We start from the raw sequence: 56345 nt of genomic DNA, 5'->3' as shown, positions 1-56345 counted from the left end.
TCGGTGTCTACGGCTACGAGCGCCGTTTGCTACTGGCGGATGTAGCATGATGTAGATTGAGAACGCAACCACAGGGAGCGCCGACAATGCCGTTTACAAGCGAAGCCGATTCAGCGCTTTTGACACGATTCGCCTAGATGCATCAGTTCAGCATTTCACTCCGGCAAACTGAGCCTGTGCCGCAAATGACCTCGAACGGGGTGGGCCTTGATTGAGAACTCGGACGTGCATTGCTGCAAGCGGCGTATCGGGGTCGCCGAACCATACCCAAGGGCAGGGTTCCACCAACCGTTACCGCTACCGCTACCGCTACCGCTACCGATTCGCAAGCGCATGTTCTTCTTGCAAAAGTCGCGACTTCGGCCCGGACTGGCACCTGCAACACTAAACGAAGTGGACGTCCGTCGCGCGGTCCAGCGTCAATTGATTACGCGTGGATATTTGAGTGGGTAAGCGGATGGAAGCATTGGACCGCACACGGTGGCGGCAATAGCACGCTACGAGAGGCATAAACATCTGAGTCCGACAACATCGATGCAGGACCTTATAATGTACATGGAGCAGGATTAGGGGGTAAGCGCGAAGGACGTATAGTGAATTCGTTTTGTCGTAGCCCATGACGCCTCATATCAAGCGGGACTTGTTCGTATGGCACCCGGCGGGCTAAGCGAGGTCGGCATACCGATGCGCGGCCCAACAAAATATAGAGCAGGCCCGCTGTCTACGCGGCAGTTGCGGCATGGAAATCATGCCTAGCGTGTGGGGTGCTCGAGGACCGCGGCCTGGCGACGCGGTTATGGCCAAACTTGCCGAGCTATTTTCCAATCGACGCGTTGGTACTTTTCCTCGTTGAAGTGTTATTGCAAAAACCAAAAATTACAAAGGATCAGCCACATGCATAAATCACCGGAACTCTTTGCGGAACTTCTTGCCGATGCTAGGCCTCGGGCAGAGGTCAACATCCCCCTCACCAATCTCACCTTTTTCACCGGCGCAGGCTTTTCGAAGTCCTGGGACATCAATTTCCCCGTGGGTGACGCGCTGTTCTCATTCAAGCACAACGAGTGGGCAAAGCACGGCGAGGCGCTTCACGAATTTCTATCGCTGAATAATTATCAGCCATTCGATTTGGATATCACGGCATCCCTGTTTAAGGATATCGTTTATCAGATTGGCATGATGAGGAAATATCCTGTCATCCGCCCGCGATACATTGATGACCAGAATCTCGATGCGATAGAGCGGCATTTGCGGTATCTCGTGCGAAAAAAATTTGAGCAAACGGCACCGTTGTTTTTTGAAAATTCTGACCAGAAACTCGAATTTTCGACTCCCATAAGCAAGTCGCAGGGAGATATATTGAGCATGTTTCGCATAATTCAGCGCTCGGGTGATGGTTCGCAGGGAATTCCTCAGGGGTTGCGTGCTAATTATGTATCAACGAACTATGACTACGTTCTCGATGCGATTTTGGATAATATCCTGGCGCCGGATGATAGTCATACGCTTTACACGTATCGAGGAGTAACGCCCACGCGCTATAGCGGTCGCGCGCCTGCTGTAACAATTCACGACAACTGGCTTGTAAGCAATTTACTCAAGATTAATGGGGGATTTGAAGTATTCAAAAATGGTGACGGGTTCGATTTCGAATACAGGAATTCTAAGTCAGACGATGAATTGAGGGAAAATCCGCCGCAATTAATGCTTGCGTCTCGGGAGCAGGATTATACACAAAAATACTTTCATGCATTATTCCCGAAAATTGTCCGTCTGCTGCAGGAAACGCGCATTCTCGTCGTCGTCGGCTATAGCATGCCAGAAGAAGATGCTCTAGTTCGGCTAATTCTCAAACAATTCGCTGAGGATAGGATCGATGGTTCCAAGAAAATTCTCTTCTACGTTGACAAGAGTGAGGAGTCAACTCAGCGGGAGAAGGTAAGCAGCGTGTTCCCGCATACCGACGAACTTCACGGTCTTACTGTTATACCCTATAGTGGGTCATTCGCGGACTGGTGCGCCGAGGTTGTTAAGAAATATAAAAGGCTAACCCGCTGAAGCAATACGATGGCCGGCCAGGACTGACGAAGGCATGCTTCGCCGCTCGACTGCTCGGCCACTGTACTCAATGTGACAGCCGGGGGTGGGCGTACGTCACGAAACGCCGTTATGATAGTAAAAAGTTTCCCATTCATGAATTGACGGGGCACGCTAAATGTCGATTAAAGAGCCGATCGTAGAACTTCAAGAAACAATGCTCTTCAAATTTCTTCAGTCTATTGACCTGGACTATGCGGAGCGGGTAAAAACTTTTGTTCGTGAAATCGCTCCTTTGATGGCAACAATCAAGGATTACTTCCCGTACTATACGCGACACGATGCTCATCACGGGTATCAGGTGGTTTGCAGGATGGCGGACTGCATACTGCCAGTATCCTTGGACCGCGATGCACCGGAAGCACTTAGCGCTCAAGAGGTATTTCTCTTGATTGCTGCAGCATATGCTCACGACCTCGGTATGGCAGTTTTCCCCGGGGAGGAGGAGGCGTTAGCCGCGCGACTGAATTTCGCTCTCGAACCGGGGTGGAAAACTAGTGAATCTCTTCAAAATCATTTGCGTGCGAATCATTCAAGCAGGGGTGGAGCGTATATCGAGAGATATGCCGATAAGCTCGGAGTGCCGCGCAACCTGATTGCTGCACTCGACCGTCTGATGAAGGCTCATAACTATGCCATCCCAAAGTTGGAAGAGGAGCTTCAAGTTCCTTTTGCCGCGGGGAACAAGGAGAGCCAACTAGCACAGTTGGCGGCAATTGTATGTGTCGCCGACGCTATCGAATTCAGCGATACGCGAGTTGTCGACGGCGTCCTTGAATCACTAGCATTAGATGACAGTGATGCTGCGCGCATATCCTATGCGGAGAATATGAAGCATGTCTGCACAGGGGATAGCCTTGCTGTTACCGAAGATGGTCGTATAGTTGTGAACGGTACCTTTGCTGAACCCGCAGTTTTGGCACTCGCACATCGCACCTTTGACGAAATGGAAGGGTGGCTTCAGGGATATCATGACATCGACAGGCGTTGCAAGGTGCGGAGACTCAAGATAAGAGGTGAACCTTTCCAACGCGATTTGGTTCTCAGCTCAGGAAATTTTCATCGCTTGGGAGTTCGGCTTAACAAGCGTAGCGTCATCGACCTGATTGCATCGAATGCTGTGTGGCGGAACCACAAGGGAATTGCCCTCCGCGAACTCGTTCAGAACGCAGTTGAAGCGTGTCGATTTCGGGCTCACCATTCCGCGCCGTCCGACAGGTATCAGCCGCAGGTGGAGATTGTGTTCAACAGGGAACGTCGAGAGGTCACTGTAGAGGACAACGGATGTGGGATGTCGGAACGCGTAGTGCTCAATAACTTTCTTACTGTAGGTAGCAGCAGGTCGCGAGAGAAATCATATGCAGACGAAGGATATGCGCCGATAGCGCGGTTTGGAATTGGATTTTGGTCAATCTTTTCCATCTCAGATGTGGCAACCGTGTCTACGGCGCCCTTTGAGGACTACAGAGGCAAACCGACTCAGGCGGAGCGGGCGTTAGGGTTTGGCTTTGACGTTCAATTAAGTGACTTGAAGGATTTTACTGTTTTCACTCCGGTCGAACGCCCGTGTGGAACGACTATCACGCTTAAACTAAAGACTGACATCATTATTGATGACATATATAGGGCGCTGAGAGGCGAGCTGATTTGCTCGATGGTTCCGCTGACGATATCATTCGACGGTGTTAAGGAGCACATTGGCGCGGCACTTCCGGCCGTGAACGAGGGGGCAGTGTTCGGGGTGCGCCAACCCGCAGCTGGAGAGATTGGTATCAAAGTCTATCAGTACATGGGAGCGACTGAGGCTACCGAGCTATCTCTCGGATTGGCATATCGGATGGAAGGCGACCGTGCGACATTTTTGGCGGCGCCCGGCCAGTCGATTCTCGGCATGATGGCGAATATTCACATGCCCCAAACTGGCGTTTGCGGATTTGCTGTGCCGGTTCGCGTCGTACCGCTGTGCATCGACGCAATGAGAGTTGGCCTCTACCGAGCCAATGCGCTTACGCCGCGCGGATTTGAATTCTCTATCGATAGGCGAGAACTTATCTTCAATGAAGCGGCCCAGCGGTTTATAGCGGATGCGCAACGCCTGTTTCACGATGGTTACCGTGAATTTCTCAAGAAGAGCGGCTCGTATCGGCCAGATGCTATATACGCGTTGGCCGAAGAGGCGGCATTGCACGGTGGGAACGTATACGACGTGTTTACAGAAAATGAGTTGGCTACGGCGAAAAAGAACTTCCAAGACCTTATTTGCGTAAAACTCATTCCAGTCAAAAAAGGTGTGCCGCTCGCTACTGCAGAGTCTAATGCTAGGCATTTGAACTTGGAGGAGCTTTCCAAGACGAAAGGGAGGGTGGTGTGTTTGCAGGCAACTCGAAGTCAAGTACGCGTGGGTCAAGGCCCATATATCAACGTCGAGAGTCCGAATGTGCTTCAGCTCACGTATGATTTTGTGCAAAAGAGAGCTGAGGAGTGTCCGGATGTGCCGGTCTACCTAGCTCCTCCGAATCGCATGTTTTCGATGCTATTCGACAATGACTCAACGTCGACAGTAGATGTTGTTGCGGCCGCGAAGGGGCTGGACGTCTGCATCTTGAATGTCGATTTGGAGAAGGTGAATTTCGAGGACCCATCGACCGAAATCATCTCCGAAATTCGAGGGGTATGGACTGGCGCTGTCTACTGGAGGGATTTTACGACACCGGATGGAAAGCCTTACGTATTCCTTGGCCGACATCGCGTTTTGGTTCGAAGAGGCTCCGAGCTTCACGCTCATCTTCAAGCACTTGCAGACGACGGAAGGTTATCCGCTCTTGCCGACACCGTCAATCTTTTGAAGGAAGACGAAGCTGGGCACACACCTCACGCGTTGAAGTGTTTTCTTTAATTTTGAATATACATCCGTGGTGCGATGGTCAGCGCGTTGACTTACGGAGTATTGCTGGAATGGCCGCCAAGCGAATTCGCGCTTACGTTGTATACGGGCGGGTTGCGCCTTGGCGGGCGCCATCCAAAGCAACTTCGGAGGAGTGTGGCAGTCAATACATTTAGGTTGAGCTCGCTGTGCATCCTTCTTGGGCTGGAGTGATCCGCTTTAGGAATCTTGGACCGATCCGAGCGCGAGTTTTGCGGCAAACTTCACCCTGAATCAGGAGGTGGTTTGTCATGAAACGGAAACGCTTTTCGATCGAACAGATTGTGGCGGTGCTGAAGCAAGCCGAACTTGGGATGCCGGTGGCCGATGTGATCCGGCAGGTCGGTATTTCGGAACAGACGTTCTATCGGTGGAAGAAACAATACGCCGGGATGCAGTCTGATCAAGTACGCGAACTCAAGCAGTTGCAGGAAGAGAACGCACGGCTGAAGAAGCTGGTCGCCGAACTGAGCTTGGACAAGGCCGTCCTGCAGGATGTAGCTGCAAAAAAGTGGCCCGGCCCGCGCTGAGACGAGACGTGGTGGATTACGTGGTAAGCCACTACGGATTGACGATGAGGCGGGCCTGTCGGCTCGTGAAGCAACCGCGCAGCGTCCAGTATTACCGGAGCGTCAAAGATCCCCGTCGGGAGCTCCGTGCACGCATGCGCGAGATTGCCCACACGCGTGTGCGCTACGGCTATCGGCGTGTTCACGTGCTGTTGCGCCGCGAGGGCTGGCAGTTGGGCAAGAACCAGGCGTACCGGCTGTATTGCGAAGAGCAATTGCAGTTACGTTCGAAGTTGCCGAAGCGACGAAAGATGGTTGTGACGCGAGTGGCGAAGATCGTGCCGGCCAAACCGAACGACGCGTGGAGTATGGATTTTGTGGCCGACCAGCTTGCTGATGGTTCGAAGTTCCGCACCTTGACGATCGTGGACGTCTTCACGAAAGAAGCATTAGCCATCGCAGTCGGACAGCGTTTGAGAGGCGAACACGTGGTGTCAGCACTGAATCGTATCGCCGTCAGACGCGGAGCTCCGCGACACCTGTTCGTGGACAATGGCAGCGAATTTTCCGGGCGCCTGCTCGACATGTGGGCGTACCACTACCGAGCAAAAATCGACTTCAGCAGGCCCGGTAAGCCGACGGACAATTGCCACATTGAGACGTTTAATGGATCATTCCGCGATGAGTGCTTGAACCTACATTGGTTCGAAACGCTGGGCGAAGCCAAGGCGATTGTCGAGGCGTGGCGCCGGGACTACAACGAGAGTCGTCCTCACTCTGCTCTCAAAGAGTTGGCACCAGCCGAATTCGCCCGTCAGCTGGTGCTTTCATCGGGGTCAACCGAACCCGAAACGCCGGAAAACTCGCTCTAGATCTGGTCCAGAAAACCCAAGCGGATCATCGAGGCCGTTCTCCAAGATTGAAGTGGCCCGAAGAAACCAGGCAGGTCATAACGACTTGGGTTGCGGCGGACGGAGCAGTTGGGAGCACAGGCGCTGCAGATATCAGCGGAGTTCGCGACAAAATCCGGGATTTCGTCAGCAACTGCAGTTTCTATCCGCAAGTGGGCCAATAGTCATTCGTTCCGAAGCGACGCTCCCCACGCCCAGCCGCGCGTAAGCCTCGCCAGCTAGCTTGGCGTCCTGTCGCTATGGCGCTCTCCATGAACCGCTGCTCCGACAAGCGTGCCTAGACTTCGAGGGTCAGCTGCACCTGAGCCGGTGCCGCAGCCCGACGCCATAACCAAGCGTCGAACTCGCGTCGCGATAATGAGAGAAGGTCGGCTGCGCAGCAGAAGGATTTGCGCAGGAAGTGATAGTCGTCGTTCTGGACCCCAACCGTCTTCGCAAACTTCCTTACGTGACGGTCAACTGCGATGGAGTCGATGCCAACGAGACACGCCATGTAGTCGACGGTTTTCGGGCCGATGCCGTTGACAGTCTGAATCGCATCGCAAAACTCCTCAGAGGCCAGACCGGCACGCAAATCCTTAACGTCCTCGATTCCCCATTCCTTCAGGAAAATGACCAGCGCTTCGAAGCGAGTCACTTTCTCATGGTGGCGCCAATTCAGGAGCGCACCTGTCTGACCGTCTTGAATCAGCGCGACCAACGAGGTAATCGTGAGGCGATTCGGATGTGCCCGCAGGATGGACAGTACCCGGGGACGTACAACCGTCGTGTAGTTGAGTCCCGCCTGAAGCACGGAATCCGCGAGAACGGCTCCGAGGTGCTCACAAGTAGGCCGCGGATGCTCTTCCTCGAAAAGCGCGCCCTCGTCCTTCGCGCGGTCGGCGATGCGACGCGCTGCGACCAACACCTCGATGGCGGTCCCTTTGGCTCCAGTCCTGCTCATACTAGCTTCGCCTCTTTCAATGCGTTCAGCCGCTCGACGCAGTTCGGACAGGCGCCGCACGGAAAATGTGCAGACGCTTGGCACGAGTAGGTCCGCCCGATAGGCACACCAAGCTCCGCCGCCGTATACGCCACGTCAGCCTTCGATGAATACCGGAATGGCGAATAGAAACGAACGGGACCAATGCTCGATGTGAGTCCGTCGAGGCTGTTCATGAATGCGGCAGTACAGTCAATTTCTTTTGCGTGGTTGCTGTTGATGAAGCCAGTATAGACATCCAGGATACCCACCGTTTGTGCGCGCGCCGCGGCAGCGGCGAAGAACAACATCGTTCGGTATGGGATGTACAAGTCGTCGTCCTTGACCTCTTCAGTCCAGAGGTCAGCCTCGCGAATCAGCCGCGAATGCGAACCTCTGAAAATATCCGATATGTTGAAGCGCTCAGGTCGCCTCATATCGACCGGCAGGACCTCGTTGACTCGGCTCCACTCAACGTCTACGCAATGTTGTCCGTAGTCAAAAAAGATTGGGACGACGTCAACGCCCGTTGCCGCGAGCTGGTACCCAACAGTCGTTGAGTCGAGGCCACCAGAGGCTAGAAGAAGCGCTCTTTTCATTGCGATTCGGCCCTCAATTTGGCAAGAGCGTCGAAAGTGCCGTTGAGGCACACGTCGAGGTCGGCGGAGTATACCGAACTTCCGATGACGACCATCGTGTTCTCATTTTCCTGCCGTGGGTCGTAGGTGATGATGGGCTTCCCCATCGCAATTGCCATACCAACTTCGACCAGGGTTCCGGGGTCGCGACCAAGAGGCACGGCGAACACTGCGTCGCATTCATTCAGCAGCTCGTAATCCATGTGATACGTGCGATACAAGTCGGCCTCGCTCGCAGGCCGCTTGAGTTCCCCATTCTTCTGGATAGGACGACGTACGCGGAAGTTGTGATACGCGAGGCTCTCCGCTGCGCGGTCAAGTTCTGGCTTCACAACGTAGGAGAAGTCTGGGCCAGCGAGGTAGATGGGATAGCGCGGTCGGTCGTGCCATGGAAGCACGGTTCCGCCGAGCGACTGCAGCGCATCGAGAGGCAGCAGGAAATCTCGTTGCACGTCGCGCTTGATGTCGTCGGGGAACGTGGACTGCGAGTACGCCGTCGCAGCCTGACAGCCGCGCCACGCGGCTTCAGTCCATCCCTTGTGAGAGAGACCGACCATCACAGCGGTGTAAACGTCGCCAACTCCGACGGAGTTGACCGTTTTGCCAAGGGTCGCGGGAATTTCTTCCACGCTGCCATCGCGCAAATCGAAGAGCCGGCTGCCGCCACGATTCTCCTTCAGCAAGAACACGTCCGGCGACAGCGTCTTGGCTGCGGCTATCAACCCGCCAACATCGTTCTTGCCGAGCCGCTCGAACAACGAAGACGACGTCGATATGATGACCGCCTCCGCGCGCCCGCTGTATGCCTCGAGCGCTGACAGGTCGTCCAGGTCATACGCGATGTCGAACGAGAACCGTGCGGCCGGGGAGAAAGCGCTAGTGAGTTCGTTGATATCGAACCGGCCGGGGAAGATAACAACCTTCTGATACGCATCGAGGCGCGGAAGCGGGTCGTGGAATTTCACTACCTTGGTGACGCGCATCAAGTCTTCATAGCCTTGATGCGAAACCTCCGTCGCGTCACCAATGAGGATGACATTCGGAGCGCCGACGACATCGCCAAGCCAGATGAACTCATTGCACCCGCACTCCGCCAGATAGCGCTTCGCTTCGTCAACGAGGTATTGCGGACAAAACGCCGCCACGGAGTAGTTGAGCCCTGCGGCCCATACCCCTCTCGCTGCATGACCTACACCACCCAAACGAAGCTTGCACTTTGCACCGTGCTGAGCGAGCGTGAAATCAACAACAAGCTCGCCAACAAGCAGAACTGCATCCGTTTGGGACATGGCTATTGCGGACCGAAGTCAGCCTCCACCGTGGGAACAGGCTTCTCTGCCGACGACTTCACTACGCCGACATATGAAATGCCGCTTGCCAGGCATGCCGCGAGATAATTCAACGCTGTGGGGAGCGCTCCAACCTTCACACCGTTCACATCGACTGCGAAGATGCGCTTCTTGTCGAAGACGATATCCAAATGGTCGCCTGCCGCAGGAACTTTCTTAAGTTGCGAGTAGAAATCGCACTGACCGACATCCTCCAACAGAACCGCGAACGCCTGTTTGCATTTGTCAACGCCGCTCGCGCCTCCTGCCATTCCAGTTCCGTCGCCCGCGACTTCCTTGGCCTTCGTGCCGGGATAGTCCGAAAAATTGCCCGAGCCTGAGCTTCCCATGGTGCCCCCTCGCGTGGTTGATGAAGTCTTTTCCAGCAGTGTATGTGCTTTATTCTCTACCGAAGTGTACAAGAATCTGAAATTCAGTTGGCGTGACTTCGACACGTGCATCGCAATCTAAGCCCGGTGCATGGCGAGTATGAAGAAACCACTCGTGCGGAAAGCGATAGACCGATTGAGCTAAATAGACTCGGCGCGTCCCGCTTCACCCTGATGGCCTCTCTGCGTCGCATCGTGCAATGCGATTTCACGGCGCGAGAGTGTTGCTCACGTGAAGTATTTCACATCTATCCAGAAGGTCGCAGTGAATTTGCGAGGAGTAAAATTTGGCGGGAGTACACTGTGAATACGGGGTATTTTCCTTAAGCGGACCACGTGAACTACACGAGGCCATGCGGACCACGCCGACAACGAGCCGCCGCCTGAGGAGCGTGGTTAGACTGGAGCACTGATGGCCAAGAACCTTTTGCACAAGTACGTAACTATCCCTACGCTGAAGAGGATACTCGGAGGGTCCATTCGCCTGACCCAGCCCGGAGCGTTCAATGACCCATTTGAGCTGCTGCCGGAGATAATCGTTCGGACTGACCAGGCGGAAGAGCAAATCAGCCTTTCGTTCGACATTTTCTCCCCTCGACGCGAAGCCCCGCTCGACACTGTCGTCCAGGTGACGGACGGGCATGTGGCCAGCGATTTCACGTCCCGAAATATCCTGGACCAGCTCAATCAGCAGGTCGGCATTCTCTGTCTGTCGAAATCCCCCAACTCAATCTTGATGTGGTCGCACTACGCCGACCAGTATCAAGGCGCCGTCATCGCCTTCGATGCCGACCACGAGTTCTTTACTGGTCAAATACCGGTCGAGTACGTGGAGGAACGGCCGAAAAAACATATCGATTCATATAAAGCTGCGCATGTACCATTGTCCGAGCTTTGCGCGAAATCCGTCGAGTGGCAGTACGAGCAGGAGGTCCGCATTATTCGCGCTCTACATGACTGCAACAAAACAGAAGTCCTCGACGCAAGAGGCTTCCCCGTGTTCACCGCAGAGGTGCCTCAGCAAGCCATCCATTTTGTTTCGATGGGTGAGCGGACACCCGTGCTGCAGCAGAAGGAGATTTTTCAGATGCTACACAAGACGAAAATCGGTTTGACTTTGTCGGCCGTCGACAACGTGGGCTACGGATTCCGCCAGGAGATTATTCTCTACCCAGGCGACTTCCGGAATCCAACCATCTCAGCGCGAACCGCGCACATATTCGCCGGAACGAGCTCCCCATTTGCTGAGATGGCGCGATGGATGATTGAGAACCATCCGACCAGCAAGCTCGTGAACAAGACCGTGTAGTCGAGCAATCAGGTTAAAGCGGCGCCACGCTAGAGGCGCCGTCCTCGACCACGCTTGCATGACGGATATTCCAGCTGCAGACATCGCACCCCTTCAGGGGAGGGCTTGCTCCCGTGGTTGCCGTACGTCAGGTGATTGAGTAACGTAGTCTGCGACACATAATTCACCGTACAGTAAGACCGACGGCAAATCTGAGACCATCACGTGCGTGTCCGCCGTCGTCTCGCCTGCAGCGCCCTATCTTTGACCATGGGCGAAAGCTCGAGCTCGTTGCGACACCACGCGCAAGCGCATCGTACCGGCTCGAGCATACGAAGCGAGACCGGATGCATGCGGTCGGCCCGGCTATGGCCCACTGGCGGCCGGTTTATCTTGGCATGGCGAGCGCCGGGTGCGCGTCGAACGATGTAGGTATGACCTGCCGCGGTTTATCACTCCGCTCGACGACGAGTTGCGACGCATCTGATGCCGGCATCCGCGGGTGGGGTAGTTCGGCTCGCGCTTGAGGTGCAGGCGGGGCGGTATGCTATCTCCGAACTGGAGGCGATTGCTGTAGAGGGCTACCTGATACCAAGCTTCGACTTTGTCATGAACTCGGCCGACCGCTTGCAGATGGACATCAGCAGTTTTGGAATGGCCTGGTAATTCTCGACTCGTTCGCACCAAACTGCACGGTTTTCCCATGTGGATACGTTAGCGTCATTGTTCGCACAGAGGCGCACGCCCCAGAAAGGGTGCCCAAAATTCCGCGAGACGTGCGTCTCCTTGACTTCCGCAAGCACGCTGCGTAGGTTCGGGTACTCGCCCGATAGTCCGATGAAGAGGGGTGTCGAACTCTGCAGCAGTCCAAGCAATTTGGCGCGCCAGGAATTGGACTGTTGGCCGGTTAGCGGCCGATTCCCGAGCTGCACCGCAAATCACGTCCAGCAGCATGCGGCTGCGGTGTGGCTATACCGGAGAGGAAGAAGCGCTCCGCGGCGGCTCAACCTCTGCGATTGCGCCAAAAGCAGGGGGGGGCGCAAGCCGGTATTTTTCACGAAATACACATGGCACAGTAAAAGCGTTCCGCGCCCTGCCCAGCAAGCGTTTGAGGGAATATTGACCCCCTTCCTAGAACGCTTTTACGAGAGGCCTCGGGACGCTTTCATTTTTGGCGAACACGAAAACAGGCAGCCAATACCCCCTCACTCCACCGTCACCGATTTCGCCAAATTCCGCGGCTTATCAATATCCGTCCCCCGCGCCAGCGCAGCGTGATACGCCAGCAACTGCATCGGCACCGTATGCAGAATCGGCGAAAGCGGCCCGTAGTACTCATTCAGCCGAATGACTTCGATCCCATCCCCCGGCACCAACCCGCAATCCACATCCGCGAACACAAAAAGCCGGCCATTCCGCGCACTGACCTCATGCATGTTCGACCGGAGCTTTTCGAGCAGCATGTCGTTCGGAGCGACCGCAATCACCGGCATCTCGTTACTCACGAGCGCCAGCGGCCCATGCTTCAGTTCACCGGCCGGATAAGCCTCCGCATGAATATAAGAAATCTCCTTCATCTTCAGCGCACCCTCGAGCGCGATCGGGTAATGCATCCCCCGCCCGAGAAACAGCATGTTGTCGCGCCTCGCGAGCAGTTCCGACCAAGCCATGATCTGCGGTTCCAGCGCGAGCACTTTCGACATCGCATCGGGCAGATGCCGCAGCGCTCGCAGATGTTCCTTCTCCGCATCGTCGCTCAACCGCCCACGCACTTGCGCAAGCGATAGCGTGAGTAGGAACAGCGCAACGAGCTGCGTCGTAAAAGCCTTCGTCGAAGCCACCCCGATCTCGATCCCCGCACGCGTGACGAACTGCAGCGCACATTCACGCATCAACGCACTCGTCGCGACGTTGCAGATCGCGAGCGTATGCATCATCCCGCTTTGCTTCGCGACATGCACCGCACCGAGCACGTCGGCCGTTTCACCGCTTTGCGACACCGCGACAACCAGCGTGCGCGGATTCGGCACACCGTCGCGATATCGAAACTCGCTCGCAATTTCCACGCTGGCCGGCAGCTTCGCGATGCTCTCGATCCAGTATTTCGCCGTGAGCGCCGCGTGATAACTGCCGCCACACGCGAGCAACAACACCGAATCGACGTCGTTGAAAACCCGCCACGCACCATCGCCGAACAGCTCGGGCATGATCGAAGACACATCGAGCAACGTATCGGCCACCGCCTGCGGCTGCTCGAAGATCTCCTTCTGCATGTAGTAGCGATACGACCCGAGATCGGCCGCACCGCTATGCGCGGCGACCCGCTGCACCGCGCGCTCGACGCGCTGGCCGGCCGCATCGACGATCCAGTAGCGATGCAGCTGGATATCGGCGACGTCGCCGTTCTCGAGGTACGCGATCCGGTCGGTGATCCCCGACAGCGCGATCGCATCGGACGCCAGAAAATTCTCGCCATCACCGACACCGACGACGAGCGGCATCCCGTCGCGCGCGCCGACGATCCGGTGCGGCTCGTCGCGGCACATCACCGCGATCGCATAGCTGCCGCGCAGTCGCGCGACCGCGCGCCGCACCGCATCGAACAAATCGCCGTCATACAGGTGGTCGACCAGGTGCGCGATCGCCTCGCTGTCGGTCTGGCTCGCGAACACGTAGCCGTGCGCCTGCAGTTCGGTGCGCAGTTGATCGCAGTTCTCGATGATCCCGTTATGCGACAGCGCGATGCGCGCGTTCGCGTCGCTCGGCGAAAAGTGCGGATGCGCGTTGAGCGTGACCGGTGCGCCATGGGTGGCCCAGCGCGTATGCGCGATGCCGGTGTAGCCCGACAGCGCATGCTCGGCGATCTCGCGCTGCAGGTTCGCGACGCGGTCGACGCTGCGGGCGCGCGCCAGCGCCCGGTCGCGGTAGACCACGACGCCGCATGAATCGTAACCGCGGTATTCGAGCCGCTTCAGGCCGTCGACCAGGTTCGGCAGGATGTCCCGCTGGGCAACCGCCCCGACAATTCCACACATATCGCGCTCCGTAAATGTCCTGTCTGGATCAGTGAGAGCGATGGTAGTGGGCGTCGAATGGAATTAAATTTCAAAATACAAGAACAAATGAAATGAATGGCAGATCGTCTATCATGTTGAAATTAAATTTCACACCCTGACCGGAAGGAGCCGCCGATGGCCGGCATCACCCTCGACGATCTCGACCTGCGCATTCTCGCGATCCTGCAGGACGACGCGTCGGTGTCGAACCTGCAACTGGCCGAGCGCGCGCTGTCGTCGCCGCCCACCTGCATGCGCCGCGTGCGGCGGCTGACGGAGGCCGGCGTGATCCGCCGGCAGGTGGCGGTGCTCGACCCGGTGGCGATCGGCACGGCCGTCACCGCGCTGATCGAGATCAGCCTCGACCGGCAGACAGCGGAAGACTACGACGCGTTCGAAGCGTACGTGTGCGCGGAGCCGGCCGTCACGCAGTGCTACCGCGTGTCGCCGGGGCCCGATTTCGTGGTGGTGGCAGATCTGGCCGACGTCGCCGAATACGACGAATTCGCGCGACGGCTGTTCACCGGCGCATCGAACGTCCGCAACGTGCGGACGTTCTTCTCGACGCATCGCGCGAAATTCGAGGCGAACGCGCGGGTCACGCATGCGATGCGCAAGCGCGCGTGAAGCGATCGCATCGGTAGCCATGCGTTCGCGACGCGATTACGCGGCAGCGTCAGCCGTGCCCACCAGCTGCAGCGGCTTGCCATACCCGAAGCAATGCGCAGGCTCCGGAAACACACGCTGCCGCACGTCGTGCGCGTACTGGCGGATCGCGTCGCGCATCACGGCATTCGCATCGGCATAACGCTTCACGAAGCGCGGCGTGTACGCATCGAACGCGCCGATCATGTCCTCGGTCACGAGCACCTGCCCGTCGCACGCGGGCGATGCGCCGATGCCGATCGTCGGGATCGTCAGCGTTTCGGTGAGGTGGCGCGCGAGCGCTTCGGCGGTGCCTTCGATGACGACGCTGAACGCACCGGCCCGTTCGGCCGAGTGCGCGGCGTCGAACACCTGCGCGGCCGAGCGCGGGTCCATCCCCTGCGCGCGGAAGCCGCCCGTCGCGTTGGCCTGCTGCGGCATGAGGCCGACGTGCGCCATCACCGGGATGCCGCGCGCGGTCAGGAAGCGGATCGTGTCGGCCATCTCGCTGCCGCCTTCGAGCTTCACGGCCTGCGCGCCGGTTTCGGCGAGCAGGCGCGCGGCGGAGCGATAGGCCTGCGCAGGCGATTCCTGGTAGGTCGAGAACGGCAGGTCGACGACGACACACGCCTGCGCGGCGCCGCGTACGACGGCCGCGCCATGTGCAATCATCATGTCGAGCGTGACGCGCAGCGTATCGGGCATCCCGTACAGCACCATGCCGACGGAGTCGCCGACGATGATCACGTCGGCCACCTCGTCGACGAGTTTCGCCATCGGCGCGGAATACGCGGTCAGCGAGACGAGGCTGCCGACGCCCTTGGTCGAACGGATCGCGGTGACGGTCTTGCGGGTGGTGCGGGTATGAGCGCTCATGGGCTGAAGCCGTGTGAAAGAAGAGCCGCCACGGTAGCATCGCGCTCGTTCGTGCAATGACCTTCGGAGGACGTCTTATGTTGCTGGCGGGACAATCGGGTGACCCTTACGCGGTGCCGCCGATGGCGCGCCTGCCGAGGCCGCTGTACGTGCGTGCGTTCGAGATTCCCGGCAACGCGAGCGTCGATGCGCACAGTCATCCGTGGGCGCAGCTGATGTATGCGACGAGCGGCGTGCTCGAGGTGTCGACGCCGTCGGGCCGGCACCTGCTGCCGCCGCACTATGCGATGTGGATTCCGCCGCACGTGCCGCATGCGGTGTCGACACGCGATTGCGTCGCGTTCCACAGCCTGTATCTCGACGCCGCGATCGCGCGCGACGACGTGCACGACGATTGCGCGATCCTCTGCATGACGCCGCTGCTGCGCGAGCTGGTGATCGCCACGGCCGAATTGCCCGTGAACTACGACGAAGCGGGGCCGGACGGTGCGCTCGTCTGCCTGATTGCCGACCGGATCGCGCGGATGCGGGCGGCGCCGCTGACGGTGCCGCTGCCGCGCGACCCGCGCCTGCTGAAAATCGCGCGTGCGTTGCATGCGTATCCGGGCGATACGCGCAATCTCGACGAATGGGGGCATCAGGTCGGCGCGACGCGACGCACGCTGTCGCGGCTGTTCCGGCAAGACACGGGGCTGTCGTTCACCGAATGGCGGCAAGCGGTGCGGCTACTGGCGTCGCTGCCGCTGCTCGATGCGGGCGAGCCGATCGGCACGGTGGCCGCGCAACTGGGCTACGACTCGACGTCGTCGTTCATCGCGCTGTTCCAGGCGAAATTCCGCGTGACGCCCGGCGCGTACGCGAAGCGTGAAGCGCGCCGGCCCGTGCTGAGCGCGTGACGCGGCCGCTCGCCGCCACTCAGAACGCGAGCGCCTGCTGCACCGGATGGTGGGCGCCGCGCTCGAACCCCGCGCCTTCGAGCGACAGCAGCGCACGCTTGCGGTCGATACCGCCCGCATAACCGGTCAGGCTGCCCGATGCGCCGACTACGCGATGGCACGGCACCATGATCGACACCGGGTTCCGGCCGACCGCGCCGCCCACGGCGCGCGCACCGCTCATCGGCAACCCGACGCGTTCGGTGATGTCGCCGTACGTCACGAGTTCGCCGAACGGAATCGCGAGCAGTTCCTTCCATACCCGTCGCTGAAACGCGGTGCCGCGCAAGTGAATCGGCACCGAGAAGGTTTCGCGCGCGCCGGTGAAGTACTCGGCGACTTCTTCCGCGACCTTGCGCGCAAGCGGCGACATGGCGAGTGGGTCCGCGTCCTGCGCGATCGCCAGCGACGGGAAATATTTCTGGCCGACGAAGTAGAGGCCCGTCAGCGCATCGTCCTCGATACGCACGGCGATATCGCCCAGCGGGCTCGGAATCAGGTGAGCGGGCGTCATCGCAACACATCTCCATGAAGGCGCCACACGTGCTGTGCGGCATACGCGCGCCACGGCGCACGGCGCGCCGCATGCGGCGCGGATGATGGCACACGGTCGCGGTGCGGGCGGGAAGCCACGCCCGTCGTCGCGACGCCGACGAAGAGCCCGCCGTCGAAGCGGCGGTTCCGCGAAAGCAGGGCGTCGTGGCAGGTGTCGGGATCGAGGCGCATGAGGCGACTGTAAACCATCCCGGCCCCAGATTCTGGCTGGAATCGGACATGTGCATCGGCGGCAGTGCGCCCGCGCCCGCGTTGGGAAAATCCGGGAAAAACGGTTAATGCCACGTTGCGAAACAGTCATCTCTTTTGCCGCGACCAATTTGAGATGACTCATCGAAATCCCCGACTGACAGGGCGCCGGCAGACGCCCTATCCTTTGAAAAACGTTTTCCAGATTGATCGGCGGAATCGGCCGTGCGCGACAGCGCGCCGCCGCCCGCCCCGGCGCCGGTCGCCGGTCAACGAATACCGTGCGGCGCGACGGGCGCGGCCGCGCATCGGAGACATTTCATGCAATCTGCCGTCGTCGGCGCCGTGCGCGCGGCCGCCAGCCGCTACCGCTGGACCGTGTGTGCGCTGCTGTTTTTCGCGACCGTCATCAACTACATGGACCGGCAGATCCTCGGCCTGCTCGCGCCGATGCTCCAGCACGACATCGGCTGGAGCCAGGTGCAGTACGGCCGCATCGTGATGGCGTTTTCCGCGTTCTATGCGCTGGGCCTGCTCGGCTTCGGGCGGATCGTCGACTGGCTCGGCACGCGCGTCTCGTACGCGGTCGCGATGCTGGTGTGGAGCATCGCCGCGATGCTGCACGCGGCGGTCGGCTCGGTGATGGGCTTCGCGTTCGTGCGTGCGCTGCTCGGGATCGGCGAGGGCGGCAACTTCCCGGCCGCGATCAAGACGACGGCCGAATGGTTCCCGCGCCGCGAACGTGCGCTCGCCACCGGCATTTTCAACTCGGGCGCGAACATCGGCGCGGTATTCGCGCCGGCGATCATCCCGGCCATCGCGGTGGCCTACGGCTGGCGGTCGGCGTTCGTGATCATCGGCGCGATCGGCATCGTGTGGCTCGCGGTGTGGCTCGTGCTCTATCGCCAGGCCGATACGCGCGCGCTCGCCGCGGAATACGACGAGCCGCGCGACGAAGCCGAGGCGCTCGATGCCGCGAACGCGAACGCCGGCGCGCCGCGCTGGGGCGAACTGATCCGCAAGCGCGAGACGTGGGCGTTCCTGATCGGCAAGTTCCTGACCGATCCGGTGTGGTGGTTCTACCTGTTCTGGCTGCCGAAGTGGCTCAACGAATCGCGCGGGATGGACATGCAGCACATCGGCATGCCGCTCGTCTGCATCTATGCACTGACGACGGTCGGCAGCATCGGCGGCGGGTGGCTGTCGTCGATGCTGCTGCGCGCGGGCTGGAGCGTGAACCGTGCGCGCAAGACGGCCATGTTGATCTGCGCGTGCTGCGTGTTGCCGATCGCGTTCGTGTCGCAGGTGCAGAGCCTGTGGATCGCGGTGCTGATCGTCGGCCTCGCGGCGGCCGCGCACCAGGGCTGGTCGGCGAACCTGTTCACGACGGCGTCCGACCTGTTCCCGCGCCGCGCGGTTGCATCGGTGGTCGGGATCGGCGGGATGGCCGGCTCGATCGGCGGCGTGCTGTTCTCGGAAGTGATCGGCCAGGTGCTGCAGCGCACGGGCCACTACTGGGTGCTGTTCGCGATCGGCGCGTCGGCCTACCTGATCGCGCTGGGCGTGATGCACATGCTCACGCCGAAGATGAAGCCGGCGCAACTCGACGCGTGAAGGCGTGATCGCGTCATCGCGCAGTCACGTCATCGCGTGCCCGAAAACGAACGCGCCGCCCTTGGGCGGCGCGTTTTCATGTAGAGGCTCGGGGCAGGGGACTCAGCCGACCGCGGCTGTCGACGCGCGCATGATCAGCCGCGGCTCGAACGTCGAATAGCTCGCATCGGTGCGCCCCGCGAGCGCATCGATCAGCTTCTGCATCGCGAGCTCACCCATGTTCTCGCTCTGGATGTCGACGGTCGTCAGCGCGGGCGCCGCGTATGCGCCGTACGGCACGTTGTCGATGCCCGCGACCGACACGTCTTGCGGCAACCGGAAGCCGAGCGACGCGGCTTCCTTCATGAAGCCAAGCGCGATCAGGTCGTTGTAGCAGATCACTGCCTGCGGACGCTGCGGCCCGAGCATCACGCGCGAGCACGCACGCTCGCCGGCTTCGGCGGTCGGTGCATGCGCGTCGTGCACGTCGAGCGTGAGCCCGGCTTCGGCGAGGCAGTCGCGCGCGCCCTGGATCCGCTCGTCGTTTACACGCGCCGTGCCGAAGCCGAGATACGCGATGCGCGTGTGGCCGAGATTGAGCAGATGGCGCGCGAGCATGTAGGTCGACAGCCGGTTGTCGATGCCGACACTCGGAATCGGCAGGCCCGGGCTGCGGCGCAGCAGCACGAGCGGCTTGTTGAGGTCGAGCATCCAGCCGGCTTCGTCGTCGGGCATCCGCGTGCTGACGATCAACCCGTCGACGCGCTGCGCGAGCGCCTCGATCAGCGAGCGTTCGCGCGCCTGGCTCTCCTCGGTATCGACGAGCAGCAGCGTGTAGTCGTGCTGTAGCGCGACGCGGTTCGCCCCCTTCACCACGTTCGTGAAGTGCGGGTTGCTGATGTCGAGGATCACGAGGCCGATGGTGCGCGTGCGGCCGGTGATCATCGAACGCGCGAGCGGGTTCGAACGGTAGCCGAGCCGCTCGATCGCCTCCTTGAGCCGGGCTTCGACGGTCGGCGAGAAGCGCTGCGTGCCGTTCACGTACTTCGATACCGTCGCGACCGACACGCCGGCTTCCGCCGCCACGTCGCGGATCGTCGGGGAAACTTTTTTCATCGGGAGGGTAACGTTTTCGTTCGATAACGCCGGATTGTGGCAGAAAACGGGGCCGTGCGGCCACGCGCCGATATCGGGAAAGTGCGGATGGCTGCGAGCGGGTTCGACCATTGACGTTCGGCCGCGCTCCCGCGTATAGTTGGAAAACGTTTTCCGATTCAGTCAGATTTCAGGTCAGATTCAAGGAGATTCGATGAACGCCTCATCCACCGGCGCGCGCAAACCGTTCGGGCGCCTGCTGCTGACGGGCGCGGCCGGCAACCTCGGCCGCCAGTTGCGCGGCGCGCTCGCCGACTGGGCCGACGTCGTGCGCGTCAGCGACATCGCGACGCTCGGCGACTCAGCTGCGCATGAAGAAACCCGCGTCGTCGACCTGGCCGATCGCGCGGCCGTGATGCAGCTCGTCGACGGCGTGGACGCGATCGTCCACCTCGGCGGCATTTCGGTCGACGCGCCGTTCGACGATCTGGTCGGCGCGAACATCACGGGCACGTACAACCTGTACGAAGCCGCGCGCAAGCACGGCGTGAAGCGCGTCGTGTTCGCGAGCTCGAACCATGCGATCGGCTTCCACCCGGTCACGGAGGTGCTCGACGCCGATTCGCCGCTGCGCCCCGACAGCCTGTATGGCGTGACGAAGTGCTTCGGCGAATCGCTGTCGCGCTATTACTTCGACCGCTTCGGGATCGAGACGGTGTGTCTGCGGATCGGCTCGTCGTTCGAAGTGCCGAAGAATCCGCGCATGCTCGTGACGTTCCTCAGCTATCGCGACTTCATCGAGCTCGTGCGCTGCTCGCTGCTGACGAACCGCGTCGGGCATGCGATCGTGTACGGCGCGTCGGACAACCCGGTGAAATGGTGGGACAACACGAAGGCCGGTTTCCTCGGCTTCCGCCCGCGCGACAGCTCGGAGCAGTTCGCCGGGTTGTTCCCGGTGACGGCGCCGACCGCCGACTACGACGATCCCGCGCAGCGGTTCCAGGGCGGCGGATTCGTCGTCGGCGAGCCGATGGAGCGCAACGCATCGTAAGCGTCGCCGCCGCCGCCGTCGCCGGCATCGCGGCTCAGCGCAGGATGTCCGTCGCCTTGTGCCGCGCGTCGACACCGTCGATCAGGATCACCGGGCCGCTCGCGTGACGTGCGCGCAGCGGCTGGATCTGCCGGTACGCATCCGATTCGTACCATGCGCGCGCCGTGCCGAGATCGGGAAACGCGATCGCGATCAGGTCGCCGCGCCACACGCCTTCGCGCACCTCCGGCCGCGCGCCGTGAATCACGAAATGGCCGTCGTACGGCGCGAGCGTGCCGTCGATGCGCTCGAGGTACGCGACGATGTCGTCGCACATCTCGACGTCGTGCAGGTGGGCGATGGCGTAGGCGGTCATGGCGGGCTCCGTGGTGTGATGTGAATCGATGGCGCCATGATCGCGGCGCGGGCGGCGCGGGTCGATGACCTCCGACGTAAGGAAATCGCAACGCAGTCTCGCCTTGCCAGCCGGCCGCGCGTCGGTAAGAATGCGGCGAGACCACACGCGGCCGATCCCCCGGCCGCGTGACGACAATCGACCCAGCACGGCGGCCGCCCCGGCGCGTTCGCCCGATCACCACGCCACGCTACCCGTCATGCTTCGGCGCGCCTCCCGCCATCCGTTCGCGATCGCCGCGATCGTCCTGATGCTGTTGCTCGGCGTCACGCACCTGGTCGTCGTCCAGCTCGACGTGCGCGCCCGCGCGGCGGCGGACCTGAAGTTCAGCGAATTCGTCACCGATACCGGCAACAAGATCCAGGTTCAACTGCTGCGCTATGTGGACGTGCTGTCCGGCGTGCGCGGGCTGTGGTCGGTCGTCGGCGAGCCGACGCAGCAGCAGTTCGGCGACTACGTCGCGTCGTTGCACGTGGCGCAGCGTTTCCCCGCGATCGAAACGATCAACTACTGCGATTACGTCGCGACCGCGGATACGCAGCAATACGAGCAGGCGATGCGCGCGCGGCTGAAGCGGCCGGATTTCACGGTGTTTCCGGCCAGGACGCCGCACGCGTACCGGGCCGTCCTGCGCTACAACGTGCCTTACAAGGCGATCTACGTCGGGCGCGACGTTGCCGCGAACTTCGGCTGGAACGTCGTGGAAGACACGAACCGGACGGGTGAGCCCCATACGACCGGCGTCGGCGTCACGCAGCTCGACGGACACGTCGGCCCCGGTCTCGGCATCCGCCTCGCGGTGTACCGCGGCGGCGAGGTGCCGCCGCCGGCCGAGCGCCTGTCGCGCGCGACGGGATCGGCCGGCATCTTCGTCGACGTGCGTTCGCTGATTCGCGAGGCGATGCCCGACGACGACTGGCAGTTCGTGTCGCTGCGGCTTCATACGGTGGCGAAGCCCGGCGAACTGGCCGAAGTACGGCGCCGTGTGCTGTTCGCGTACGACAACGACGCGCTGTCCGGCAAGCCGACGCTGACGCAGCGCCGCACGTTCGTCGTGGCCGGCCGGCAGTTCGTGCTCGATATCGCGGTACCGGCCGGCCACTTCCAGGACGCGATCGGCCGCCATCTCCGTGCGATCGGCTACGCGCTCGGCGGCGCGATCAGTCTCGCCAGCGCGTTCATCATCTATCTGCTGCTGCTGTCGCAGCGTCGGCTGTCCGACACCGTCACGCAGCAGTCGGTGTCGCTCGCGAGCACGCAGCACCAGGTGTCGGCGCTGCTCGACGCGCAACTGCGCGCCGAGCGCGAGCTCACGCGGCAGGGCGAGCGCGAGCGCCAGCAGATCGGCCGCGAGCTGCACGACGACCTCGGCCAGAAGCTGACCGGTGCGTCGCTGATGCTGAGCACGCTCGCGCAATCGCGCCGCGACGGCGCGGACGACGCGCAGCAGGTGATCGACAAGGTATCCGCGATCGTCGAGGACGGCATCCAGACGATCCGCACGCTGTCGCGCGGGCTGTCGCCGTTCGACGGGTCGCCGCACGATCTCGCGGCCGCGCTGCGCGAACTGTGCGGCGACGTCGACCGCATCGCCGCCGGCGGCTGCCACCTGAGCGTCGAGTACGATACCGAGCTGCTGTCGCCGGATGCATCGCTGCACCTGTACCGGATCGTGCAGGAATCGATCTCGAACGCGCTGCGGCACGGGCGCGCGACGCGTATCGAAGTCGCGCTGCGCGACATCGACGGCCGGGTCGCGCTGTCGATCCACGACAACGGCACGGGCTTCGCGCCCGGTATCGATCCGGCCGCGCAGCCGGCATCGCGCCTCGGGCTGCGCAGCATCCGTTCGCGCGCGCAGCTGCTCGGCCTGCATGCGCGCTTCCTGACCAACGAAACCGGCGGCACGACCGTCGAAGTGGACTGACCGATGAACCAGACCCTCGTGCTTGTCGACGATCATCCGATTGTCCGCGAAGGCCTCGCGACGCTGCTGCACGCGGTGCCCGGCTACCGGGTCGTCGCGCAGGCCGGCAACGAGCGCGACGGCCTCGATGCCGTGCGCACCCACCGGCCCGACATCGCTGTGATCGACCTGATGCTCGGCGACACGCTGGCGCTGCGGCTGATCGAGACGATCGCGCACACGTATCCCGACACGGGCGTCGTCTGCATCTCGATGCACTCGGATGCCGCGTATGCGGAGCCGGCGGCGCTGGCCGGTGCGCTCGGCTACGTGAACAAGGCGAACGTGAGCCGCACGATCCTCGAGGCGATCGATTCGGTGCTGCGCGGCGTGCCGTATTTCCCGCCGGAAGTGCAGCAGAACCTGCTGCGCCGTGCGCGCGGCCAGGCCGCGAAGCCGACCACGCCGCTCGCCGCGCTGTCGCCGCGCGAGATCGAGATCCTGCGGATGATCGGCGAAGGGCTGACGAAGCAGCAGATCGCCGAGCGGATCGGCCGCAGCGCGAACACGGTCGAAGCGCATCGCACCAACATCAAGCGCAAGCTCGGCCTCGACAACAACGCCGAACTGATCCGTTTCTCCGCGCTGAACCTGTCTCCCGCCCCCGCGCGCTGAACCGCGAAGCGGGGCCCCCTCGCTCACGGGTTGATGGTTGCATCGATCCGTCGAGCGATTGTCCGGCCCGCGCGCCGGCCCTACGATCCCGATCAATACGACAACAACACCGCGGGGTCTTCATGCCATTCCGATTCGTCCCGACGGGCCCGGCCTTGCCGGCCTGTTGCCCGACCCACGCGGCCTGACGGCCTGAACGCCACGGCCGCGCGCACGGCACGTGCCGGCCGTCGCGCGCGCCATCGTTCGCGCAGGGCTTGCCGGCGGCCACGCCGTCGCGCCGGGCTCGTCGTTCACAACCTTTCACAACCACAAGAGCGAGACCACGATGAAACAACAGACCCTGGCCGGCCTGCTGGCCGGCACGACCCTGCTCGGCGCGCTGGCCGGATGCGGCGGCGGCGATAGCGGCACGCCGTCGACGAACAACAGCGGCAACGGCAACAGCAACGTGACGACGTCGCTGAGCGGCACGGTCGCGACCGGCTCGCCGCTCGGCAATGCGACGATCACGGCCTACCAGGCGGACGGCAGTACGTGCGGCTCGGCCGTGAGCGCGGCGGACGGCACCTATGTGATGCACAACATCCACTGCTCGTCGCCGTTCCTGATCGAGGCGCAGACGGCCGACGGGCTGCTCGTGGCGCCGTACGTCGGCTCGGGCACCGTGTCGAACATGAACCTGACGCCGCTCACGACCGGCATCTTCTTCGGCACGATCGCGAAGAGCGGCATCACGCGCACGCTGACCGATTCGCTGCAGACGCTCGACGACGCGCAGCTCAAGGGCTATTACGTGAACGTCACCGCCGACCTGCAGGCGATGTTCCCGCCGTCCGCGTACGGTGTCGACTGGACGAGCCTCGATCCCGTCACGACGCCGTTCCAGGCGAACCACCAGCTCGTCGACGCGGTGCTCGACCATCTCGGGCTGATTCGCCCGACGGCCGACAACCCGTCCGTGACGTACGTGAACACCAGCACGAGCCAGAAGTTTTCGACGACCGCGCCGGACAACGGCGGCGCGGCGGCGGTCAGCGGCGTGACGACGCAGGCGCCGCTCGCGTCGTCGGCCGCGCCGGCGAACACCACGGTCGGTTATCTCGACTTCAACTACCGGCAGCCGCTCGCATCGACGACGAGCCTGCGCGGTTCGATCCTCGATGCGGGTGCGTCAGGGAGTTCCGGCGGCGGGATCGCGGGCACGGTGTCGTTCGGCAGCCCGCCGGTTGCGTCGGCGTTCACGAGCGTCGGCGGCAACTACACGTGGGGCGCGAATATCGCGGCGGCCAACGGTTTCGATGCGAGCGCAACCGATTTCAATCTGCCCGCCGTCGCGATGCTGTGCCAGTCGCTGCCGGGGCAGGGCACGGGGCCGTCGTACCTGAAGTCGACCGACGTGCTGGTGCCCGCCGACGCGGTGCCGGTCACGCAGGCATCCGATCTCGTCGGCGTGTCGTTCACGCGTTACTACGAGGATTGCCTGCAGGGCGGCACGAGCCCCGCGACGACGACCGGCAACTATCTGTCGTTCGACGGGCAGGGCGGCGCGACCTTCGTCGTCGCGAACGGCGGGTCGACTCCGCAAACGGTCGCGGTGCCGGCCGCGCAGGTGACGGGCGCGCTGACGGGCACGCCGCTCGTGTCGCTCGGCGGCCAGCCGGGCAGCACCGTGTTGTCGGCCTACCGTTACCAGACCGCGTACGGGCTCACGCGCTACGTGCTGGTCGAGCGCGGCGGCGCGGGGGCGTCGTCCGCCTATGTGGGGATCTGGCTGCAGTAACGGGTATCGGGTCGACCGGCGCGTGCTCGCCCGCCGCGCCGGTCGACCTGCATCGCAGGGGGGGCCGGCCACGGCCGTCAATGCGGTTTGCTGCAAGCCGGATCGGTGCCGCGCCGCTCGGCCGAATCGCACCAGTAACTCGGCCGCCACGCTTCGAACGTGACGGCTTTCGCCGCGTTGGCGCGCGTGACGCGCACCGGGTCGGCCTTCAGCGCATCGCCGTTCGGGTCGTCGTCGAATCGCCAGTTCCGCATGACTTCCCGATGGAACACCCACGTGCGATGCGCGGCGTCGTAGCGAAACGTCACGCGGTCGCGCCAGTGGCTCGGCCCCGCGAATACGCCCTGTTCGACCGTGAAGGTGCGCGGTTCGATCGTGAGCGCGTTCTCGGCGACGCCATCGAGATACGGGTCGCCCATCCCGCCTTCGTCGGCTTTCATGATCACGGTGTCGTTGCGCGCCGCGAGCCGGTAGTGGCCGTCCTTGCCCGGCAGGAAGATCATCAGCGGGCGCAGCGACGCCTTGCGCATCGAATCGTCGGGCTGATGCGCGACGACGACATAGCCGAGGCGGGCGCTGTCGGTCAGGTGTCCCGATGCGGCGTCCAGCGCTTCGTAGCCGGCGGGAAGCTGCGCGACGATGTCGCCCGGAAGATCGGGGGTGTCCGGGCAACGGATCGAAGCAGGCGTGTCGCTGCACGTCGCGGCGTAGGTGCCGCCGATGCCGAACGTCAGCAGCGCGGCGACGAGGCATCCTTTGATGCGGGGAATCGTCATGCGGATCGGGTCTTGGGGGCGCGCCGCGGAAGCCGGCGCATATGCGTCGGCTCGTCTCGCCGCAGCGCAGGTTGATCGTTCGTCAGGTGGCGCCGTGTAACCGGTCATGCGCGCTTGCGCGTCGGCCGCGGGACCGGCACGGGCGCGGGCACCGGCGCCGGCGGTTCGTCGGCCTGCGCGCACAGCCGGTCGAGCATCCGCTGCGCGGTGCCCGCGCAATCCTCGCCCGCCGGCTTGTTCTCGATCTCGTCGATCAGTGTCTCGAGATGCTGTCGGTTCTGCGCGAGACGCTGTTCGAGCAGCACGATTTCGTCGACCTTGTGCCGCAGTGCGGCCAGCAGTTCGTCGCGCGGCCACGCGCCGAGATCGGGCGGCAGCACCGCGCGGATTTCGTCGAGCGCAAAGCCCGCGCGCTGCGCGCGGTCGATGATCGCGAGGCGCGTCAACGCTTCCGACCCGTATTCCCGATAGCCGTTGGCCTGCCGACGGGCCGGTTCGAGCAGGCCGCTCGCTTCGTAGAAGCGGATGCGCGACGCCGCGATGCCGCTGGCCCGTGCCAGTTCGCCGATTTTCATGCTGTGCTCCAAAGGGGCTTGACCTTAAAGTTGACTTTAAAGTTATCGTTGGGCATCGTCAATCGAGGGTGCCCTCCATGAACCTGTTTACGCCGCTGACACTGCCCAACGGGGCGGTGATTCCGAACCGTCTGGCCAAGGCCGCGATGGAAGAGAACATGGCCGATGCGAACCACGCACCGTCCGACGCGTTGCTGCGCCTGTACCAGGCGTGGGCCGACGGCCAGGTCGGCCTGATCCTGACCGGCAACGTGATGGTGGACGGCCGCGCGATGACGGGGCCGAACGGGGTCGTGCTCGAGAGCGACGCGCATCTCGACCGCTTCCGCCGCTGGGCGCAGGTGGCGCGCTCGGGCGGCGCGCACGTGTGGATGCAGATCAATCACCCGGGGCGCCAGATGCAGGCGGCGCTCGGCCAGACCACGCTCGCGCCGTCGGCCGTGGCGCTCGAACTCGGCGCGCTGTCGAAGCAGTTCCCGGTGCCGAAGGAGATGACGCAAGCCGACATCGCGGATGTACAGCAGCGCTTCGTGCGCGCCGCCAGGCTCGCGGAGCAGAGCGGCTTCAACGGCGTGGAGATTCACGCGGCGCACGGCTATCTGCTGAGCCAGTTCCTGTCGCCGCTGACGAACCGCCGGCAGGATCGGTGGGGCGGCAGCATCGAGAATCGCGCGCGCCTGCTGCTCGATATCGTGCGGGACGTGCGGGCGACGGTGTCGCCGGAATTCGCGGTCGCGGTCAAGCTGAACTCGGCCGATTTCCAGCGCGGCGGCTTCAGCGCGGACGATGCGAAGCGCGTGGTCGAACTGCTGAATCCGCTCGGCGTCGATCTCGTCGAATTGTCGGGCGGCAGCTATGAAGTACCGGCGATGCAGGGCGAGGCGCGCGACGGGCGCACGCTGGCCCGCGAAGCGTATTTCCTCGAATTCGCACGCGACATCACGGCCGTCGCGCGGATGCCGCTGATGGTGACGGGCGGCATCCGGCGCCGGGTGGTCGCCGAGCAGGTGGTCGACAGTGGCGTGGCGATGGTCGGCATCGCGACCGCGCTGTCGATCGAGCCGAACCTGCCGCGCGACTGGCGGGCCGGCAAGGACAGCGCGCCGGTGCTGCAGCCGATCCGCTGGAAGAACAAGGCGCTGGGCGCGCTGGCCAACATGGCTGTCGTCAAGTTCCAGCTGACGCGGCTCAGCGAAGGCCGGCGCACGCACCCGCAGGTGTCGCCGCTGCGCGCGCTGGTCAGGCAGCAACTGGCCGCGCAGTGCCAGACGCGGCGCTACCGGAAGTGGATGGCGGGGCGCACAGCGGGCACGCGTGCGTGACGTACGCGGGCGGGGCAGCCTCGACTGTCCCGCACCGCTCGGCCCGTCGCCTGGCGGGCCGTTTCAACGCTCGATCCTTTCGGATTACTTTCCGAAATATCGAACCCGTTTACTGCATTATTCAGGCGCCTGAGCGCGATTTCAGCGTGGCATAATCCACCACCTTCATCGCAATCCGCTCTCGTCGCGCGTCATGCACGTCGCCCGTTTCCGCAAGCCAGGCAGCCTGATCGGATTGATCGCAATCCTGATGATGGCGCTCGCCCCTGCGGTTTCGCAGATGATGGCGTCGCGTTACAGGCTCGTCGATGCGCTGGCTGTCTATTGCACGGCGAGCGTCGACGAAGCGGTGATCGCGCACGACGACGGCAAGCCCGCGCACAGCGTCAAGGCGCACTGGCAAGCCTGCCCCTATTGCAGCTTCGTTGGCCATGCGGCCGCGCTGCCGGGCCATGCCGTTGCATTCGTCGTTCCGCGCGTGGATTCGCAAAGGCCGATCGCGTCGGCATCGATCCCGGCCCGCATCCGTCTCGTCCATACCGTCGCGCAATCGCGCGCGCCCCCTGCGTTCTCCTGAGATCGTCTGATTTTTCTGCCTGACCCGCCGCCGCTTCGCGGCCGGAACAGGCGGCTGTTCGTCGCGCGTGCGCGCGACGGCATCGAACGACAACCGGAGAACACACAACATGCCCCGCTTCAACCAACGGCACGCGCCCCGCGCATGTGCCGCGCTGCTGGCCGCCGTCGCCGGCCTGACCCATGCTGCCTTCGCGAACGCTCACGCGGTGGTGGGCGATCGCGTTTTTCCCGCGACGATGACCGTGGACGACCCCGGTGTCGGCGACGAATTCGACACGCAGTTCGGCCACATCAAGTCCTCCGACGACAACGGCAACAGCATTAACGTCAATACCGTGTCGTACGAGTGGGACAAGCTGATCACGAAGAACCTCGCGTTCAGCGTCGCCAGCCAGTACGTGTCGCAGAACGCGCCGGACGGCGGCTCCGCGAAGGGCTGGGACAACGTGACGCTCGGCGTGAAGTACCTTGCCTATACGAACGCCGCGCACGAATTCATGGCGTCGGTCGGCCTCAAGACCGAGATCGGCGGCACCGGCGCGAAATCGATCGCGAATCCGTACTCGACGTTCACGCCGGCCGTCTACGTCGGCAAGGGCTTCGGCGATCTGCCCGCGTCGCTCGGCTATCTGCGCCCGTTCGCGATTACGGCCGAGCTCGGGCCGAACCTGACCACGGCCTCCTCCGACCAGGGCCCGAACTCGCTCGGCTGGGGCATGACGCTGCAATACAGCATTCCGTACCTGCAGCAGCAGGTGAAGAACCTCGGCCTGCCGCAGCCGCTCAGCAACATGGTCTTCGTCGTTGAGGCGCCGATGAGCACCTGCACGGCGGGCGCGTGCTCGGGCCAGACGACCGGCACGATCAACCCGGGTGTACTGTGGCTCAATCGCTACGGGCAATTCGGTGTCGAGGCGCAGATCCCGGTCAATCGCGCGAGCGGCAACCATGTCGGCGTGCTCTTCGACGCGCACCTGTATTTCGACGACCTGTTCCCGGGCTCGCTCGGCAAGCCGCTGTTCTGATCGACGGAGAAACGCCATGAATCAGCTGACCACATTGCGCATGGCCGCCGCCGCGCTGCTCCTCGCCGGCGCGCAGTTCGCGCATGCCCATGCGTTCCCGACGCATCAGGTGCCGTCCGCCGGCGAGACCGTGACCGCGTCGCCGCCACGCGTCGCGATCGATTTCGACGACGGGCTCGAACCCGCGTTCAGCTCGATCGCCGTCACCGATGCGCAGGGCCACGCCGTCACGAACGGCAAGGCCGAGGTCGACGCGTCGAACCGCAAGCACATGTCCGTCGCGCTGAACCCGCTTGCGCCCGGCGTCTACACGGTGGCGTGGGTGGCCGTCGCGCTCGACGGGCACCGCACGCAGGGGCACTACGCGTTCACGGTGAAGTAACGCCGGCCGCACGCGCGCGCCGCCGTGCATGTGCCGGCGGCACGCGCGTTGCAGTGCTGCACAGTGCGTCACAGCGCTTCGCGCCGCGTCAGAACCGGTAGTTCGCCAGCACTTCGAGCCGCCGGTCGTTGCCGAGCAGGTATTGCGTCTCGTTGTAGTACGCGGACTGCACGAAGCGGCGATTGAACACGTTGTACGCGCGCGCCGTGATCGTCGTGTCCTTGCGCGGCTTCCACGCGAGGCCGAGGTCGACCGTGGTGTACGACGGCATCACGAGCTGGTTCGCGGTATCGGCGAAGCGCTTGCCGACGTACTTGACGCCTGCGATGCCCGTCCAGTCCGGCGCGAAGCGCCAGCTCACCCACAGGTTCGCGAGCCGCTGCGGCACCGACACCGGCACGTTGCCCGCGCGTGACACCGTCGTGCCGCCGGCCGTCTGCTGGAAGTCGTCGTATTTCGCGCGCAGGATCGACACGTTCGCGTCGACGCGCCAGTCCTTCGCGATCTCCGCGCCGACCGTTGCCTCGAGCCCGCGCGACGACTGCTGGCCGACCTGGATCGACTGGTTCGGGTTCAGCGGATCGGCCGTCACGAGATTGCTCTTGACGATCCGGTACGCGGCGAGCGTCCATTCCGCCTTGCCGTCCAGGAACGACTGCTTCACGCCGATTTCGATCTGCCGGCCGGTCGCGAGCGTGAAGTTCGCCTTCGACGCATTCAGCGACAGCAGCGAGCTGATCGGGTCGGCCGCGACCGAATACTGGCCGTACACGGCGAGGCCGGGCTGCACGTCGTACACGGTGCCGATGCGCCAGCCCGTGTTCGCGAATACCTTCGTGAACGCGCCGCCGTTCACCAGATCGTCGCGGTTCACGCTCGCGTGGTCGTAGCGCAGCCCGCCGATCACCGACCAGCGCGGCGTGATTTCGAGCCGGTTCTCGGCGAACAGCGCGTACTGGTTCGACTGGCTGCGGTACTTCGGATAGGTGCCGGCCGTGTTGATGAAACTGCCCGGGGCGAAGTTGAACGGATCGACCGTCGACGTGCCCGAATACGGCGAGTTGTTGTCGTGCTGGAACGTCGTGTGATTGAACTCGACACCCGTCGAGAACGTGTTGCGCATCCCGAGCAGCGCGGAGGTCACGGTGGCCGCCGTCACGTTGCCGTACTGTTCCTGGTCGTGGAAGATTTCCGTATAGCTGCTGCGCCGGACCTGCGCGGTCGACGGCAGGTACGTGTAGTACTCCGCATCCTTCCAGTGACGGTTGCTCTTCATCCGGTACAGCGTGCTCGTCACGTTCAGGCTGTCGCTCGGCTGCCAGTTCGCCGACACCGTCGCCCAGCTGTCGCGGAACGCGATGTCGCTGTCGCCGACGTTGTAGTTCTTCTTGTCGAGCGCGCGATCGCGCGCGCCGTTGACGAGCGGCACGCCGAAATACTGCATCGGGTGCTGGAAGCCCTGCGCATACGACGCCGTCACGTACAGGTCGGACGTCACGTCGTAGCGCAGCGCGCCGGAGATCGACAGGTTGCGCGAATTGCCGCGGTCGACCCAGTTCGACGAACGATTGCCGCTGATGTCGAAGCGGTACGACAGCTTGTCGTTGATCGCGCCGCCGCTGCCGAACGCGACCCGCGCCGTGCCCTCGGTGCCGCCACCGGCTTGCAGCTCGTTCTGGATCGGGCCACGCGTCGGCTTCTTCGGAACGATGTTGACGACACCGCCGATCGCGCCTTCGCCGTAGATCACCGAAGCCGGGCCGCGCAGCACGTCGATATGGTCGACCGACCACGTGTCGAACGGAAAGGTGATGCCGATTGCGCCGTACGGGCGCACGCCGTCATAAAGCTGTGTGACCGACGACGCGCCGACGAAGCCGCGTGCGCCGAGTTCCGAGCCGCCGTTGCCGGGATGCGGCGATGCGCTGATGCCGGCGGCGCGGCTCACCGCGTCGACGATCGCACTGTCGCCGCGCGAGTCGAGCGTCTTGCGATCGATCTGCTCGACGCTCGCGGCCGTTTCGAGCGATGACAGGCCGAGACGGCTGCCGGTGTCGAGCGGTTGCGTGAGCGGCGTCGCCTTCCTTGCGTTGACGCGAATCGGCGCAAGCGTGGCACCGGTGTTCCCGGTGTCGCTTTCCTGGGCTTGCCCGGCGGGCGCGAAGGCCGCGAGCAAGGCGGCGGGCAGCATCAATCTGAACTTCATGTTTCGGTTTCCTTTGAATCTGTGTAACGAGTCATGCCGCAGGCGGCGCATCAGAACGCGTACCGCATGCCGGCGAACACGCTGCGTCCTTCGCCCGGATAGAAGATCGCGGTGTTCGCGGTGCGCGCGTCCGCGACCGTGCTGATGTCGCTGACGTAGCGCTTGTTGGTCAGGTTGCGCGCGTCGACGAACAGCGACAGTCCGTTGCGGAAGTCGTAGCCGGCCTGCAGCCCGAGCAGCGTGTAGCTCGGCACGCGCAACGTGTTCGCGTCGTCGGCCCAGGCACCCGACGGCACCCAGTCGAGCGTGGCCGCGATGTGGAAGCCGCTCGGGCGCGCGTAACCCAGCGTCGCGCGCAGCACGTTCAACGGTACGCCCGCGATCCGGTTGTTGCCGTACTGCGGGTCGTTCTTGAAGCGGAAGTCGTTCAGGTTCCAGACGCCGGACAGCGTGACCTTGTCGCCCACGCCGCGACCGGTGACGTTGCGGAACAGCTCGACCGACGCGCCGGCCTCGATCCCTTGCAGCACCGTCTTGTTCGCGTTGAACGTCGCCGCCGGCACGTCCGGGTTCGTCGTGTACTGCAGCAACTGGTCGCGCACGAGCGAGCGATAGGCGGTCACGTCCCAGCTCACGCGCTCGCGCGAGCCGCGCGTGCCGAACTCGATCGTCCACGCGTGCTGCGACGCGAGCGGCGTGAAGCGCGTCGTGTTCGAGAAGGTTTGCGTGAGGTCGGTGAAGTCGGGTACGTCCTGGCTGCGCGTGATGTCGACGTACGCCTGGGTGTTCGCATCCGGCTGCCAAAGCAGCCCGAGCTTCGGATTGACGCCGCTGTAGCTCGCGTTCGTCGACTTGTAGTTCGGGTCGCGCGGCAGCCCGCCGTTGTCGATGTACTCGCGCACCGAGTGCAGCACCTTCACGCCGGTCATCAGCGCAACGGTCGGCACGAAGAACAGCCGGTTCTCGACGTACGCCTCGTAGTTGAACGCGGCTTGCGTCGAGTCGAGCGTCTGCGCGCCCTTGTTGCCGTTGACGTTCACGTACTGGTTCGCCTGCGTGCGGCCGCCGAAGAAGCGCGCGCCGACGATCAGGTCGTTGCGCATCCCGCCGAGCGTCAGGCGGCCCGTGTAGCGTGGCGCAAATCCGTAGGTCCAGCCGTCCTGGTCGAGCGCCTGGAAGATCGGGTGATAGAGGCTCTTGTGAATCGCCCACGTGTCGAATTGCAGTTCGCCCGAATCGAGCTTCACCGTTGTGCGGTTCGCGATCCGCTCGGTGCGCGTATTGCGCGCCTGGTCGCCCGATATCGCGTTCGGCGCGGCCTTGGTCGGATTGTTCAGCGCGTCGGACAGCGACAGCGTGCCCGGCAGCAACTGGTCGACGACATACACGCCGACGTAGAAGCGCGTCTCGACGGCCGGGCTGAACCGGTAGCCGACGTTCGCGTTGAACTGCTCGTATTGCCCCTTCGCGTGATCGCGATAACCGTCCGAATGATTGACGCTGAAGTTCGCGAGGAAGTCGAGCGGGCCGAGCACGCGCGAGATCTGCGCGCTCGTGCGTACGGTGCCGTAGCTGCCGCCTTCCACGCGCACGATGTTCGGCGCGTCGGCGGTATGGGCAGTCGGCGTGATGAAGTCGATCGCGCCGCCGAGTGTCGATGCACCGTACGCGAGGCCGTTGCCGCCCTTGTAGACCTGCACGGCCTGCAGCGCGAGCGGATCGATCTGGTAGTAGTCGCCACTGCCGTCCGCGAGGTTGGTCGGGATGCCGTCCTGCAGGATCTCGAGACCGCGCGTGTGGTACGAGCGGGCAATTCCGGAGCCGCGAATCGACAGGCGCAGCTCCTGGCCGTAGCGGTTTTCGACGAACACGCCGGGCACGTCCTTCAGCACGTCGCGCAGCGTGAATGCGTAGGTGTTCCGGTAGCTGTCGGCATCGACGAAGCCCACCGAGCCGACCGTCTGGTCGAGCGCGCGCTTCAGGTCGGCGGTCGATTTCGACGTCAGCGCGTCCGTCGCGCGGGTCGCGTTGACGTTGATCGCGGGCAGTGTCGATGCTGCCGGCGCGTCGGTCGGGGCGTTGGTCGGCGCGGCGCCTTGTGCGCATGCGGCCGACGCGGAGAGCACCGAGATCGCGCCGGACAGCGCGACGGCAATACGGGTCAAGGGAAACATGTCGTTATACGTAGGGTTATGGTGACGATGATGAAACGGACTCGATGCGCGCCATGCGCGGCGCCGGCCGCCGCGCGTGGTCACGCGCGCGGGCTCGGCATCGGGCACCGGCAGGGCGGGCAGGCGAAGCGGACGGCGCCGCGCGGTGTGCGGCGGCGCGGTCGCGAGGTGCGTCAGGCGCGGGCGGAAGGCGGCCCGCGCGCGGCGAGCGCATAGCGCTTCGCCGGGCGGTGGGCGATGGGGATCAGTAGCTCGGGCGGCGCATGCCGCACGGCCGGGGAGGAGGAGAGGAGCACCGCGACTTGCAGCGGTGGATGGCCGGCGAGCAGGCCGCAATAGCCGCAGCGGTCGAAATGCTTGTCGGACGGTAAATCGGCCGGTAAATCGGCCGGCGCATGCGTTCCCGCGTGCGCCACGAGCGTGTTGCCGGTTGCCGAGCAGATCGGCGCGGCCGGCACGCCGCTATCGGATGCGCTCGCGCGCAGTTGCGAGATCAGCGGTGCGACGAGTGCGAGCACGAGCGCGAACAGCCCGAGCCACGCTGTGGCCCGGGCTTGCCGCGTCGGCGCGCAACGTACGCCGGCGCGTGATGAATCAGGCTGCCGCGCGTGCCGCACGGCCGAACAGCAGACGGTCGATCAACCAGACCGCGACGATCGTCGCGCCCATCAGCGGAAAGACGATGCCGAGCAGCACGAGCCCCGCAATCCAGCCGCGCATCGGCGGCGTGCCGCGTTCGCGCGACGGCGCGCCCACCTTGCCCGCCGGGCGGCGTTTCCACCACATCACGGTGCCCGTGACGGCCATCGCGGCGAGCCCGAGCGACAGCACCGCACAGATGATCTGGTTCGCGAGCCCGAAGTAGCGGCCCATGTGCAGCGACGTGCCGTACGACACGGCCCGCGATACCGCGCCGTAGTCGTCATAGCGGATGTCCTTCAACACGGTGCCGCTGTACTGGTCGATGTAGATCGTCCGCTCGGCCTGCGGATCGTCCGGGAAGTACGACGCGGTGAACACGCCGTCCGCGCCGGCCGGCAGCGCGAGCGTGTAGCCGCTCGTCACGCCGAGGCCCGCGACGATCGCGATTGCGCGGGCCAGCGGCAGCGGTGCCGGCGTCGGTGCCGACGGCGAATGCGGGACGGGCACGTTGCCGACCGCCCACGGCGTTTGCGGCAACGGCAGGTCGTCCATCACCATCCCGGGCATCGACTCGCCCGATTCATGATGATGGCCGGCCGCCGCGGCGGCACCCGGGCGCGTCGAGCGCACCGACCCGCCGCCCCATGCGCCTTCCGGTGCACCGAGGTTTACGGTCGCGGCCAGCGCCTTGAAGTTCTTGCCCCACGAGCCCGACCACGGCAGCCCCGTCAGGATGAATGCGACCGTGCCGGCCGCGAGCCAGATGCCGGCCGTCGCGTGGAGGTTCTTCCACAGCGGCCGGCCGCGCAGCGACAGGTCAGGGCGCAGTGCCTGCCCGACGCGCGCCGCACCACGCGGCCACCACAGTGCGATGCCGGTGCCGATCATCACGAAGGTCCAGCATGCGGCGAGCTCCATCAGCAGTTCGCCTGTCTTGCCGAGCAGCAGCTTGCGATGCAGCATCCGGTCGATCTGCATGAAGCGGTTCTCGACGCTCAGCGTGCCGAGCACGCTGCCGTCGTACGGGTTCACGTACACGCTCTCGCGGCTGCCGTCGCGCAGCCGGAACACATATTCGGCGCTGCGGTCCGGCGCGGTCGAGACCTGGACGGAAACCGGCGTCGCGCCGGCCGGCATCGCGGTGCGCGCGCTCGCGAGCAGCGTGTCGGAATCGAGTCGCGGCGTGGCGCGTGGCTCGACGACGAGCCGGTGCGGATACAGCAGCGGCTCGATCTGCGGCTGGAAGCAATAGAGCGTTCCGGTGATCGCGAGGACCACCAGGAACGGCATGACGAACAGGCCGGCATAGAAGTGCCAGCGCCAGAGCGTCCGGTAACCGGCGTGGGTGGATTGAGCGGGCGAGATCGCCCGTTCGACGGTGGTCGACATGGTGTCAGCTCCTCGTGTTCGTTGAGCGGCCACGCCGGCGCGGGCCGGCGGACGTCAACGTGCGTTGCGCCCGCTTGTGCGCAGCGACGGAACGGGCGGCGCGGCGCCATGCGCGGACGATGCGCATGGCGGCGTCGCCCGCGCGATGCGGGCAGGCGGGTGAACGCTTGAATCAGGTCGTATGAGACGAACGGCGTGCAGGCCCGTGCACATCGACGTGCGCGGGCCGCAGGGTGGAACCGTCAGCAGAACAGAGGAGGCGCGCGGGAGGGTGGGCGATCGTCGAAGATCGATCGCACGAAGGGAAGACGGTCGACGTGAATCCGGAAGCGCCGCGGCGCGGCGGCGGGAAACAGCAGCACCAGCAGCACGAACGACGCCAACGCCGTGAACAGCGCGGCACCGAATGCGCACAGGCTGTCGCTGCTTCCGGACGAAGCCGGGTTGTCGGCATGCGCGTCATGCTTGAGCGCATCGGCGAGCGCGAGCGCATCGTTGGCCGGTGTGATCGGCGCGCCGGCATCGAAACGGGCGGCCAGCGCGGCCACGTTGACGATCAGCGGGCCGCGGCCCGAACACAGCACCACCGAGCCCGCATCCGGACCGTCCGGATCGAGCATCACGGCGCCCGACATCAGCGCGCGGGACAGCAGCGTCACGAGGAGGAACCCCCACAGCAGCTGTCGCGCGACGCCTTGCCGGAGCAGGAAGCGGCGAAGTGCGTTCATGGCGCGCGATTGTACATCCGTTTGCGGGGAGGGGACGGTCGTCACGCTGATGCGCGGAATCAGCCCGGCGCGCTTCCGGAAGCGGATCGGGCGCGCCCGTGGCGGCTATCCGGAACCGGACGATCCGCTGCCGGGCGGTGTGTTCGCGGGGCCATACGACCAGGTGCCGTCCGCGCGGGCGGTCAGCACGTTGCCCGAGCGCCGGTCGTAGAGATGCCACTGTTCGTCGGTCGGGTCGTCGCCGTACGGCCAGGTCGTCAGCTTGCCGCCGAGGTCGAAGTCGAACGCCCACGAACCCGGTTGGGCGCGCGGCGTGACCGATTGCAGGATCTGTCCGTCGAGACGTTGCGCGGCGGCCGCGATGTCGCCGGAGCGGGATTCGCTGTGCGCGAGCTCGTGACTGTCGAGTGCGATCGACCAATGGCAGTAGCAGATCCACAGATGCCCGTTGCCGGCGACCGTCACGTGCCGCGACGCGAGCCTGTCTCGAGCCGCCGCGGACAGGCCGGGCGAGCCGGCGAGCGGCTCCCTGACATGCAGCGCGGGTTGCCCGAATTCGAACGTGAGAAAGCTGCCCTGGCCTTTCGTCACGGACCAGGCAGGGGTTTCGCAGATGGCCGGCCAGATCCGGTCGAAGTCGGCGGCGTTCACGGCGTGCGTCTCACTTCGGCGAAACCGGCCCGGGTGTCGATCGCGGTGTCGTCATCGCCGGCGAGCATATCGGACAGGTCGGCAGGCGACATGCGCCGCATCGCCCGCTCGACGTCGCGATCGTAGCGGCGATCGTTCGGGTCGAGATGCTTTTGAGCCTTGCGCCCGTAGCGCTTCACGAACACGCCGAGTGCGCCGGCCAGCCGGGATGTCCGGTTCCTGATGCTCATGCGGCGAGATTATCGGGCATGCGCGCGAATCGGGAATGGCCGCCGTGGCCGTGCTTGCCGCCCGCGGCAGCCGATGGGTCGTGCCGGCTCAGGCCGGATACGCATCGTCGACTTTCAGGTTCGCGAGGCGGAACAGCGTGCGCAGCGTCTGCGGATGAATGTCGCGGTGCGCGGCGAGCGACGTCAGCATGAAGTCGAGCACCTTCGCGTAGCGGAGCAGCACGAGGCAGCGCGCGAGATCGGGCGTGCGGCCGCGCATGTCCTCGGCGAGGTGGACCATTTCGGTGGACAGCGAGCGCGCCATCTCGAGTTCCATCTGCTGTTTTTCGGTCCAGTCGGGCAACGGCTGTTCGAGCAGTTTCGCGAGAAAGAGCTGGAACGACGTATCGGACGAATTGGGCAGCGCATCCATGAAGGGCCTCGTTGCTTGCGCGGATCGTTCGGGCGGATCCGGTGGAGGCGCCCGAGGGTGGATTTGTGTCCGCGCGGTGATCGACGCGGCTGTCTCACCCGAACGGAATGCAGGTTCCGTACCAGCGCAGCGAAACGATTGTTGAGCAATGTTGAGCGACGGTGCGATGCGGGGCGGCGAGTCCCGCCGGTACTGGATTGCGGAGGCGATCGAGGAGGCCATCTACAGGCGCGGCGCGATGCATGTCGGGTACGCGGGGCGGCCCGGCGACGCGAAATGCTTCACGGATGTAACGTAACGCGGGGATAAATTGCGTGGCGCGTTCCGTGGCGGGCCGACGAAACGGGCCGGCGCGTGCGTGCCGCCTGCGCCTGCCAAGCGTTCGGCCGCCGGAAGCGGCGATACGGGATGGCCGCTACCGTCGGCGAAAACCGGCGGCGAATGTGACAGGTGTTTCAAAACCGAGACGGATTTGCGCGCGGCGATCCAGTTGCACGACCGCCCAACTGGCCCAGCGAATTGTCGGCCAAGTGTCCATGGGCAGACGGCGCGCGTTTGCCAACAATGCCCGAAACATCCCTGCGAGGTTCGACATGAGCGTCCACGCCTTCTTCTCGGCCAACCTGTTGCTGGCCTATACGGCCTATTTCATCGGGACGGCCAGCCCCGGCCCGAGCAATCTCGCGATCATGTCGGTCGCCGCGAACCAGGGCCGCAAGGCGGCGCTCGCGTTTGCGCTCGGTGTGATTTCAGGGTCGATGGTGTGGGCGACGGTGGCGGCGCTCGGCGTGTCGGCCGCGCTGCTGGCGTGGTCGAAACTGCTGGTCGCGATCAAGATCTTCGGCGGGCTGTACCTGATGTGGCTTGCGTTCAAGTCGGGGCGCACGGCGTGGTCGGGCAAGGCGGCCGCGTCGCTGAACGCAGCGGGCGAACAACGACTGTCGCGCTTCTACGTACGCGGCGCCATGCTGCACCTGACCAACCCGAAAGCGATCCTCGTGTGGGTGTCGATCGTCGCGCTGTCGTCGAATGGCGCGGGCGCGTCGCACGGCGCCGTCGTGCCGGGCTGCCTCGTGATCGGGTGCCTGGTATTCGGCGGCTATGCGCTGGTGTTCTCGATGGACGGCGCGCGCCGGCTGTACGTGCGCGGCCGGCGCGCGATGGAAGCGTGTCTCGCCGTCGTGTTCGGCGTGGCGGGAATCCGGCTGCTGGTGTCGAACGTTTGAGGCGGCACGCGTGCGCGTCTAGCGGGTGGCACGCCGCGTGGCCGGGCGCGCGGCGTCGCCCGGCTGCTCCGCCGGGCGCGTGAACAGCGAAACGATCGTCTGCCGGAGCCAGCGGTGCGCGGGATGGCTGTCCCAGCGCTGATGCCAGATCACGCAGTAGGGCCGCGCGGGCATGCGTACCGGCGGTTGCCGCGACACCAGTTCCTTTTCATGGATCGACAGGTCGAGCAGCGTAGTCGGCAGCACGCCGATGAAGTCCGACTCCCGGATGATCGCAAGCGCGGGCGAGTACGCATTCAGCGTGAGGACGAGATTGCGCCGCAGGCCGTGCGCGGCGAGCAGGCTGTCGTACACCGGCACCCGCATGCCGGAAAACCCGACGTCGAGATGCCGCGCCGCGAGAAAGCGCTTCAGCGTGAGCGGCCCCTTTGCGAGCGGGTGATCCTTGCGCATCAGGCAGCTCCAGTGGATCGGCCACATCTCGTGCGTGCGCACGCCGCTGCTCGGGCTCGCGTCGTTCAGATAACCGCCGATCGCGAGGTCGACGCCGCCGCGATCGAACATGCCCGGCAGGTCGGCGACGCTGAACTGCGTGATCTCGATCCGCATCGCCGGTGCATGCGTGCCCATGTACTGCGCGAGGCGCGGCATGATGCGCTCGACCGTGTAGTCCGACATCGCGATCGTGAAGGTGCCCCGATGTTCCTGCGGGTCGAACTGGTCAGGCGAGATCGCCTGCTTCATTGCATCGAAGTGCGGCTGGAGCGCCGACCACAGCTCGCGCGCACGCGCGGTCGGGCGCACACCCGAAACGGTCTTCTCGAACAGCACGTCGTCGAGCGATTCGCGCAGCCTGCGCAGCGCATTGCTGACCGCCGACTGTGAAAGCGCCAGCCGCTCGGCGGCGCGCGTGACGTTGCCTTCGGCCATCAATGCCGCGAACACGCGCAGCAGGTTGAGGTCGAGCTGGCGGAACAGATCCTTCATCGCACATCTCCGTTGCGGGTGCCGGGCTCCCGTGCGTGGTGTCGGGAACCGGAACGGCGTGGCCGCCAGTGTCCGGGCGACGGGCCGCCCGGGCAAGGCCGCGTTTGCCCTTGGAGCCGATCCGGCGCTACGGCGAAGCCGCGCACGGCGTCGCACCATTATTCACGTTGGTGATGATCATATTCCGGAAATCCGTTGGACGCGGTAACGGTACGCATCGAACATGAATGCGAAACCACTGCAGCCAGCAGGTGGAGGAGACAGACGATGAAAGAGAATGCAGTGAATCCGGCCGGCGCCCTGGCGCTCGATCGCCGTTCGGCACAGGCGTTGCCGTCCGCGCGAGCGGGCACGCTGCGCGACGTCGCGGCCGCCGCCGCGGGCAACGCGCTCGAATGGTTCGACTTCGTGATCTACGGCTATTTCGCCAGCGTGATCGCAAAGCTGTTTTTCCCGGTGGCCGGGCCGGTCGGGTCGCTGTTGCTCGTGACGGCCACCTTCGGCGTGGGTTTCGTCGTGCGGCCGCTCGGCAGTGTCGTGCTCGGGCTGTACGGCGACCGGTATGGCCGCAAGGCAGCGATGTCCGTCACGATCTGGCTGATGATGGCCGGCACGGCGGCGATCGCGGTGGCGCCGCCGTATGCGCAGGCCGGCTGGCTCGGCGCGACGATCCTCGTGCTGGCGCGGCTCGTGCAGGGCTTCGCGGCATCGGGCGAATTCGGCAGCACCGTCGCCTTCCTCGCTGAAAAGGCGCCGCCGCATCGACGCCATTTCTTCGTGAGCCTGCAGATGTCGAGCACGATGCTGGCCATCGTGCTGGGCGGCACGATCGGCACGATCCTGACGACGTCGCTCAGCCCGCATCAGCTCGAAAGCTGGGGTTGGCGCGTGCCGTTCGTGGTCGGGCTGCTGATCGGCCCGGTCGGCTTCTACATCCGCAGGAGCGTGTCGGAAACCGACGCGTTCGTGCACGGCGTAGCGCTGCCGGTCGCGCAGGTGCTCAAGTGTCTGTTCGGCGAGCACCTCGCGTCGTTCCTCGCGGCGATCGGCGTGACGATCGTCAGTACGGCCGCGTTCTACATGTACCTGATCTACATGCCGACGTTCGCGGTGAAGCAGCTCGGGCTGCCGATGTCCGCGCCGTTCATGAGCACGACGGTCGCCGGCATCGTGATGGTCGCGATCGCGCCGCTCGCGGGCCTGCTCGGCGACGTCTGGCGCCGGCCGGTCGCGATGGTTGCCGCCGCGATCGTCGTGCTGGGCGCGATCACGCTGCCGCTCTATACGTGGGTCATCGCCAGCCCTTCGCTTCGCAACCTGCTCATCATGCAGGCTGCCGCCGCGGCGCCGATGGGCGTGCTCGTCGGGCTGGTGCCTGCGCTGTCCGCGCGCGCGTTCCCGGCTGCGGTGCGCAGCACCGGGCTCGCGGTGTCGTACAACATCCCGACGACGGTCTTCGGCGGCTTTTCCCCGCTGATCGTCACGTGGCTGATCGCGACCACGCACAACAAGGCGTCGCCCGCGCTGTACATCGTCGCGATGTCGGTCGTGAGCCTGGTCGCGCTGCTCGGATTCCGACGCCTGTCGCGCGAATGAGCGAACCGGATTCGGTCGACGCATGTGTCATCAAAATGCAGGAGACCGAATGAAGTCTTCCGGTACGACGACGTCGTAATGACCGGCCCGTGCGGCCGCCCCATCACCCTCAACAGGAGAAGTCACGCATGAAGTTCAAACCTACCTTCGCGCCGCCCGGCGAGGCGGAACTCAAAGGGCGCCTCGACCGCGTACGGGCGCGGATGGCGCAAGCCGGCCTCGATCGCTACGTGGCGTTCTCGCCGGACAACATCTACTACCTGACGAACTTCGCGAACATCGTCCACGAGCGGCCGTTCGTGCTGGTCATTTCGCGCAGCGGCCCGCCGCAGTTCGTCGTGCCGCAACTCGAACAGCCGCATGTGCGGTCGCGCGCGATCGGCGAACTCGAGCTGATTCCGTATTTCGAGTTCCCGGCGCCGGCCGGACGCGAATGGGGCGACCGTTTCAAGGCGCTGTTCGGGCCGGGCGAGCGCGTCGGTGTCGAGTCGGTGTGTCCGTTGCAGGTCTATGCTCAGACGCCGGGCGAGCGCGTGTGCATCGACATCGTCGACGAGGTCCGGATGATCAAGTCCGAATACGAGATCGGCCGCCACGTGTATGCGTGCGGGATCGCCACCGACGCGCACAACCTGCTGCTGAGCGAAGCGCGCCCGGGCCTCGGGATGGCCGAAATGTCGTCGCGCATTCGCGGCTTCATCATGCAGCGGCTGCTGGCCGACGATCCGTCGCTGAACCCGTCGGCTACGCGGATCGTCGCGGTGTTCCAGCCGGGCAGCGTGTCGCACGATCCGCACAACTTCAGCAACATCGACATGCGGATGGAGGAGGGCGGCCCGCACGTGTCGATCGTCAATGCGGTGATGAACGGCTACGGCGCGGAAGTCGAACGGACCTTCTTCATCGGCCACGTGCCCGATGCGGCGCGGCGCGCGTTCGACGTGATGTCGGAAGGGCGCCGGCTGGCGTTCGACGCGGCGATGCCCGGCGCGCTGCTGAGCGATGTCGATCGCAAGGTCAACGACTATTTCCGCCGTGCGGGGATGGGCGACCGGCTGCTGCACCGGACCGGGCACGGGATGGGCGTGACCGCGCACGAGGCGCCGTTCTTTGCCGAAGGCGATGACCGGCCGATCGAGAAGGGGATGTGCCTGACGATCGAGCCGGGCATCTATATCGAGGGCGTCGGCGGCTTCCGTCATTCCGATACGGTGCTGATCGGCGACGAGGGCCCGGTTCAGCTGACCGGCGGGCCGCTGGCGCTCGACGCGTTGACGTTCCCGGTTCGGGCGTAGTCGCGCGCAGGCGCAAAAAAGCCGCTGCACGGGCGTGTGCAGCGGCTTGTTCCGACCGGCGCTTCAGAAAATGAAGCCCGTATTGATGAACTTCGAGTAATGATCCGACACGATCGAATCGAGCAGCTGCTTGCTGCCTTCGGTCTGCTTTGCCGCGACCATCGAGCGGATCGAGAACGCGCGCAGCGCGTCGCTCACCGACAGCGTGCCTTCCGCCGAATCCTTGCGGCCCGCGAACGGGAACACGTCCGGCCCGCGCTGGCACTGGCAGTTGATGTTCACGCGGCACACCTGGTTCACGAGCGGATCGACGAGCGCGCCGATCTGCGCCGGATCGGAGCCGAAGATGCTGACCTGCTGGCCGTGATCCGACGTCGTCACGTAGTCGAGCGCGGTCTCGACGTCGTCGAACGGCGCGACCGGAATGATCGGCCCGAACTGCTCCTCGCGGTACAGCTTCATCCCTTCCGACACCGGATACACGACGGCCGGATAGAACAGCGTCTTGCTGAACTCGCCGCCGGAATGGTTGACGACCTGTGCGCCCCTGGCCTTCGCGTCGTCGATCGCGTCCGTCATGTAAGCCGTGCGATGCATGCCGGGCAGCGGCGTGATGCTGACACCCTTCTCCCACGGCATGCCGATCTTCAACTGTTCGAGCGCGGCGGTGAAGCGCTTCAGGAATTCGTCGACGATCGAGCGGTGCACGAGCAGCATCTTCAGCGCGGTGCAGCGCTGGCCGTTGAACGACAGCGCGCCGAGCAGGCACTCCTTCACGGTGAGGTCGAGATCGGCGTCGGGCAGCACGATCGCCGCGTTCTTCGCGTCGAGGCCGAGGATCGCGCGCAGCCGGTGCGACTTCGGGTGCTGCTTCTTCAGGTGATCGGCCACCTTGCTCGACCCGATCAGCGCGAGCACGTTGATCTTGCCCGACGCGAGCATGTGCGGCACGACCACCGCGCCCGGCGCGTAGATCGTGTTGATCACGCCCTTCGGGAACGCGTCGCGGAACGCTTCGAGCAGCGGCTCGAACAGCAGCGTGCCGTATTGCGGCGGCTTGAACACCACGGTGTTGCCCATCAGCAGTGCGGGGATCAGCGTCGCGAAAGTCTCGTTCAGCGGATAGTTGTACGGGCCCATGCACAGCACGACGCCGAGCGGCGTGCGGCGGATCTGGCCGATCGTGCCTTCCGCGATCACGAAGCGCGAGTTCGCGTTGTCGAGCTCCTTCAGCGCGTCGATCGTCTGCGTCATGTACGTGACGGTACGGTCGAATTCCTTCTGCGAATCGGCGAGGCTCTTGCCGATCTCCCACATGATCAGGTTCACGACGAGTTCACGCTGCGCGACCATCCGCTTGATGAAGTCCTGCATGCACGCGATGCGCTGCTCGACCTTCATCGTCGGCCACTCGCCGCGGCCGGCATCGTATGCGCGCACCGCGGCGTCGAGCGCCGCGTCGCTTTCCGTTTCGCCCATCACCGGGTAGCTGCCGATCTCGACCTGCTCGACGCTGCCGTTGGCCTGCCGCACGCACACGGGCGACAGCACGGTCTTGGTCGTGCCGTCCCACGGACGCAATTCGCCGTCGACGAGCGACACGCGCTGGTGGATCGGCGAAGCCAGCCGGTACTCGGCGGGGATGTCCTGAAAGGCGGGAAACAGCTGCTGCAGGGAGGCGGAATCGGGCATGACGGTCTCGTTTGACGGGGTGTCCGGGAAGGACGGGCGATGCGAATCCTGAGCTGGGTGATCCTCGATCCTGAATCGGCATGATGACGCGCGGACGACGAAGCGTCACGCGCGAACCTGGCCGAATCAACGATTGGAACCAGTTCCATTAAAAAGGAACGCCGGCGCGAATGCAAGATTTGCCGAACCGTGTCGCATGCATCGTAAGTATTCAGAAAGAATGTTGCCGAATGCTTGGTATAACACGCCAAGAGCGCTCGCAAACGTTTCCCCGCGGCCGGAATGCGCGGATAATGGCCCGGCGCGGTGAAGAAAAAAATGAAGTGAACCTGAGAGCATACGTAGTGAAGAACAGAAGAAGGTCCGCCGCACTGCCGATGCGAGGTCGGCTGCCCGGAGCGCCGGGTCGGGGTTGCCCGGTCCGGCGCGCACCGGACTTCACATGCGTCCCGCCTGCTTCGACGGATGCTTCGTGATCCTTTCCAGTCTCTTCGTCGTCGTATCCCGAATCCTGCCTTGAATCCCGCCTCGAGCCTGGCCCTGCATCGCCTGATGTGGCTGATGAAATTCTTTCGTTTTAATTACGCATAAGCCTCGTCAAAGCGCAAAACAGAAAGGCATTCGTCAGGAATGCAGAGTGCCGTGCATAGGCACGTTGCGGGCAGGCGACACGTTAAAAATTAACTAAAAATACGAATCATTCTCGTTTAATATTTCGCTCCGTTACACGCCGTGACGGAACGTCACGGCGTGTTTCGTGCCGGTCCTGCCGGCCGGCAGCCACCCGCGCCGGCTGTTCGTCGGCCGGCAGAGGCGACGGGGAGATCCCCCGCGCGCCATTTTCTTCACGGAAAGGCTTCGTCGGTCGATTCGCCGCGTGATGCGCGCGTGGGCCGGATGCGTTTCCGTTCGCCGTTTTTCCTTCAGCCTCTACGTTCACGATGAAACTCAACACGAGCGCCTGCCATGCGCTTCTGATCGCCACGTCGCTGGCCGGCGCACGCACCTCCTTCGCGCAGGCGAGTGACGCCGCGGCGACCCTGCCCGCGATCTCCGTCAATGCGGCTGCCGAGCATGCGTCGTACGACGGCGGCCATTCGCGCGCGGCGACCAAGACCGACATGTCGCTGATGGACGTGCCGCAGACTGTGAACGTCGTTCCGCACGCCGTGATCGAGGACCAGAACGCGACGTCGATGCAGGATGCGCTGCGCAACGTGCCGGGCGTCGGCTTTTCGGTCGGCGACGGCCAGCGCGACCAGATCACGATCCGCGGCTTCAACAGCATCACGGACCAATACGTCGACGGCATTCGCGACGATGCGCTCTACTATCGCGACCTGTCGAACGTCGATCGCGTCGAAGTGCTGAAGGGGCCGGCGGCCGTGCTGTACGGGCGCGGCTCGGCGGGCGGCATCGTGAATCGCGTGTTGAAGCGGCCGGAAGCGAACCCGGTGCGCGACGTGGGCGTGACGCTCGGCACGCGCGGCGAGCGGCGCGGCGAATTCGACCTCGGCTGGAACGCGAACGACGCGGCGCGCTTTCGCGTCACCGGCGCGGCCGAGAACTCGAACAGTTTCCGCGACCAGTTCCAGCTCAACCGTCAGGCGATCGCGCCGTCCGCGCAGTTCAAGCTCGACCGCGACACCGTGCTGAACGTCGAGTTCGACTACCTGCACGACCGCCGCACGTCCGACCAGGGGCTGCCCGCGTATCTCGGCCGGCCGGTCGACGTGCCGATCAACACGTATTACGGCTCGGCCGACGCGGCGAACAGCTCGTACAACGACATCTCCGCGAAGAGCGCAACGGTGTCGCTCGATCACCGCTTCAACGATTCGCTGTCGTTCCATGGCGCGATCCGCGCGTACGACTTCTCGCTCGAACGCAAGAACTACGTGACGTACGAGCCGATCAAGACCGCCGCGCACCCGGTCGTGACGCTCGACCAGTCGACGCGCCAGCGCACCGACCACGGCATCGACGGCCTGTTCGAACTCACGCAGAAGACCTCGCTGTTCGGCATGCGCCACGAGCTGTTGTATGGCCTCGAGCTGTCGCAGCAGCAGAAGTTCGACACGATCTACAGCGTGTCGAAGGTCGCGACCTACGATCTCTTCAATCCGCAGGCGGTGGTCCTGCCCGGCGTGCCGACCGGCGCGCGGGCGAAGACGAACGCATCGACCGTCGTCGGGCTCGCGGGCGTCTACGCGCAGGACCTGATCTCGCTGACCGAGCACTGGAAGGTGCTCGCGGGGCTGCGCTTCGACTACCTGAACCAGATCCGCCACGACTACACGTCGTCGAACGTCAACCTCGACCGTACCGATCACGCGTGGAGCCCGCGCGTCGGGCTGATCTACGAACCGCTCGACTGGCTGACGCTGTACGGGTCGTTCAGCCAGTCGTTCTCGCCGCTCGCCGATACGCTGATCAGTGCCGGCGCGTTCTCGAACGGTGCCGCGCTCGCACCGCAGAAGACTACCGCGTATGAAGTCGGCTCGCGCTTCGACCTCGGCGGCAAGGCGACGGCCAGCGTCGCGCTGTTCGACATGCGCCAGACCAACCAGCAGATCGGCGATCCGGCGAATCCCGGTTATGCGCTGCCGATCGGCACGCAGCACGTGCACGGGATGGAGCTGGGCTTCACCGGCGAGATCGCGCCGAAGTGGTCGCTGTATGCGGGCTACGCGTACCTGAACGGGACGGTCGACGGCTCGGCGCAATCGACGGCAGCCGGCGTCGCGGTATCGAGCAACACGCCCGGGCTGATGCCGCGCCACAGCGCGAACCTGTGGCTCAAGCGCGAGCTGCCGTACGGCTTCTATGCGGCGGCGGGCATGCAGTTCCAGTCGGCGCGTTATGCGTCGGCTAGCGATCTCGTCACGCTGCCGTCGTTCACCGTGTTCAACCTGGGCGCCGGCTATCGCAGCAAGAAGGTCGACGTGACGCTCACGCTCGACAACCTGTTCGATCGCCGCTACTTCATCGCCGCCCACGGCAATGCGGACCTGTACAACATGCCCGGCGACCCGCGCACGCTCACCGCCACGGTGAAGTGGCACATGTAACGCGAGTCACGCGCGTCACGCGTGCGTTGCGCGACAATGCGGGTCATCGTCACGATGGCCCGCACCTCATTGCCCATGATCCGCCAATCGATTGAAGTGTCGCGCGTGACCGGCCGCGTTTGCGTGCTGTGCGCCGTGGTGTGGCTGGCTTGTGGCGCGGTCGCGGCATGCGCGCAGCCGATCCCGCCTGACGCCGAACCGGCATGCCATTCGGTGCATGTCGGCCGGTCGATCACGCTGTCGGGCCGGTATGCGCTCGACTACGGCGACGAATCGATCGGCTCGGACGTGTGGTTCGAAGCGGATGACGCATCGGCGCGGCGCTTGCCCGACCGCTCGCAACGCGCGGGCGTGATCGCCTTCACGAACCAGCGCGATGCGCTGCGCGGGCTGCGGCTCCCCGTCGCGCAGCCCGACGGCGTGTGCCGGTTCGACGGGCGTGCAACGGTCGTGATCCGCGACCTGGATACCGTGTGCCCGGGGCTGGAAACGCCCGACCGCGCGCGGCTGGTGAAGGTGGTGACGGCCGCTCCGCCGGCGCCGCACGCATGCGAGGCCACCGCGCCATGACGCGGGCGCGATCGCACCGTTACTCGACGTCCTCGTCGTCCTCCAGATCGGCATCCTCCTCCGCGCACCCCGGCGCCGCATACGCGCTCGCCTGTTCGAGCAGCCAGCCGCGAAACAGCTCCAGCGGCTTGCTGTGGCTGAACTCCGTTGGATACACGAGGTAGTACGCGGAATCGCCGACCGTCGCCGCGTCGCACGGCACCACCAGGCCAAGCTGCTGCAACTGTTCCTCGACGAAGAATTTCGGCACGAGCGCGATGCCGAGCCCGGCCGCGGCCGCGCTGATCAGCATCGTGTGCAGCTCGTAGCGCACGCCCTGCATCGTGCGGATGTCCTCGACGCCGTGCGTCTCGAACCACTGCGCCCACGCGCCGGGGCGCGTCGTCGAGTGCAGCAGCGGATACGCGAGCAGATCCTCGACGCGCTCGACGGGCCCGTCGAGCAGCGCGGGCGAGCAGATCGGCACGACTTCCTCGCCGAACAGGTAGTCGGACGACGTACCCGGCCAGGTCGGCTTGCCGTAGTGGATCGCGGCCTCGAAGTGCGTGTCCTCGAACGAGAACAGGTCGGTGCGGCTGCCCATGTTCACGCGCACGTCGGGCGTGCGGTCGTAGAAGCTCTTGATGCGCGGGATCAGCCAGTGCGACGCGAAGGTCGGCAGCACCGCGAGCTCCAGGTAACCGCCGCCGCTGCCGTGCGCGATGATCGACAGCGTGTCGCGGTCGAGCGTTTCCAGCGCACGCCGCACCTGCGTGCCGTACAGCTTGCCGGCGCGCGTCAGCACGACGCGCTGCTTCACGCGGGCGAACAGCCGCACGCCGAGGCTGGCTTCCAGCGTCGCGATCTGCCGCGATACCGCGCTTTCGGTCAGGAACAGCTCCTTGGCCGCGTGCGTGAAGCTCTCGTGGCGTGCGGCGGCTTCGAAGGCCACGAGCGCGCCCATGTTGGGGATCTTGAATTTACGCATGATGCTCGATTCGTCTGACGAACAGGGCCGCGCCGCGCGGGGGCGGAAGGCGGGCGAGGAACGGCTGATAATTCCAAAAACTCATCACATATCAATTTAATCTCGCTTTACGCCCGGCTGCAACCCTTTGAATAATGCTCCCCACGCAAGGCCAGGCGCCCGCAGGGCGGCCGGCCAACGAGTGCCGGCACGTTTGCCGGCGGTCCCCCGAGACGAGAATCCTGATGCGCAATCCGAATATCGAGAGCTTGCTGACGAAGCTGCTGGGACAGGCGAAGACCGACGCCCTGTTCTCGACCCTGAACATGCCGGCCATCCTCGAAGAATGGGAAGACGGCGTCGTGACGCGCGCGGAAATCGCGCAGGCGATGAACATGGCGCTGTTCGAAGGGCTGCTCGAACGTTCGGCGAACGGCCGCGCGTACACGGCCGACGCGATCGAAAGCGGCGGCTCGGTCTATTTCGATCACGGCGCGCTACGCACGGTGCGCTGGCCGAACACGGGCGCGCTGCCGCCGGGCGAGGCTGCTTTCACGCGCATCCTGCGTCCGCTCGGTTTTCGCCTGAACGGCCGTTACCCGCTCGACAAGCTCGGCATGACGGGCCGCGCGTATGCGCATGAAGACGCGCCGGACGAAATCGCGCAGTTCTTCGTCAGTGAGCTGCATCCGGAGCGTTTCTCGAAGGAATTCCAGCAGGCCGTGACGAACGTCGTGAGCACGTCGCGCGATCCGCTGTCGCCGGCGGCCGTCGCGCTGCTGTGGGAAGTCGAGCGTGAAGGCTGGCTCTCGCTCGACGCCGCGCACGCGCTGCTGCCGGAGATCGTCGGTGCGTTCGCGCGCCAGCACGACCTGCCGAACGAGCTCGACTACGAAACGCTGCTGCTGGAATCGGCGGAAATGGCGTGGATCTCGACCGAAGGCAACGCGTTCAACCATGCGACCGACCGCGTGGCCGACGTGTTCAAGCTGTCCGACGACGAGAAGGCGAAGGGCCGGCCGATGAAGCCGGAAGTCGAGCGTTCGCGCTCGGGCCGCGTGTTCCAGACCGCGTATCGCGCGGATACCGTCGAGCGCGAATTCCGCACGCGTGACGGCGGCACGGTGAAGCGCAACGTGCCGGGTTCGTTCTACGAGTTCATCACGCGCAAGCGCACGTTCGACCAGGCGGCGCGCCGCTGGGTGACCGATCTGCGTTTCGATGCGGGTAACGCGCAGGGCATCTTCAAGATGACGGCGAACGCGGCGAAGTAACACAGGCGACGCGGCCAGCGGTGCGTGGGCGGCGCGATCGCCGTGCCGGCACCGGCGGGCCGCTGCCGACGGAGACAACCGATCGGGCAGGGCGCGACAGCGTCCTGCCCGATTGCGTTGGGCGGCGTGCGTCAGTCGCGCGGCGCGGTGGCGTCGCGCAAGGTCCGTGCGTCGTAGCGACGGGCGCTGTCCTCCGCGGTCCCGGGTTCGACGACGCGGAACGTGGCCGGATCGGCGCCGTCGATCTCGACGAGGCTCACGTAGCCGACGACATACGCGTGCTTGCTGTCGCGCGCGAAATCGTCGTCGAGGAATTCGAGCGTCGGCAGGTGCACGCGCTTCGTCGATACCGGCCGGCGGCCGAAGAACAGCTTGTCGCCGGCGCGCAGGAACGTCGGATGCAGCACCTGGAGCTCGCTGGCCGGCACGTCGACCTGCAGCGGCTTGCCGTCGCAGAACAGGCGCTCGCCGTCCCATGCGTAGCTGCCTTCGACATGCAGCCGATCGGGGTCGATGCCTTTCTTGACGATGCCGAGATGAAACGCCCGCGTCGCGTCGCGCGCCCAGCCGCCCGACAGCACGCGGAACGCGGCCGGATCGGCGCCGCGCAGCGGCTGCGGCCGGGATGGCGTGAACGCGTAGAACACCGTGACGCCATCGGTGAAGTAGTGCGGGCCGAGCACACGCAGCGCATCGATCGGCTGGTCCGAGAAGCGGGTCAGCTCGATCGGCATCTCGGCACAGGTCCGGTATGCCCAGTGAATGCCGTGCGCGTCACCGCACAGCCAGTCGATCGAACCGAAGTCGAACAGCGTCTCGCGCGCGGCGAAGGTCGCGGGATCGAAGCCGGTCAGCGTCGCGTCCTGGAACCGCACCGTCGTGCCCGACGCCGGCTGGGGCTGCCGATGCCACCAGTAGTCCCGCAGTTCGGGGCGCATCGTGAAGAAGCTGCGCCATTCGTCGAACATGCGCGTCTCCTGCACCGTCTGCCGCGCGCCGGATTCGATCGGGCCGATCCGGTCGGTGCATCGCAGGTAGCCGGCCTCGTCGGGGCCGCACAGGAAGCTCGCGCGATCGATGTCCTTCGGCCGGCCGTAGTAGTACACGCGATCGGCATCGGCGAAATAGCCACCCGGAAAGCCGATCGCGCTCGCGCCATGCGAGCCGTTGATGCGCCGGCCGTTCATGTAGATCGATTCGTCGTCGGTCGCGATGTACTCGTGCTCGCACATCTCGAACGTCACGCCGCGTTCGTCGGTCGGACGGTTCCAGGTTTCGTAGACGAGCGGCCGGAATGTGTGCGGGCTGCGCGTGCGGATCGTCCGGCCGGTGATGTAGTACGCCTGCCGCGCATCGCGCGCGTAGCGCTGGTTCAGGATCTCGAACGTCTCGAGATCGGCGTCCTCGATCCGGTAGTAATACAGCATCACCATCGCGCTGCCGAGTTGCCCTTGCACGATCACGTGTACGCCGTCGGTGAACCAGCGGCCGCCGATGCAGCGGAACGCGTGCGGCCGTTCGATCGGCAGCGGCGTGCCATCCTTGGCCCACAGCGGCAGGCCGTCCGAGCGGCGGATCACGGTGTCGCCGGTGATCGCGTAGTCGGGATGGTTGGTGTCCTGCAAGGGCGGCTGGGGCATGGCGGATGGCGCGCGGGTGTCGTGACAGTCGCCGTAGTATGCCGTGGAATACGGGCGGAAATGCGGGCAGGAATGCGGGCGGCGCGCGCGCCGGGCGCCGGATACCGCGCCGTCAGAACACGTGCGTGATCAGATAGAACAGCACCAGCAGCCCGGCCGGCACGCCGAGCAGCCAGGCGATTAGGTATTTGCCCATGTCGTCGTCCTGGTGGCCGCGACGCTGTTGGCGCCGCGGCGGTTGCGTGAATGCGCTGTCGCGTCACAGCTCGCGATCGAACTCCTTCAGCTGCTTCTCGGCCGCGTCGCGGGCGATCCCGTAACGTTCCTGGATCTTCCCGGCGAGATACTCGCGATTGCCTTCCGCGACGGCCAGGTCGTCGTCGGTCAGCTTGCCCCACTTGGCCTTCAGCTTGCCGGAGAGCTGCTTCCACTGGCCCTTGATCTTGTCTTCGTTCATCGTGTGCTCCTTGTCATGCAGGGATAAAAGGCGCGGCGGCGTGCCGCGCCCGGAGGTCAGGCCTTCGCCTTCAGGCCGGATGCGTCGACGTGCTTCACGCCCTTGACCGCGCGCGACACGGCGATCGCCTTCTTCACGGCGATCTTCGTCGGCAGCACGCCCGTCAGCGTGACGATGCCGTCGACGGTCTTTACGCTGATGTCGACACTCTTCAGGCCGTCGGTGGCGGCCAGTTGGCCCTTCACCTTGGTCGTGATCCACGTGTCGGTGACGGGCTGGTTCGATTCGGTCTTCATGCCGTTGTCGGTCGATGCGTCCTGCGCAACCGCGTTCGTGAGCGGCGCGGTGCCGAGCAGGAACGCCGCGCTGACGGCGAGCAGCGTCGTGAGGTGTCGGGGCTTGTTCATGGATGGGTTCTCCGTCGATTGGCGTGGTGAATGGGAGCGTACGAACGGCGCCGTCCGCTACCGGACGATCGGCGTGTCGTAGCCGGGCTCGCGCGGCGGGATGTCCGGGCGCGGCACGTCGGGCGGCAGCGGAACCGGCGGGTCGGTGCCGGGCGGCGGTTCGGGCGGGCTGCCCGGACGCGGTTCGGGCCGCGTCGGATCGGGTGTCTGATGGAGCTTCATCGTGCTTCTCCTCTGCAGTTCGGATGGCAGCGCATGAGCGCCGATGCAGGACCAGCGTACCGGGGCGAACGTGCGAGGACATCGCGCAAATTCACCTGATCGGCTAGTGCGTTTGCACGGGGCGTCGTGAAGGGGAGGCGGTGCGTCCGCTGGCTGCGGCGCGCGGAAAGCCGACGCGGCGAATGCTGCGGGATCGGCGGGATGCCGCACGGTGGCGGCGCGCGGTGCGAATGTACTATGGGGGCTAGTGCATCCGCGCCTGTCGTGCACGGGTGCGGCACGCGATCATCGCCACACGCGCCGGCCGGCGCGTGTCGACGAAGCGGCAACGGGCCGGGGCGGTCATGCTGACGACATGGACAACCATTCGATGAACGAACAGGTAAACGAACAGGCGCTGAAGTCGCACACCGACCGGCGCCAGCTGCACCAGATCATCGCGGGGCTCACCGAGGGCGTCATCCTGGTCGAGCCCGACCAGCGGATCGTCTGGGCGAACGAGGCCGCGCTCGCGATGCACGGCGTGACCGAGCTGAAGGCGCTCGGCGCGACCGTCACCGATTACCGCGAGCGCTTCCGGCTGCGCTACCGGAACAATCATCCGGTGCGCGACGGCCACTATCCGATGGATCGCGTGATCGCGGGCGAGGAGTTCAGCGACGTGACGGTCGAAGTCGAATCGGCCGCCGACGAGACCGTGAGCTGGGTCCACCGCATCCGCAGCCTCGTGCTGACGAACGCGGCCGGCGAACCCGACTGCCTCGCGCTCGTGCTGCACGACGCGACCGAATGGGCGAGCGCCGAGGAGCGCTTCGAGCGCACCTTCAACGCGAACCCGGCGCCGGCCGTGATCTGCCGGCTCGACGACCTGCGCTACGTGAAGGTCAACCAGGGCTTTCTCGACATGACCGGCCACGCGCGCGACGACGTGCTCGGCCGCTCGGTGTACGAGGTCGACGTGCTCGACCAGGCCGAGCGGCGCGAACTCGCGATCGAGCGGCTCGGCGAAGGCGCGACGATCCCGCAGATGGAGGCCGTGCTGAAACGCGCGGACGGCAGCACGAAGGCGGTGGTCGTCGCCGGGCAGCCGATCGACATGAACGACGAGGCGTGCATGCTGTTCACGTTCATGGATCTCGAGCCGCGCAAGCAGGCCGAGCGCGCGCTCAAGCAGAGCGAGGAACGCTTCGCGACGGCGTTCCGGATGGCGCCGGTCGCCACCGCGATCGTCACGGCCGACCGCTTCGAATTGCTCGACGTGAACGGCGCATTCGCCGCGATGACGGGCCACGCGCAGGACGACCTGCTCGGCAAATCCGCGGACGAGCTCGGGCTGTGGGCCGAACGCGGCGCGTGGCAGCGCATCGAAGGGCGGCTCGCACGCGACGGCAACGTGCGTAACGCCGACGTACAGATTCGCACGCGTGACGGCGACGTGCGCGATTGCGTCGTGTCGGCCGATCCCGTCGCGATACACGGCCGCGATTGCCTGCTCGTCGCGCTGCTCGACATCAGCGATCGCAAGCGCACGGAGATGGAACTCGTCTACGCGATCGAAACCGCGATGCAGGATGCGTCGTGGTTCAGCCGCACGCTGATCGAGAAGCTGGCGAACGTGCGGCGCGCGAATGCGCCGGATGCGGGCGCGCAACTGTCGGACCTGACCGCGCGCGAGCGCGACGTGTTCGACCTGCTGTGCCACGGTCTCGCGGACAAGGAAATCGCCGGCCGCCTCGGGCTCGCGCCGAACACCGTGCGCAATCACGTCGCGACGATCTACGCGAAGCTCGACGTGCACAGCCGCGGCGAGGCGATCGTGTGGGCGCGCGAACGCGGGATCGTCGGCGCGGCCGACGCGAATGGCGCGCGCGGCGAGAAGGGCGGCGCGAAGGGCAAGGACTGACGCCGTCGGTACGAATGCACCATGCGCGCTGGTGCATCCGCATCTGCCGCGCGCGGCGCCTGCTTGCGATCCTGTCCACTCGGCGGTGCGGCGCTGGCCGTCACGCCGCCGGTTCTCTCCAACCATCGCAGGAGACGACCATGGACAGGAATCGCATCGAAGGCAAGCTCA

At 64.6% G+C, this 56345-nt stretch carries 49 protein-coding genes and 1 pseudogene (1 of these 50 running past the window's edge); 23 read left to right on the top strand and 27 right to left on the bottom strand.

The window, feature by feature from the left end:
• Positions 1-894: 894 nt before the first annotated feature.
• From ACPTTF_RS30795 to ACPTTF_RS30785, 3 genes are all read left to right on the top strand, one after another.
• The gene (locus ACPTTF_RS30795; RefSeq protein WP_423369470.1) at positions 895-2058 is read left to right on the top strand and encodes a hypothetical protein; all 1164 of its coding nucleotides are present in this window, start codon (positions 895-897) and stop codon (positions 2056-2058) included.
• Positions 2059-2215: 157 nt separating this feature from the next.
• The gene (locus ACPTTF_RS30790) at positions 2216-4993 is read left to right on the top strand and encodes an HD domain-containing protein (RefSeq protein ID WP_423369469.1); all 2778 of its coding nucleotides are present in this window, start codon (positions 2216-2218) and stop codon (positions 4991-4993) included.
• 278 nt (positions 4994-5271) lie between these two features.
• A protein-coding gene (locus ACPTTF_RS30785) for an IS3 family transposase (protein ID WP_423369468.1) occupies positions 5272-6401 on the top strand; the annotation gives its coding sequence in 2 pieces (ribosomal slippage) (positions 5272-5533 and positions 5533-6401; 1131 coding nt in all).
• Positions 6402-6717: 316 nt separating this feature from the next.
• Here the strand turns inward: ACPTTF_RS30785 and ACPTTF_RS30780 are convergent.
• From ACPTTF_RS30780 to ACPTTF_RS30765, 4 genes are read right to left on the bottom strand one after another with little or no spacing between them, the layout of a single operon-like run.
• Positions 6718-7383 carry a hypothetical protein gene (locus ACPTTF_RS30780; protein ID WP_423369467.1) on the bottom strand — a complete coding sequence of 222 codons (666 nt, stop codon included), beginning with the start codon at positions 7381-7383 and terminating at the stop codon, positions 6718-6720.
• Entirely contained in the window at positions 7380-8000 is a 621-nt protein-coding gene (locus ACPTTF_RS30775) for a 7-cyano-7-deazaguanine synthase (protein ID WP_423369466.1), read from the bottom strand. The genes ACPTTF_RS30780 and ACPTTF_RS30775 overlap by 4 nt, the downstream gene beginning before the upstream one ends.
• Entirely contained in the window at positions 7997-9328 is a 1332-nt protein-coding gene (locus tag ACPTTF_RS30770; protein ID WP_423369465.1) for a nucleoside 2-deoxyribosyltransferase, read from the bottom strand. Before ACPTTF_RS30770 ends, ACPTTF_RS30775 begins: the two co-directional genes overlap by 4 nt.
• Before the next feature lie 2 nt (positions 9329-9330).
• Entirely contained in the window at positions 9331-9717 is a 387-nt protein-coding gene (locus tag ACPTTF_RS30765) for a hypothetical protein (RefSeq protein ID WP_423369464.1), read from the bottom strand.
• Between the two features lie 451 nt (positions 9718-10168).
• On the opposite strand from ACPTTF_RS30765, the gene ACPTTF_RS30760 reads away from it, so the two are divergent.
• On the top strand, positions 10169-11065 hold the full coding sequence (locus ACPTTF_RS30760; protein WP_423369463.1) for a DUF2971 domain-containing protein: 897 nt from the start codon (positions 10169-10171) through the stop codon (positions 11063-11065).
• A 1184-nt stretch (positions 11066-12249) separates the two neighbouring features.
• On the opposite strand, the gene glmS is transcribed toward ACPTTF_RS30760, so the two are convergent.
• A complete protein-coding gene (gene glmS / locus ACPTTF_RS30755; RefSeq protein ID WP_423369462.1) occupies positions 12250-14079 on the bottom strand; it encodes a glutamine--fructose-6-phosphate transaminase (isomerizing) in 1830 nt (609 codons plus the stop codon).
• A gap of 156 nt (positions 14080-14235) precedes the next feature.
• Between glmS and ACPTTF_RS30750 the strand changes: the two genes are divergently transcribed.
• Positions 14236-14727, top strand: coding sequence for an Lrp/AsnC family transcriptional regulator (locus ACPTTF_RS30750; RefSeq protein ID WP_021160045.1), 492 nt, complete (start codon positions 14236-14238; stop codon positions 14725-14727).
• A 36-nt stretch (positions 14728-14763) separates the two neighbouring features.
• Here ACPTTF_RS30750 and panB read toward each other — a convergent pair whose 3' ends face one another.
• Positions 14764-15621, bottom strand: coding sequence for a 3-methyl-2-oxobutanoate hydroxymethyltransferase (gene panB / locus ACPTTF_RS30745; RefSeq protein WP_423369461.1), 858 nt, complete (start codon positions 15619-15621; stop codon positions 14764-14766).
• Between the two features lie 77 nt (positions 15622-15698).
• Here panB and ACPTTF_RS30740 point away from each other — a divergent pair, with 77 nt between their 5' ends.
• Complete coding sequence (locus ACPTTF_RS30740; RefSeq protein ID WP_423369460.1) at positions 15699-16517, top strand: AraC family transcriptional regulator; 819 nt, start codon at positions 15699-15701, stop codon at positions 16515-16517.
• Between the two features lie 19 nt (positions 16518-16536).
• Here ACPTTF_RS30740 and ACPTTF_RS30735 read toward each other — a convergent pair whose 3' ends face one another.
• Together ACPTTF_RS30735 and ACPTTF_RS30730 are read right to left on the bottom strand one after the other, a co-directional pair.
• The gene (locus tag ACPTTF_RS30735; RefSeq protein ID WP_423369459.1) at positions 16537-17070 is read right to left on the bottom strand and encodes a methylated-DNA--[protein]-cysteine S-methyltransferase; all 534 of its coding nucleotides are present in this window, start codon (positions 17068-17070) and stop codon (positions 16537-16539) included.
• Positions 17071-17174: 104 nt separating this feature from the next.
• Positions 17175-17300, bottom strand: a pseudogene (locus ACPTTF_RS30730) (Ada metal-binding domain-containing protein); the annotation flags it as partial.
• A 321-nt stretch (positions 17301-17621) separates the two neighbouring features.
• Here ACPTTF_RS30730 and ACPTTF_RS30725 point away from each other — a divergent pair.
• Positions 17622-18914: an MFS transporter gene (locus ACPTTF_RS30725; protein WP_423369458.1), complete on the top strand. Its 1293-nt coding sequence runs from the start codon at positions 17622-17624 to the stop codon at positions 18912-18914.
• A gap of 102 nt (positions 18915-19016) precedes the next feature.
• On the opposite strand, the gene ACPTTF_RS30720 is transcribed toward ACPTTF_RS30725, so the two are convergent.
• Positions 19017-20120 carry a LacI family DNA-binding transcriptional regulator gene (locus tag ACPTTF_RS30720; protein WP_423369457.1) on the bottom strand — a complete coding sequence of 368 codons (1104 nt, stop codon included), beginning with the start codon at positions 20118-20120 and terminating at the stop codon, positions 19017-19019.
• Between the two features lie 82 nt (positions 20121-20202).
• On the opposite strand from ACPTTF_RS30720, the gene ACPTTF_RS30715 reads away from it, so the two are divergent.
• Positions 20203-21039, top strand: coding sequence for an NAD-dependent epimerase/dehydratase family protein (locus ACPTTF_RS30715; RefSeq protein WP_423369456.1), 837 nt, complete (start codon positions 20203-20205; stop codon positions 21037-21039).
• A 34-nt stretch (positions 21040-21073) separates the two neighbouring features.
• On the opposite strand, the gene ACPTTF_RS30710 is transcribed toward ACPTTF_RS30715, so the two are convergent.
• A complete protein-coding gene (locus ACPTTF_RS30710) occupies positions 21074-21394 on the bottom strand; it encodes a DUF1330 domain-containing protein (protein ID WP_423369455.1) in 321 nt (106 codons plus the stop codon).
• Positions 21395-21632: 238 nt separating this feature from the next.
• On the opposite strand from ACPTTF_RS30710, the gene ACPTTF_RS30705 reads away from it, so the two are divergent.
• From ACPTTF_RS30705 to ACPTTF_RS30695, 3 genes are all read left to right on the top strand, one after another.
• Positions 21633-23360: a CHASE domain-containing protein gene (locus ACPTTF_RS30705; RefSeq protein ID WP_423369454.1), complete on the top strand. Its 1728-nt coding sequence runs from the start codon at positions 21633-21635 to the stop codon at positions 23358-23360.
• 3 nt (positions 23361-23363) lie between these two features.
• Positions 23364-24014, top strand: coding sequence for a response regulator (locus ACPTTF_RS30700; protein WP_166955015.1), 651 nt, complete (start codon positions 23364-23366; stop codon positions 24012-24014).
• Between the two features lie 328 nt (positions 24015-24342).
• Positions 24343-25797, top strand: a complete 1455-nt coding sequence (locus ACPTTF_RS30695; RefSeq protein ID WP_423369453.1) for a hypothetical protein — start codon at positions 24343-24345, stop codon at positions 25795-25797.
• 77 nt (positions 25798-25874) lie between these two features.
• On the opposite strand, the gene ACPTTF_RS30690 is transcribed toward ACPTTF_RS30695, so the two are convergent.
• Entirely contained in the window at positions 25875-26573 is a 699-nt protein-coding gene (locus ACPTTF_RS30690; protein ID WP_423369452.1) for a hypothetical protein, read from the bottom strand.
• Between the two features lie 104 nt (positions 26574-26677).
• Entirely contained in the window at positions 26678-27148 is a 471-nt protein-coding gene (locus ACPTTF_RS30685; protein ID WP_423369451.1) for a MerR family transcriptional regulator, read from the bottom strand.
• Positions 27149-27225: 77 nt separating this feature from the next.
• On the opposite strand from ACPTTF_RS30685, the gene ACPTTF_RS30680 reads away from it, so the two are divergent.
• The 4 genes from ACPTTF_RS30680 (at position 27226) to ACPTTF_RS30665 (ending at position 30456) form a co-directional block, all read left to right on the top strand.
• Positions 27226-28470 (top strand): NADH:flavin oxidoreductase/NADH oxidase family protein, encoded by a 1245-nt coding sequence (locus tag ACPTTF_RS30680; RefSeq protein ID WP_423369450.1) that lies wholly within the window; start codon positions 27226-27228, stop codon positions 28468-28470.
• A 193-nt stretch (positions 28471-28663) separates the two neighbouring features.
• On the top strand, positions 28664-29047 hold the full coding sequence (locus ACPTTF_RS30675) for a DUF2946 domain-containing protein (RefSeq protein ID WP_423369449.1): 384 nt from the start codon (positions 28664-28666) through the stop codon (positions 29045-29047).
• A gap of 109 nt (positions 29048-29156) precedes the next feature.
• On the top strand, positions 29157-30074 hold the full coding sequence (locus tag ACPTTF_RS30670) for a hypothetical protein (protein ID WP_423369448.1): 918 nt from the start codon (positions 29157-29159) through the stop codon (positions 30072-30074).
• Between the two features lie 16 nt (positions 30075-30090).
• Positions 30091-30456: a copper resistance CopC family protein gene (locus tag ACPTTF_RS30665; protein ID WP_166955005.1), complete on the top strand. Its 366-nt coding sequence runs from the start codon at positions 30091-30093 to the stop codon at positions 30454-30456.
• Between the two features lie 88 nt (positions 30457-30544).
• On the opposite strand, the gene ACPTTF_RS30660 is transcribed toward ACPTTF_RS30665, so the two are convergent.
• The 8 genes from ACPTTF_RS30660 to ACPTTF_RS30625 form a co-directional block, all read right to left on the bottom strand.
• On the bottom strand, positions 30545-32662 hold the full coding sequence (locus ACPTTF_RS30660) for a TonB-dependent receptor (RefSeq protein ID WP_423369447.1): 2118 nt from the start codon (positions 32660-32662) through the stop codon (positions 30545-30547).
• 50 nt (positions 32663-32712) lie between these two features.
• A complete protein-coding gene (locus tag ACPTTF_RS30655; RefSeq protein ID WP_423369446.1) occupies positions 32713-34836 on the bottom strand; it encodes a TonB-dependent receptor family protein in 2124 nt (707 codons plus the stop codon).
• A gap of 173 nt (positions 34837-35009) precedes the next feature.
• Positions 35010-35453, bottom strand: a complete 444-nt coding sequence (locus tag ACPTTF_RS30650) for a DUF2946 domain-containing protein (protein WP_423369445.1) — start codon at positions 35451-35453, stop codon at positions 35010-35012.
• Positions 35431-36867: a PepSY-associated TM helix domain-containing protein gene (locus ACPTTF_RS30645; protein WP_423369444.1), complete on the bottom strand. Its 1437-nt coding sequence runs from the start codon at positions 36865-36867 to the stop codon at positions 35431-35433. The genes ACPTTF_RS30650 and ACPTTF_RS30645 overlap by 23 nt, the downstream gene beginning before the upstream one ends.
• Before the next feature lie 242 nt (positions 36868-37109).
• Entirely contained in the window at positions 37110-37595 is a 486-nt protein-coding gene (locus ACPTTF_RS30640) for a hypothetical protein (RefSeq protein ID WP_423369443.1), read from the bottom strand.
• A gap of 105 nt (positions 37596-37700) precedes the next feature.
• On the bottom strand, positions 37701-38246 hold the full coding sequence (locus tag ACPTTF_RS30635; RefSeq protein ID WP_423369442.1) for a hypothetical protein: 546 nt from the start codon (positions 38244-38246) through the stop codon (positions 37701-37703).
• Positions 38243-38476 (bottom strand): hypothetical protein, encoded by a 234-nt coding sequence (locus ACPTTF_RS30630; protein WP_208101891.1) that lies wholly within the window; start codon positions 38474-38476, stop codon positions 38243-38245. Before ACPTTF_RS30630 ends, ACPTTF_RS30635 begins: the two co-directional genes overlap by 4 nt.
• An 88-nt stretch (positions 38477-38564) precedes the next feature.
• Positions 38565-38888 (bottom strand): hypothetical protein, encoded by a 324-nt coding sequence (locus tag ACPTTF_RS30625; protein WP_021162626.1) that lies wholly within the window; start codon positions 38886-38888, stop codon positions 38565-38567.
• Between the two features lie 593 nt (positions 38889-39481).
• Between ACPTTF_RS30625 and ACPTTF_RS30620 the strand changes: the two genes are divergently transcribed.
• Complete coding sequence (locus ACPTTF_RS30620; protein WP_166954996.1) at positions 39482-40114, top strand: LysE family translocator; 633 nt, start codon at positions 39482-39484, stop codon at positions 40112-40114.
• 18 nt (positions 40115-40132) lie between these two features.
• Here the strand turns inward: ACPTTF_RS30620 and ACPTTF_RS30615 are convergent, their stop codons facing one another.
• Positions 40133-41101, bottom strand: coding sequence for a LysR family transcriptional regulator (locus ACPTTF_RS30615; protein WP_423369441.1), 969 nt, complete (start codon positions 41099-41101; stop codon positions 40133-40135).
• A gap of 267 nt (positions 41102-41368) precedes the next feature.
• Between ACPTTF_RS30615 and ACPTTF_RS30610 the strand changes: the two genes are divergently transcribed.
• Complete coding sequence (locus ACPTTF_RS30610) at positions 41369-42697, top strand: MFS transporter (protein WP_423369440.1); 1329 nt, start codon at positions 41369-41371, stop codon at positions 42695-42697.
• Positions 42698-42825: 128 nt separating this feature from the next.
• Complete coding sequence (locus ACPTTF_RS30605; RefSeq protein WP_423369439.1) at positions 42826-43992, top strand: M24 family metallopeptidase; 1167 nt, start codon at positions 42826-42828, stop codon at positions 43990-43992.
• 63 nt (positions 43993-44055) lie between these two features.
• Here ACPTTF_RS30605 and ACPTTF_RS30600 read toward each other — a convergent pair whose 3' ends face one another.
• Positions 44056-45684 carry an NADP-dependent glyceraldehyde-3-phosphate dehydrogenase gene (locus tag ACPTTF_RS30600; protein WP_166954992.1) on the bottom strand — a complete coding sequence of 543 codons (1629 nt, stop codon included), beginning with the start codon at positions 45682-45684 and terminating at the stop codon, positions 44056-44058.
• A gap of 941 nt (positions 45685-46625) precedes the next feature.
• Between ACPTTF_RS30600 and ACPTTF_RS30595 the strand changes: the two genes are divergently transcribed.
• A complete protein-coding gene (locus ACPTTF_RS30595; RefSeq protein WP_423369438.1) occupies positions 46626-48755 on the top strand; it encodes a TonB-dependent receptor in 2130 nt (709 codons plus the stop codon).
• A gap of 105 nt (positions 48756-48860) precedes the next feature.
• Positions 48861-49325: a hypothetical protein gene (locus ACPTTF_RS30590; protein ID WP_423369437.1), complete on the top strand. Its 465-nt coding sequence runs from the start codon at positions 48861-48863 to the stop codon at positions 49323-49325.
• Between the two features lie 19 nt (positions 49326-49344).
• Here the strand turns inward: ACPTTF_RS30590 and ACPTTF_RS30585 are convergent, their stop codons facing one another.
• Positions 49345-50292, bottom strand: a complete 948-nt coding sequence (locus tag ACPTTF_RS30585) for a LysR family transcriptional regulator (RefSeq protein ID WP_423369436.1) — start codon at positions 50290-50292, stop codon at positions 49345-49347.
• A 224-nt stretch (positions 50293-50516) separates the two neighbouring features.
• Between ACPTTF_RS30585 and ACPTTF_RS30580 the strand changes: the two genes are divergently transcribed.
• A complete protein-coding gene (locus ACPTTF_RS30580) occupies positions 50517-51545 on the top strand; it encodes a DUF1338 domain-containing protein (RefSeq protein WP_423369435.1) in 1029 nt (342 codons plus the stop codon).
• 131 nt (positions 51546-51676) lie between these two features.
• Here the strand turns inward: ACPTTF_RS30580 and ACPTTF_RS30575 are convergent, their stop codons facing one another.
• The 4 genes from ACPTTF_RS30575 to ACPTTF_RS30560 form a co-directional block, all read right to left on the bottom strand.
• Positions 51677-53185 (bottom strand): DKNYY domain-containing protein, encoded by a 1509-nt coding sequence (locus ACPTTF_RS30575; protein WP_423369434.1) that lies wholly within the window; start codon positions 53183-53185, stop codon positions 51677-51679.
• 259 nt (positions 53186-53444) lie between these two features.
• Positions 53445-53642: a CsbD family protein gene (locus tag ACPTTF_RS30570; RefSeq protein ID WP_011356274.1), complete on the bottom strand. Its 198-nt coding sequence runs from the start codon at positions 53640-53642 to the stop codon at positions 53445-53447.
• A 56-nt stretch (positions 53643-53698) separates the two neighbouring features.
• Positions 53699-54049: a BON domain-containing protein gene (locus tag ACPTTF_RS30565; RefSeq protein ID WP_423369433.1), complete on the bottom strand. Its 351-nt coding sequence runs from the start codon at positions 54047-54049 to the stop codon at positions 53699-53701.
• 57 nt (positions 54050-54106) lie between these two features.
• Positions 54107-54271: a hypothetical protein gene (locus ACPTTF_RS30560; RefSeq protein ID WP_166954983.1), complete on the bottom strand. Its 165-nt coding sequence runs from the start codon at positions 54269-54271 to the stop codon at positions 54107-54109.
• A gap of 370 nt (positions 54272-54641) precedes the next feature.
• On the opposite strand from ACPTTF_RS30560, the gene ACPTTF_RS30555 reads away from it, so the two are divergent.
• Together ACPTTF_RS30555 and ACPTTF_RS30550 are read left to right on the top strand one after the other, a co-directional pair.
• Positions 54642-56174: a PAS domain S-box protein gene (locus ACPTTF_RS30555; protein WP_423369432.1), complete on the top strand. Its 1533-nt coding sequence runs from the start codon at positions 54642-54644 to the stop codon at positions 56172-56174.
• A gap of 140 nt (positions 56175-56314) precedes the next feature.
• Positions 56315-56345 carry the beginning of a CsbD family protein gene (locus tag ACPTTF_RS30550; protein ID WP_166954979.1) on the top strand. It continues 161 nt past the right edge of the window, so 31 of the gene's 192 nt are visible here — the first part of the coding sequence; it begins with the start codon at positions 56315-56317; its stop codon lies beyond the right edge, outside the window.

The sequence above is a fragment of the Burkholderia crassaminum genome, assembly GCF_964265005.1.
Classification (GTDB): Bacteria; Pseudomonadota; Gammaproteobacteria; order Burkholderiales; family Burkholderiaceae; genus Burkholderia.
Note: the sequence above shows the minus strand (reverse complement) of the source record. Positions and strands in the feature narration are given on the sequence as shown.

What these genes read in the sequence shown, in the direction of transcription:
- ACPTTF_RS30795 (WP_423369470.1), top strand. Translation starts at nt 895, where the DNA reads ATGCATAAATCACCGGAACTCTTTGCGGAACTTCTTGCCGATGCTAGG.
- ACPTTF_RS30790 (WP_423369469.1), top strand. Translation starts at nt 2,216, where the DNA reads ATGTCGATTAAAGAGCCGATCGTAGAACTTCAAGAAACAATGCTCTTC.
- ACPTTF_RS30780 (WP_423369467.1), bottom strand. Translation starts at nt 7,383, where the DNA reads ATGAGCAGGACTGGAGCCAAAGGGACCGCCATCGAGGTGTTGGTCGCA.
- ACPTTF_RS30775 (WP_423369466.1), bottom strand. Translation starts at nt 8,000, where the DNA reads ATGAAAAGAGCGCTTCTTCTAGCCTCTGGTGGCCTCGACTCAACGACT.
- ACPTTF_RS30770 (WP_423369465.1), bottom strand. Translation starts at nt 9,328, where the DNA reads ATGTCCCAAACGGATGCAGTTCTGCTTGTTGGCGAGCTTGTTGTTGAT.
- ACPTTF_RS30765 (WP_423369464.1), bottom strand. Translation starts at nt 9,717, where the DNA reads ATGGGAAGCTCAGGCTCGGGCAATTTTTCGGACTATCCCGGCACGAAG.
- ACPTTF_RS30760 (WP_423369463.1), top strand. Translation starts at nt 10,169, where the DNA reads ATGGCCAAGAACCTTTTGCACAAGTACGTAACTATCCCTACGCTGAAG.
- glmS (WP_423369462.1), bottom strand. Translation starts at nt 14,079, where the DNA reads ATGTGTGGAATTGTCGGGGCGGTTGCCCAGCGGGACATCCTGCCGAAC.
- ACPTTF_RS30750 (WP_021160045.1), top strand. Translation starts at nt 14,236, where the DNA reads ATGGCCGGCATCACCCTCGACGATCTCGACCTGCGCATTCTCGCGATC.
- panB (WP_423369461.1), bottom strand. Translation starts at nt 15,621, where the DNA reads ATGAGCGCTCATACCCGCACCACCCGCAAGACCGTCACCGCGATCCGT.
- ACPTTF_RS30740 (WP_423369460.1), top strand. Translation starts at nt 15,699, where the DNA reads ATGTTGCTGGCGGGACAATCGGGTGACCCTTACGCGGTGCCGCCGATG.
- ACPTTF_RS30735 (WP_423369459.1), bottom strand. Translation starts at nt 17,070, where the DNA reads ATGACGCCCGCTCACCTGATTCCGAGCCCGCTGGGCGATATCGCCGTG.
- ACPTTF_RS30725 (WP_423369458.1), top strand. Translation starts at nt 17,622, where the DNA reads ATGCAATCTGCCGTCGTCGGCGCCGTGCGCGCGGCCGCCAGCCGCTAC.
- ACPTTF_RS30720 (WP_423369457.1), bottom strand. Translation starts at nt 20,120, where the DNA reads ATGGTCGAACCCGCTCGCAGCCATCCGCACTTTCCCGATATCGGCGCG.
- ACPTTF_RS30715 (WP_423369456.1), top strand. Translation starts at nt 20,203, where the DNA reads ATGAACGCCTCATCCACCGGCGCGCGCAAACCGTTCGGGCGCCTGCTG.
- ACPTTF_RS30710 (WP_423369455.1), bottom strand. Translation starts at nt 21,394, where the DNA reads ATGACCGCCTACGCCATCGCCCACCTGCACGACGTCGAGATGTGCGAC.
- ACPTTF_RS30705 (WP_423369454.1), top strand. Translation starts at nt 21,633, where the DNA reads ATGCTTCGGCGCGCCTCCCGCCATCCGTTCGCGATCGCCGCGATCGTC.
- ACPTTF_RS30700 (WP_166955015.1), top strand. Translation starts at nt 23,364, where the DNA reads ATGAACCAGACCCTCGTGCTTGTCGACGATCATCCGATTGTCCGCGAA.
- ACPTTF_RS30695 (WP_423369453.1), top strand. Translation starts at nt 24,343, where the DNA reads ATGAAACAACAGACCCTGGCCGGCCTGCTGGCCGGCACGACCCTGCTC.
- ACPTTF_RS30690 (WP_423369452.1), bottom strand. Translation starts at nt 26,573, where the DNA reads ATGACGATTCCCCGCATCAAAGGATGCCTCGTCGCCGCGCTGCTGACG.
- ACPTTF_RS30685 (WP_423369451.1), bottom strand. Translation starts at nt 27,148, where the DNA reads ATGAAAATCGGCGAACTGGCACGGGCCAGCGGCATCGCGGCGTCGCGC.
- ACPTTF_RS30680 (WP_423369450.1), top strand. Translation starts at nt 27,226, where the DNA reads ATGAACCTGTTTACGCCGCTGACACTGCCCAACGGGGCGGTGATTCCG.
- ACPTTF_RS30675 (WP_423369449.1), top strand. Translation starts at nt 28,664, where the DNA reads ATGCACGTCGCCCGTTTCCGCAAGCCAGGCAGCCTGATCGGATTGATC.
- ACPTTF_RS30670 (WP_423369448.1), top strand. Translation starts at nt 29,157, where the DNA reads ATGCCCCGCTTCAACCAACGGCACGCGCCCCGCGCATGTGCCGCGCTG.
- ACPTTF_RS30665 (WP_166955005.1), top strand. Translation starts at nt 30,091, where the DNA reads ATGAATCAGCTGACCACATTGCGCATGGCCGCCGCCGCGCTGCTCCTC.
- ACPTTF_RS30660 (WP_423369447.1), bottom strand. Translation starts at nt 32,662, where the DNA reads ATGAAGTTCAGATTGATGCTGCCCGCCGCCTTGCTCGCGGCCTTCGCG.
- ACPTTF_RS30655 (WP_423369446.1), bottom strand. Translation starts at nt 34,836, where the DNA reads ATGTTTCCCTTGACCCGTATTGCCGTCGCGCTGTCCGGCGCGATCTCG.
- ACPTTF_RS30645 (WP_423369444.1), bottom strand. Translation starts at nt 36,867, where the DNA reads ATGTCGACCACCGTCGAACGGGCGATCTCGCCCGCTCAATCCACCCAC.
- ACPTTF_RS30640 (WP_423369443.1), bottom strand. Translation starts at nt 37,595, where the DNA reads ATGAACGCACTTCGCCGCTTCCTGCTCCGGCAAGGCGTCGCGCGACAG.
- ACPTTF_RS30630 (WP_208101891.1), bottom strand. Translation starts at nt 38,476, where the DNA reads ATGAGCATCAGGAACCGGACATCCCGGCTGGCCGGCGCACTCGGCGTG.
- ACPTTF_RS30625 (WP_021162626.1), bottom strand. Translation starts at nt 38,888, where the DNA reads ATGGATGCGCTGCCCAATTCGTCCGATACGTCGTTCCAGCTCTTTCTC.
- ACPTTF_RS30620 (WP_166954996.1), top strand. Translation starts at nt 39,482, where the DNA reads ATGAGCGTCCACGCCTTCTTCTCGGCCAACCTGTTGCTGGCCTATACG.
- ACPTTF_RS30615 (WP_423369441.1), bottom strand. Translation starts at nt 41,101, where the DNA reads ATGAAGGATCTGTTCCGCCAGCTCGACCTCAACCTGCTGCGCGTGTTC.
- ACPTTF_RS30610 (WP_423369440.1), top strand. Translation starts at nt 41,369, where the DNA reads ATGAAAGAGAATGCAGTGAATCCGGCCGGCGCCCTGGCGCTCGATCGC.
- ACPTTF_RS30605 (WP_423369439.1), top strand. Translation starts at nt 42,826, where the DNA reads ATGAAGTTCAAACCTACCTTCGCGCCGCCCGGCGAGGCGGAACTCAAA.
- ACPTTF_RS30600 (WP_166954992.1), bottom strand. Translation starts at nt 45,684, where the DNA reads ATGCCCGATTCCGCCTCCCTGCAGCAGCTGTTTCCCGCCTTTCAGGAC.
- ACPTTF_RS30595 (WP_423369438.1), top strand. Translation starts at nt 46,626, where the DNA reads ATGAAACTCAACACGAGCGCCTGCCATGCGCTTCTGATCGCCACGTCG.
- ACPTTF_RS30585 (WP_423369436.1), bottom strand. Translation starts at nt 50,292, where the DNA reads ATGCGTAAATTCAAGATCCCCAACATGGGCGCGCTCGTGGCCTTCGAA.
- ACPTTF_RS30580 (WP_423369435.1), top strand. Translation starts at nt 50,517, where the DNA reads ATGCGCAATCCGAATATCGAGAGCTTGCTGACGAAGCTGCTGGGACAG.
- ACPTTF_RS30575 (WP_423369434.1), bottom strand. Translation starts at nt 53,185, where the DNA reads ATGCCCCAGCCGCCCTTGCAGGACACCAACCATCCCGACTACGCGATC.
- ACPTTF_RS30570 (WP_011356274.1), bottom strand. Translation starts at nt 53,642, where the DNA reads ATGAACGAAGACAAGATCAAGGGCCAGTGGAAGCAGCTCTCCGGCAAG.
- ACPTTF_RS30565 (WP_423369433.1), bottom strand. Translation starts at nt 54,049, where the DNA reads ATGAACAAGCCCCGACACCTCACGACGCTGCTCGCCGTCAGCGCGGCG.
- ACPTTF_RS30560 (WP_166954983.1), bottom strand. Translation starts at nt 54,271, where the DNA reads ATGAAGCTCCATCAGACACCCGATCCGACGCGGCCCGAACCGCGTCCG.
- ACPTTF_RS30555 (WP_423369432.1), top strand. Translation starts at nt 54,642, where the DNA reads ATGAACGAACAGGTAAACGAACAGGCGCTGAAGTCGCACACCGACCGG.